Here is a 47,094-nt window from a genome sequence, read left to right as displayed (position 1 = left end):
AGTGGTTTTCGGGAGACAAAAAAACTCCACCAGTTCCGGTGGAGTTAAGGGAGATTATGATGAAAAAGAAAAGTTTAGGATTTTATTAAATAAAGTTAGGAGGTCTTTATTTAATGACTATATAATACTAGACTAGCCTTAAATTTTGCTTAAGCAAAAACAAGTTTTATTATTTTTCTCTGTTGATCCAAGTCATCCCTATACAATTATAGGTGGATAAGATTTCAAAGCCCATAGAACGATAAAATCCCACGTTTTTTTCTGTCTCTTCTGTCACCAGCTGGACTTGATAAGCATCTTTGTAATCTTTTAAGGCCTCTTTCATTAGGGCACTACCAATCCCTTGACGCTGATAGATTGGTAAAACAATCAAATCCTGTACAAAAACTGATGAGAATCCATCTCCTACCAAACGAATCAAGCCCACCACAGCATCACCATCAAGTGCCAGATAAATTACTAATGAATGCGATAAGGCCTGCTCCAGCATCTCTGGTTGATGGGTATAATTTGTCCAACCGACAGCCTGATAGAGATGCAAAACATCCTCTAGCTTGACAATTTCTTGCTTTTTAATAGTAATCATCTCAACACCTCTTAAAGTTCTCTCAAGCTCTTGTACTGCTGTCCATTTTTATCAAAATTTTCAGGACGCAGCCATGTTTCCAAACGATCTTTGACTTGAGGCCAGTCCTTATCAATCATAGACAACCAATCCGTATCCCTCGTCCGTCCCTTATAAACCACCGCCTGGCGGAAGGTTCCTTCATAGACAAATCCCAAACGCTCCGCAACTCGTCTGGATGGCAGGTTAAGAGCATCGCATTTCCACTCATAGCGACGATAGTTTAGCTCCTCAAAAATATAGCGAGCTAGGAGATACTGAGCCTCAGTTCCTATCCGTGTACCCCTTAGCTCTGGAGAAAAAGTGACTGCTCCGACTTCTATTACTCGGTTATTCTGGTCAATGCGCATGAGAGAAAAAGTTCCCAAAGCCTTACCAGTCGCCTTGTCTATGATTGCATAGTAAAAACGGTCCTTACGAGCCAACATCTGATTTAAAAGGCTAACCAGCTCCCCCATATCTGCTACTGGCTCCTGAAAAAGATAGGTCCACATCTCCCGAGGAGTATCCGGGCCATAAACAGCTAGCAAATCCTCCGCATGTTTTTCTACCGAGAGAGCCTCTATCCTAGCATAACGCCCTTCTAAGAAATCAATAGAAGGCAGTGCACCGGGTGTATAACCTTCCATTGACTCACCAATCATCTGACCATATTCATTTACTGGCATAGCTTTCTCCTTGTTTCACTTTTCAAACTTTTTACTCAACTCTATTTGAATTGTCCTATCTGCTAATTTCAAGTTTTTTATCAATTTCATTTAACAATTTTTCTGCATCTTCTTTATTTAAAACATTTTCTCGTGCTACATAGTTTCTACAAATATTCAGGGCCGCAATTTGGTCTGCTTTATCCAAAGATTCAAACATAATTCTCACTGAGTTACTAGCAATAACTCCTCGTTTATCATCCGAATTTTGAAGAAAGTTAAGTAGAACACTTAAATTGTTCTGACGACACGATTCGTACAAATCAATATATTCACCGTATTTTTTCGATTCAGAATCAGTAAGTTTATCTACAACTTTTACCTGCGAATAAAAATAGATTATTTCCCTATTTTGAATAATATAATTTATTTTTCTGATATATTTTAATCCCTCTATTAAGAGCCAAATAAAATAGATTATCAGAATACCAAACAGTGGTAGCCACATGATACCAACACTGGATTGAATACGAGGATAAGTTTCATTAAAAGAAACTATTAAATTTTTGGCTCCAAAATAATGAATAATGGATAACAAATTTGTCACTATTAATAGAGTTGCAAAAGATTTTGTAAATAAAAATTGATACACTTCAGACTGTGTCCTTATAATTTCATTTGGAGATATTCCAAAAATATTGCTTGATTTATCATTTGAAAAACTAAAGAAAGTAATAAAAACTGCAAAGAGAGTGTCTAAAGTGAGTGTCAAATTTAAACTTTCCTTGTCCCAAAGACAATTTTTAAAATAATATGCACCCACTATTGACATTACTAATACTATAACTGACACTACAATAATAGAAATCTTAAATAATAAAATTTCACACTTCCTGCTATCGTTCACTAATCTATTCATTCTGACCTATTCTAAAGTTCATACTCTAGAGTTACTTCTTTTTATTTCACAACAATGTTAACCAATTTATTCGGTACACTAATCACTTTCACGATGTCCTTACCGTCAATTTCTGCTTTGACTTTTTCATCCGCTAGAGCAATTTCTTGCAATTCTTCGCGTGATAGGTCTTTAGCAACCATGACTTTAGCACGGACTTTTCCTTTGATTTGGATAACAATTTCGACTTCGTCTTCAACTAGTTTGCTTTCGTCCCATGTTGGCCAAGCTACGTAAGAGATTGACTCACCTGTTGCTGCAACTGTTTGCCAAAGTTCTTCTGCCAAGTGAGGTGCAAATGGGGCAATCAATTGGATAAATCCTTTGGCATAGTCAACATAGAGCTTGTCTTCCTTGTTAGCCGCATTGACAAAGACCATAAGTTGGGCAATAGCTGTGTTGAACTTCATAGACTCGATTTGCTCAGTAACAGATTTGACTGTTTCATTGTAGACCTTATCAAGAGCGCCATTGTTTTCCGCAAGGATTTCCTTGCTTGTAATCAAACGGTAAACACGGTCAAGGAACTTACGGCCTCCTTCCAGACCTTCTTCTGACCAAGCAATCGAAGCATCAAGTGGTCCCATGAACATTTCATAGACACGAAGGGTATCGGCACCGTATTGTTCCACCACATCGTCTGGGTTAACAACGTTCTTGAGGGATTTAGACATCTTGGCTGGTGCTTGCTCCAACTCTTCTCCTGTTTCCACATGGAAGAAAGAACCGTCACGTTTTTCAACCTTATCGGTTGCCACAAGAGCCCCACGGTGGTCACGGTAGCTTGTTCCCAAAATCATCCCTTGGTTAAAGAGTTTTTGGAATGGCTCTTTTGTTGGAACAACACCAAGGTCATAGAGGAATTTGTGCCAGAAACGAGCGTAAAGCAAATGAAGAACGGCATGCTCTGCACCACCCACGTAGATATCTACTGGCAACCATTGTTTGAGAAGATCCTCATCGGCCAATTTCTCAGTATTGTGTGGGTCAATATAGCGGAGGTAGTACCAGCTTGAACCTGCCCACTGTGGCATAGTATTGGTTTCACGACGACCTTTGACGCCATCCTCACGAGTCACTTCAAGCCAATCTGTCAAGTTAGCTAGTGGACTTTCACCAGTACCTGAAGGACGGATGTCCTTGGTTACAGGCAAGACAAGTGGCAATTCACTTTCAGGGACAGCTGTTGAAGTTCCATCTTCCCAATGAATGATTGGAATTGGCTCACCCCAGTAACGTTGACGGCTAAAGAGCCAGTCGCGGAGACGGTAGGTAACCTTCTCTTGTCCACAGTCTTTTTCTTCCAACCAAGCCACAATCTTGGCAATAGCGTCTTCTTTGTTGAGTCCATCTAGGAAGTCTGAATTGACATGAAGACCATCCTCTGTGTAGGCAGCTTCTTTAACGTTTCCACCTTCAAGTACTTCGACGATTGGAAGGTCAAATTGTTTGGCAAATTCCCAGTCACGTTGGTCGTGGGCAGGAACAGCCATAACGGCACCTGTTCCGTAACTAGCAAGAACGTAATCCGCAATCCAGATTGGAATTTCCTTACCATTGACAGGGTTGATGGCATAAGCACCAGTCCAAACACCAGTTTTTTCTTTGGCAAGGTCTGTACGAGCCAAGTCAGACTTGAGGCTGGCTTGGTGTTTATAGTCTGCTACTGCTTCTGCTTGCTCTGTACTTGTGATAGCATCTACTAATTCATGCTCAGGAGCCAAAACAGTGAAAGTCGCACCGAAAAGGGTATCAGGACGAGTGGTAAAGACAGTAAATTCCTTATCAGTTCCCCTAACCTTGAAGGTTACATTGGCACCAGTTGATTTACCGATCCAGTTGCGTTGCATGTCCTTGATAGACTCTGGCCAATCAAGTTCATCCAAGTCATTAAGCAAACGTTCTGCATAGGCAGTGATTTTAAGCATCCATTGACGCATCGGCTTACGGACAACTGGATAGCCTCCACGCTCAGAAGTTCCATCAGGAAGGACTTCTTCGTTGGCAATGGCTGTTCCTAGTTCCTCAACCCAGTTTACAGGCACTTCCGCTTCATAGGCCAAGCCTTTTTCGTAAAGCTTGGTGAAAATCCATTGAGTCCACTTGTAGTAGTTTGGATCGGTTGTATTGACTTCACGATCCCAGTCATAAGAAAATCCAAGCGCATTGATTTGGCGTTTGAAATTAGCAATGTTCTCAGCTGTAAATTCTGCTGGGTCATTACCAGTATCCATAGCATATTGCTCTGCAGGCAAACCAAAAGCATCCCAACCCATTGGGTGAAGGACATTGTAGCCTTGCGCACGTTTGTAGCGGCTGAGAATATCGGTTGCAGTATAACCTTCTGGGTGTCCTACGTGCAGACCCGCTCCAGATGGATAAGGGAACATATCAAGAGCATAAAACTTAGGTTTTGATGCATCTGTTCCAGTCTTAAATGTATGATGTTCTGCCCAGTAGCCCTGCCACTTAGGCTCAATTTCTTTATGATTGTAAAAACTCATGGTCTCTCTCCAATTTTGTGATGTTACTATTATACCATTTTTGAGAGAATTTGGTCTCGTTCTATTCTATACTTTTCTATTTTACCTTGCTCTAGAATTTTTAAACTGCTATACTTATAACAGAAAACCCTTCCAAGGAGGTAGCGGATGTCTCATTCCTTTAAAAAATCTCTCCAAAAAGAAATTCTCCATAGAAGCTCTATCGCAGCCTTTGTGACCTCACTCTTACTACTCATTTTACTTTTTGGTTTTTCCTATGTTTTACAAAAGCAGCAACTCTCCAAAGATACGAGACAGATTGTAAAACAGGTTCAAGAGATGAAAGAAGCCAATAATGAGCTCCTGACTACTATGAACCATAAAATGATTACAGGATTTTTGGATGGCAAACACACAGAGAGAGAAGTCTTTAGCTTATTTTACGAGACAAAAGCTAAATTAAAACTTAGTTCTGACCTCATTATCCTAAGCGATACAGGTGAATTACTATTCAGTACCAATCGAAATCATCAAGAAGGTATTTTATCACCCTACTATCTAAAACTACTCATTCAAAATCCTTCTCAGGATAAAGTTACAGAAAAAATTGCACTCTCTTCAGATAAGCAACATTACACACTCTTTATCAAACCACTACTTCAAAACCAACGAGTTAAGGCCTATACTATTGCTTTCGTAAATGAGAATGATTTCATTTCAAGTTTCCCAATGATCAATTCCAAATACATCATTACCGATAGCTTTGGAAATATGTTTTCCAACAATACAAATCAGTTTACTCGTTCCACTCTTGAAAAATTGGATGAAAAACTCCTACACTCTCGCACCCACTGGTATGCGAATGAACCGCTTATTGTTCAAAAAGAAAAAGTCGGTGCTATTTTTTCAATCTATACTTTTCAATCCTTCTTTCCCATTCCTAGCTTACTCGGTCTAGCCTCCGTCCTCACCTTCTGTATATTCTTCCTCTACTTCTGGCAAGCAAGACGAATTGCTCATAAGATTGCTACACACAATGCTGTTCCTATTGAAAGTTTGGTTTACCAACTTCAAGAAATTCCTAAACAAGCAGAAAAAAGGCTTTCTCTACAAACAGGTGATGAGTTTGAGTTTATGGCAGAAAAAATCAACAATATGTTGTACGAATTAGATCAACTTCATCAAAAAATGTTGACCATCGAAAAAGAAAAGTGGATTTTTGAAAGAAAAATGCTGGAAGCTCAGTTCAATCCTCATTTTCTCTACAATACACTTGAGACAATTAAAATTACTTCTTTAATGGATGCCGCCCTCACACAAGACCTAATTCAAAATCTCACGCGCATTCTTCGCTACAGTATCACCGATTTAGAAAAAGAAACAACCATTTGTCAAGATTTGAAGATTATAGAGGATTACCTGATGATTCATAAGATTCGTTTCGAGCACTTTTCCTATGATATTGTTTGCCCAGAAACTGTCGATAATCAGCCTATCCCTAAACTTTTCTTGCTTCCTCTAGTAGAAAATGCTATAAAATATGGGATGCAATACCGTATTGATCTTCATATTGATATCCAAATTACCTTGAAAGCAGATTCTCTGACTTTTTTAGTCAAGGATAATGCTAGAGGACTCACAAAACAAGAGCGAATCGCTATTTTAAACTCTTTAGATAGCCCTCATACCCAGCATGGCATCGTGAACAGCTACAAACGATTGAGCAATTTCTTTTCTGATGTCCAGCTAGATCTAGGAGTCAATCGCCAAGGAGAAACTTGGGTCAAATTTATAACGAAAGGACTAACTCATGTTTAAGCTCATTATCGTAGAAGACGAACACCTCATCCGAAAATGGCTAGAGATTGCCGTAGACTACTCTGCCTTGGGTATCCAAGTCGTAGGAACTGCCAGTCACGGTCAAGAGGGAATGAGACTCATCCAAGAAAAAGAACCTCATATTGTCTTAACAGACATCACAATGCCAATTATGGATGCTTTTATGATGTTCGAAGCCACTCGTACCCTTCCCTATGAAAAAGTTATCTTATCAGGTTATAACGATTTTCAAAATGCCAAAAAAGCCATGCAATATGGAGCAGTTGATTTCTTATCCAAGCCAATTGATACCAAGGAATTGACAGAATGTCTTCAAAACATTGTTTTGCGATTACAAGGTAGCACCTATCAAGAAACTCCTTTTTTAGAAGAATATCAAACTTTACTCACCTCTATCCAACAGGTTGATACACAAAACCAAATCATTCAACAAATTATTTCCTTTGTCCACAAGCATTATGCAGAGCATTTTACGATTGCGACTATTGCTGAAGCTTTAAACTATAGCGAAAGCTACCTATATAAAGTGATCAAAGAAGACTTCCCCATGACGCTAAATGAATATATCTTACAATATCGCCTGAAACAAGCTATAGATAAGATGGCTGAATCTCCCAACTCCCCTCTAAGCGACATCTCTGATCAAGTTGGATTTTCAGACTATAAATATTTTGCCAAAGTATTTAAAAAGTATCTCCATATTTCCCCAAAGGAATTGAAATCACTCGGAAGAATAGTAAAATAAGCTATTCTTCTTTTTGTAGAGAATTTTACTCTAATAGAATAGAATTGTCGGTTTTAAAAACGCTTACACTGTTTTAAAATAAACTTAAATAACACAACGGAGGTATCCATCATGAAAAAGAAATGGATGTATTATGCTGCTTGCGGACTAGCTCTTTTTGGTCTTACTGCTTGTTCTTCTAATGAATCTGCCGATGGCGGTTCATCTGATAAAGGAGACGGCGGTTCGCTAGTCGTTTATTCACCAAACTCAGAGGGCTTAATTGGAGCAACTATTCCTGCCTTTGAAGAAAAATATGGTATCAAAGTAGAACTGATTCAAGCTGGTACTGGAGAACTTTTCAAAAAACTAGAGTCAGAAAAAGAAGCTCCTGTAGCTGATGTCATCTTTGGTGGTTCTTATACACAATATGCTACCCACGGAGAACTCTTTGAAAACTATACTTCAAAAGAAAATGATAATGTTATCAAAGAATATCAAAACACAACTGGTTACTCTACTCCTTATACACTAGATGGTAGTGTTTTAATCGTCAACCCTGATTTAACTAAAGGCATGAACATCGAAGGATATAGCGACCTTCTCAAACCTGAACTAAAAGGAAAAATCGCAACTGCTGACCCAGCAAACTCTTCTAGCGCCTTTGCTCAATTAACAAATATGCTACAAGCTCAAGGTGGTTACAAAGATGATAAGGCTTGGTCTTATGTAAAAGATCTCTTCACACTTATTGATGGTAAAATCGGTTCAAGTTCATCTGGTGTCTATAAAGCAGTCGCTGATGGAGAAATGGCTGTTGGTCTCTCTTATGAAGATCCAGCTGTTAAACTCTTAAATGACGGAGCTAACATCAAAGTTGTCTATCCAAAAGAAGGAACAGTCTTCCTACCTGCTAGTGCTGCTATCGTTAAAAAAGCTAAGAACATGGAAAATGCCAAGAAATTTATCGATTTCATCATCTCTCAAGAAGTACAAGATACACTTGGTACAACCACTACTAACCGTCCTGTTCGTAAAAATGCTAAAACAAGTGAAAATATGAAACCAATTGACAAAATCAAAACACTCACTGAAGATTATGATTATGTCATCAAGAATAAATCAGATATTGTTAAGAAATACAACGAAGTCTTTACAGATATCCAATCTAAACAGTAAAAGAGGTTCACTATGAGTGAGATCAAAATTATTAACGCCAAAAAAATCTACCACAATGTCCCTGTTATTGAGAATTTGAACATTACAATTCCAAAAGGAAGTCTCTTTACCCTTCTTGGGCCTTCAGGGTGTGGGAAAACGACCCTTCTTCGTATGATTGCAGGTTTCAACAGTATCGAAGGTGGAGAATTTTACTTCGATGATACAAAAATCAATAATATGGAACCCAGCAAACGCAATATTGGCATGGTTTTTCAAAACTACGCTATTTTCCCACATTTGACTGTCCGAGATAATGTCGCTTTTGGTCTCAAGCAAAAGAAGGTTCCAAAAGAAGAATTGATTCAACAGACCAACAAGTATCTTGAACTCATGCAAATTGCTCAATATGCGGATCGGAAGCCCGATAAACTCAGTGGTGGACAACAACAACGTGTCGCCTTGGCACGTGCCTTAGCGGTTAATCCAAGTGTTCTCCTCATGGACGAGCCACTTAGTAACCTAGATGCCAAACTTCGCTTGGATATGCGTCAAGCCATTCGAGAAATCCAACACGAAGTAGGAATTACAACCGTTTATGTAACCCACGACCAAGAAGAAGCGATGGCTATTTCAGATCAAATTGCTGTTATGAAAGATGGGGTGATTCAACAAATCGGCCGACCAAAAGAACTCTATCATAAACCAGCTAATGAGTTTGTAGCAACCTTTATCGGACGCACAAATATCATCCCTGCCACTCTTGAAAAACGGAGCGACGGTGCTTATATCGTCTTTTCAGATGGCTATGCTCTTCGAATGCCAGCTCTTGATCAGGCTGAGGAGCAAGCCATTCATGTAAGTATTCGTCCTGAAGAGTTTATCAAAGATGAATCTGGAGATATTGAAGGAACTATTAGCGATAGCGTCTATCTTGGACTGAATACTGAATACTTCATCGAGACAGGCTTTGCCTCAAAAATTCAAGTTAGCGAAGAATCAACTTTTGAAGAAGATCTACAAAAAGGCGATCGTATTCGTCTACGAATCAATACTCAAAAATTAAACGTCTTTTCTGCAGATGGTTCGCAAAACCTGATAAAAGGAGTCAACCATGGAACGTAAAAAACTAAATATTTGGACAGCCTCCTCTTTCTTCATCTTTCTTACCTATCTTGTCTTTCTCGTTTATCCTATCGTTACCGTGCTCAAGCAAGCACTTATACATGAAGGACAATTTTCACTAGCTAATTTTGTCACTTTCTTTAGCAAAGCCTACTACTCTGAGACACTCGTCAACAGTTTCAAGGTTTCTATTACCGCTACTGTCACTTCCTTAGTCGTAGGAACCTTATTAGCTTATCTCTTTTCCATGTATGATTTCAAGGGAAAGAAATTTCTACAAATATTGATTATCATTGCTTCTATGTCAGCTCCGTTCGTGGGAGCCTACTCCTGGATTCTCTTGCTGGGACGAAATGGGGTCATCACTAAATTCCTGACAAATGCCCTTCATCTTCCAGCTATTGATATTTATGGATTCAAAGGAATTGTACTTGTCTTTACACTGCAACTATTCCCACTGGTATTTCTATACGTTGCTGGGACAATGAAAAGTATTGACAATTCTCTACTTGAAGCTGCTGAAAGCATGGGGTCTTTCGGATTTAAGCGTATCGTAACGGTTGTTTTACCTCTCCTAGTTCCAACCTTACTAGCTGCTGCCCTGCTTGTATTTATGAGAGCATTCTCAGACTTTGGAACGCCTATGTTAATTGGTGAAGGATATCGAACTTTCCCTGTCCTGATTTATACACAATTTATTAGCGAGGTTGGAGGAAATTCTGCTTTTGCATCTGCTCTAGCAATTATGGCGATTATCATTGCCTTGACAATTTTCCTTATCCAAAAACACATTGCAAACCGCTACAGTTTCAGCATGAATTCGCTCCATCCAATTGAGCCTAAAAAAACTACAAAAGGAAAAATGGCTGCCATTTATACAACAGTCTACGGAATTATCTTTATCTCTGTTTTACCTCAAATCTACTTGATTTATACCTCTTTCCTAAAAACATCAGGTATGGTATTTGTTAAAGGCTATTCTCTAAACAGTTACAAGGTGGCTTTCAATCGTATGGGCTCTGCTATTTTCAATACCATTCGTATCCCTTTGATTGCCTTAGTTCTAGTTGTCCTATTCGCAACATTTATCTCCTACCTAGCCGTTAGAAAACGGAATTTGTTTACAAACTTAATTGACAGCCTCAGTATGGTTCCTTATATTGTACCAGGAACCGTTCTAGGGATTGCCTTCATTTCTTCCTTCAATACTGGCCTATTTGGAAGTGGATTTCTTATGATTACAGGAACTGCTTTCATCTTGATTATGTCCCTATCTGTCAGAAGATTGCCTTATACTATTCACTCATCTGTTGCTAGTTTGCAACAAATAGCCCCAAGTATTGAAGAAGCCGCGGAAAGCTTAGGAAGTAGTCGTCTCAATACCTTTGCCAAGATTACAACTCCAATGATGCTATCTGGTATTATTTCTGGAGCCATCTTATCTTGGGTCACAATGATTTCAGAACTCTCTACTTCTATCCTCCTCTACAATGTCAAAACAAGAACAATGACTGTAGCCATTTATACAGAAGTTCTCAGAGGAAATTACGGTGTAGCCGCAGCCTTGTCAACTATCTTGACTATTCTAACAGTAGCTTCCTTGCTCTTGTTTATGAAAATCTCTAAAAGCAGTAGCATTACACTTTAGTTTCCCCCATCAAAAACAGCCGAAAGGATTACCCTCGGCTGTTTTTCTTATCTTGATATTCCTATCAAATTCCTAGTTCATGGCAAGCAAGTCTAGACTGAGTATACTAAATGAAAATCAAAGAGTAAACTAGGAAACTAGCCTCAGGTTACTCAAAGCACTGCTTTGAGGNNGTCAGTAACCATATCTACGACAAGACTACGTTGACGCGGTTTGAAGAGATTTTCGAAGAGTATTAAATAGAGGTCGCTTCCATCTTCTCCCATCCTAGCTCTCGGTAACTACAGTCACCAACAACCTCTACGCTAAACTGGCCGTTCTCATATTCAAGGATCGTCACGCTACCATTATCGAGGCCATGCGGATGCATACCATTGATCAGATAAACAATGGTTCCAATGGTCATTCCATGGCTGACGACAAGGGCGTTGCCCCCGCCTTGTTCTTCCATTTCTTTGGCAATCGCTTCAAAACCTTCCTTGATTCGACCACTGAGTTTTTCCCATCCTTCAGCCCAACCAGCTGTATCAACCTCTACCAAGCCCTCAGCCAGTTCCGCATAAGATAATTGGTGAACGTGGTCCACATTAAAGATACGAGGAATAATGCCCATGAAAAGATCGCCATCGTAGGCTCCATCAAAGCTACCAAAACACCATTCTCTGATACGCTTGTCCATGCGATAAGGGATTTTCCCTTGCAGTCCAAGCTCCTCAAGTATAATTCCCATAGTCTGAATGGTGCGACCAGAATCACTGGAATAAGCGCGCTCAAACTGTAGACCAGATTCTCGCAAACCGATTCCTAATTCTTGAATTCCTAGCTCACCTTCAGCTGTTAAGGGAGTATCACTCCAACCTTGCGCGCGACCAATCGTGTTAAACATGGTCTTGCCATGACGTACCAAATACAATCGTACTTTTACCATTTTCCGTCCTCCGTTTGCTTCTATTATATCATGGATGATAAAACAAAAGCCACCCAGACAGGTGACTTTTGCAGGAGATTATTATGAAAAAGTTTAGGAGTTCTATTAAATAAAGATATTAGATGAAAATCAAATTCAAACTAAATCAGTATTATCTGTTTCAAATAATATTAGGAGGTCTTTATTTAATGATTATAGTATACACAGCTAACCTTAAATAGAGCTTAAAAAATTATACCCATTCACCTTTTTCATTTACTTTATAGCCGTTAATGGTCATATTTTTTGCCAATTTCCCATCAGCTAACAAGTAATACCACTTATCTCCGTCTTTAATCCATTGATTACGAGCGTACTTACCATCTTGGTTCAGATAATACCAACTATCATACTGAGAATCAAATACCCACTCACTCTTAGCCATGTAACCGCCACGTTTTAGGTAGTATTCTCCCTGCCAAGCTTTCTCCACATAACTACCAGTTGAATCTACATAAAACCAGCTCTTATAGTCTTCATCATAAATCCATTCACTTGCAGCCATTGAAGCATCTGATTTTAGATAATAACGGCCTACCCAACGGTTTCTTACAAGATTGCCAGAAAGGTCATTATAGTACCATTTGCCAGACTCTTTAAACCACTTACTTGCTTGATGATTTTTCTTAGTCTCTCCATTAGAGGTAATAATAGCTTGAGATGAAGTTGAAACTGAGGATGAAGTTCCAGTAGAAACTGCTTGAATAGCCTCTTCTTTTGTCACCTTAGGCTTAGCTTTTCCTTGGTAAACATCTTCGATACGCTTAGTAAAGACAGATAACTCTTCAGGGGATAACATGTGTCTTACAGTCTCTTCCTTATATACAAGACCTGCTTCTTTCCTGATTTTGTGTATCCCCTCTTCAACTATATCATCAATCTTACTAAACATAGAAACTTTATCTGCTTTTGAAAGTGTATCATCATTACTAATGGCTGTCTTCTCCATGAAAGCAACAGCATTAATTTCTCTGATATTTTTTTCCGTAGGAATTAAACTAGGGCTCCATTTATCAACTTTGTTATAAAAAGTTGATAATTTTTGAACATACTCTTTTAATGTTAAGTTACTATCATTGTATGGCTCATCATCGCCAAAATGACGAGACCGAGGTAACGACCAGCCTGTTAATGGTCCGTAAAAACTTTTTAAATCGCTAATTAGTTTTTCCTTCTCAACAGATGAGTATAAATTACTATCTTTTTCTACTTGCTGAAGTAGTAAGTCAAATTTTTTTATTCTAGCAATATCAAAAACATATTCTAAAGAGTTAGGCATATCACCTTTCATTCTATTAATAGTTCCTTCTATGTCAGACGAATAGTAATGATCTCTTTTTGAAAATCTATTTATATTTTCCTCTCTCTCCTCTATCACCTCATCTATTTTTTTAACTATGGCATTCTTGAGTTTTAAAACATCAACCTCTTTAAATTGTACAGTATACCAATCAATATCATCAATTTCTTTTAATATTTTTTTCTTTACTTGTTCAGAATAATTTCTAACTGCACTCTTTAAATCTGCCCGTGTTTTGTAAAAACTCTCATTACTAGAATCAATATCATTTTCTTGCGCATAAACTACTTGACTAGCAAAAGTTGGGACTAGTGAAGTCGACAGTCCTAAAGCTACTAAAGCATGTTTCATTTCTTTTTTCATGAATTTCTCCTATTTTCTTAATTTTTAAAACTATGAATTGGTGCTGGGATTTGTCCTCCACGAGAGATGAAATCAACAGACGAAGCTCCATTGACTTTCATAACAGGTGCAGTTCCTAATAGGCCACCAAACTCAATCATATCGCCTTCTTTTCCTTTTGGAATGATACGAACAGCTGTTGTTTTCATGTTAATGACACCAATTGCAGCCTCATCCGCAATCATAGCCGCAATGGTTTCAACAGGTGTATCTTCTGGGATGGCAATCATATCCAAACCAACAGAACAGATAGCCGTCATAGCTTCTAGTTTTTCCAAATTAAGAGAGCCATTTTGCACTGCAGCAATCATTCCCTCATCCTCGGAAACAGGAATAAAGGCACCAGACAAACCACCGACTTGGTTGCAGGCCATCACTCCACCCTTTTTAACTTGGTCATTCAAGAGAGCCAAGGCAGCCGTCGTTCCATGCGTACCAACTGTTTCTAGCCCCATTTCTTCAAGGACACGTGCAACAGAATCTCCAACCGCAGGAGTTGGCGCCAAACTCAAGTCCACAATACCAAACTCCACACCCAGTCTCTCACTGGCCATTTGACCAACCAATTGACCGATCCGAGTGATTTTAAAGGCAGTCTTCTTGACCGTTTCTGCTACTACATCAAAGCTCTCTCCACGAACTTTTTCCAGGGCACGTTTCACCACACCAGGACCAGAAACTCCGACATTGATGATAACATCTGCCTCCCCAACACCATGGAAGGCACCCGCCATAAATGGATTGTCCTCAACAGCATTAGCGAATACAACCAACTTAGCCGCCCCCATATCAGATAGAGTTGCCGTTTCCTTGATAACACGTCCCATATCTGCGACAGCCGTCATATTGATACCAGACTTGGTTGAGCCGATATTGACTGACGAGCATACCTTGTCCGTTTCAGCCAAAGCACGAGGAATAGAATTGATGAGAATCTCATCTCCCTTTTGATAACCTTTTTGTACCAAGGCAGAGAAACCACCAATAAAGTCCACTCCAATCTCTTTCGCAGCCTTATCAAGCGCTTTTGCCAGAACCACGTAGTCCGTCGCATCTGTCGCTGCTCCAATCAGAGAAATAGGAGTCACCGATACACGCTTATTAACGATAGGGATTCCCAACTCAGCCGCAATTTCATCACCAACAGCCACTAAATTAGCGGCCTTGCTCGTAATCTTTCGATAAATTTTCTCTGCAGCACGATTGATATCTGGATCGATACAGTCCAGAAGGGAAATCCCCATGGTAATAGTTCTGATATCGAAGTTTTGCTCCTCAATCATAGCAATGGTTTCAGTAACTTGTCTAATATCCATGATAACCTCCTAGATATTATACATAGCTTCGAAAATCGCTGCACTCTGAATATTGATTTTCACATTCAAAGTTTGCCCAAAAGCTTCAAATTCATTACGAAGATAGGTAAAATCTTGCTTTTCATCGCTAGAGACGACAGCCATCATCGTAAAATATTCATCCAAAACAGTTTGAGAAATATCGTCTATGTTCAAACCCAATTCTGCAATTTTACTAGAAACACCTGCAACAATTCCAGATTTATCTTTACCAACAACAGTTATAATCGCTTTCATAAGCAAACTCCAATTCTTCTTTTAATAGGAAACCTGAACATTAAACAGGATTCTTTTCAATTAGTATAGCATAATTCTAACGAAAATACTCAAAAACGCCTGCTTACGAAGTTGTTCTTAAGAAAAAAACAATTTCGTAAACAAGCGTCTACTATCCCAACTTATGATGAGTGTTCCCGCTAGGACCGAAATCCTAGCGGTAGACCAGAGCTAGACTAAGAGCACAAGACTCCATCATCATAACACTCAACAAAATTGATGATTTTATACTAATTCGATGATCGCCATTGGCGCTGCATCACCACGACGTGGTTCAGTTTTAAGGATACGAGTGTATCCACCGTTACGTTCAGCATAACGAGGTGCGATTTCTGAGAACAATTTTTGAAGTGCTGTAGTAGAAGTGTACTTGTCAGTTGCTTCATCATAGTTTTCAGATGCGATTTCATTACGTACGAAAGCAGATGCCTGACGACGTGCATGCAAATCACCACGTTTACCTAGAGTAATCATTTTTTCAACAGTTTTACGGATTTCTTTAGCACGAGCTTCAGTTGTCACGATTGATTCGTTGATCAAAAGGTCAGTTGTCAAATCGCGAAGCATTGCTTTACGTTGTGAGCTAGTGCGTCCTAGTTTACGGTAAGCCATGTATTCCTCCTTTATTTATCTTTTAATCCAAGACCCAAATCAATGAGTTTGAGTTTCACTTCTTCCAAACTCTTGCGTCCAAGATTTCGTACTTTCATCATCTCTGCTTCAGATTTTTCTGTCAAATCATGCACAGTATTGATACCGGCACGTTTCAAACAGTTGTATGAACGCACAGACAAGTCCAGTTCCTCAATCGTACGATCCAAAATACGATCGTCAGATTCAGTATCAGCTTCTTTCATCACTTCAGTTGACTTAGCAATCTCAGTAAGATTTGTAAACAAATCAAGATGTTCTGTCAAAATACGTGCTGAAAGCCCTAAAGCATCTTCTGGAATAATTGTTCCATTTGTCAAGATTTCAAGGGTTAGTTTGTCAAATCCATCATTGCTACCTACACGAGCAGGTTCCACTTGATAGTTGACTTTTGTAACTGGTGTATAAATAGAATCTACAGCAAGTGTTCCAACTGGTGCATTATCTTTTTTATTTTCATCAGCAGGTACATATCCACGACCACTGTTAACAGTCATAGTCGCTTTTAGAGAAGAACCTTCACCGATTGTAAAGAGATAATGATCTGGATTTACAATTTCAATATCGCTATCTGTCAAAATGTCACCAGCTGTTACTTCAGCAGGGCCTTCAACATCTAGTTCGATGATTTTTTCGTCTTCAACGTACGATTTCACTGCAATTCCTTTAATGTTCAGAATGATTTGCATCACGTCTTCACGAACACCTGGAACTGTGTCAAACTCATGTAACACACCATCAATATTGATAGATGTCACAGCTGCTCCTGGTAGAGAAGCTAGAAGTACACGACGAAGAGAGTTACCAAGAGTTGTACCGTAGCCACGTTCAAGTGGTTCGATTACAAACTTGCCATAATCTTTATTTTCATCAATTTTTGTTATATTTGGTTTTTCAAACTCGATCATTTAGTTACTCCCTCTTAAACGAAAAGCAGTGTAATGCGATGATTATACACGGCGACGTTTTGGAGGACGAGCACCATTGTGTGGCACTGGAGTCACATCACGAATTGCTGTTACTTCAAGACCAGCGGCAGCAAGCGCACGAATAGCTGACTCACGACCAGAACCTGGACCTTTTACAGTAACTTCAACTGATTTAAGACCGTGTTCTTGTGCAGATTTAGCAGCAGCTTCAGAAGCCATTTGAGCAGCGAATGGTGTAGATTTACGAGAACCTTTGAAACCAAGAGCACCAGCTGATGACCAAGCAATTGCATTACCATGCACATCAGTAATCATAACAATAGTGTTATTAAATGTAGCGTGAATATGAGCAATACCAGATTCGATATTCTTTTTCACACGACGTTTACGTGTTGGTTTAGCCAAGACTTTTACCTCCTATATTATTTTTTCTTACCAGCAATCGCAACAGCTTTACCTTTACGAGTGCGAGCGTTGTTTTTAGTGTTTTGTCCACGGACAGGAAGTCCACGACGATGACGGATACCACGGTATGAACCGATTTCCATCAAACGTTTGATGTTCAAGTTTACTTCACGACGAAGGTCACCTTCAACTTTGATTGCATCCACTTCACGACGGATAGCATCTTCTTGATCTGATGTAAGATCACGTACACGAACATCTTCTGAGATTCCAGCAGCAGCCAAAATTTTCTTAGATGTTGCAAGTCCGATACCATAAACATAAGTCAATGAGATTACTACGCGTTTGTCATTTGGAATGTCAACTCCAGCAATACGAGCCATGTTTTCTCCTTTCTATCTTATCCTTGACGTTGTTTGTGTTTTGGATTTGCTGGGCAAATTACCATAACACGACCATTACGACGAATAACTTTACAGTATTCGCAAATTGGTTTGACCGATGGTCTTACTTTCATTTCTTATCCCTCCAAGTTTTTCGATTATTTAAAGCGGTAAGTGATACGTCCACGTGTCAAGTCATATGGACTCATTTCGACAGTAACACGATCTCCCGCTAAAATACGAATATAGTTTTTACGAATTTTACCAGAAACTGTTGCTAAAATCTGATGTCCATTTTCAAGTTCAACCGTAAACATTGCATTCGGCATTGTATCAACTACTTTGCCTTCAACTTCAATCACATCGTCTTTTGCCACGCAAAAGCACCTCCATAAATTTCGATTCGATGCCTCTAGACACAGAGACAACAATTATAAGTCAGACTATCTCAGTATAACATTTGTAGCGGATTTTTGCAAGTGTGAAAAGCGCTTTATTTCAAATTTGTCAATACTTTTTCGATATCTGAGAAGACATCATTGATATCTTGATTACCTTCGATGTCATGAACCAAACCTTTGGCACGGTAGTGAGCAATGATTGGTTCTCCTTGAGCAATATTAACGTCCAATCGACGTTTTACTGTCTCAGGTTTATCATCTTCACGTTGGTAGTAATCTTCTTCTTTATAGTCAACTGGTGGGTTAAAGACCTTGTGGAAAGTTTCTCCAGTTACGCGGTGGATGATACGACCACTCAAACGTTCCAAGAGGCTATCTGGATTCACTTCAATATTGATGACGCCTTCTAGTTCAATGCCAAGTTCAGCCAATGTTTTGTCCAAGGCATGAGCTTGTTCGATTGTACGTGGGTAACCATCCAACAAGAATCCTGTTTCTTTAATATCATCTTGTGAAAGACGTTCTTTTACGATTCCATTTGTAACTTCATCAGGAACTAATTCACCCTTGTCAATATATGACTTAGCAAGAACACCCATTTCAGTTTGATTTGCCATTGCAGCGCGGAACATATCACCTGTTGAGATATGTGCAACATGGAATTGTTCTACGATTTTTGCTGCTTGAGTTCCCTTACCTGCACCAGGTAAGCCCATAATCAAAAGATTCATGATTTGATCTCCTTATTTTATTTTTAAATAGAAGCAAAAAGTCTTTTCACCCCTATTTAAAAACAAAATAGAAGAGGGGAGATCCAACTCTTACAAATGTCAGAGTTTAAACCTCCACTCCCTCAGCATTTACTGCTTCATACTCAATGAAAATCAAAGAGCAAACTAGGAAGCTAGCCGCAGGTTNNCTTTGAGGTTGCAGATAAAGCTGACGTGGTTTGAATTTGATTTTCGAAGAGTATCAGTAAATACTTTTATTCTGTTCTGTCCATGAAACCAACATACTTACGTTTCAATAGGTAACCCTCCAATTGCTTGATTCCTTCGATACCTGTAGAGATAATGATCAAGAGACTTGTTCCACCAAAGGCAACAACATCAGAAAGACCAAATACATCTTTAGCTGCAATCGGTAAAATGGAAATCACACCAAGGAAGAGGGAACCAACCGTTGCAAGACGACGAAGAAGTTTAGACATATATTCTTCTGTACCTTTACCAGGACGAACTCCATGGATATAGGCACCGCTCTTTTGTAGGTTCTCTGCCGCTTTTTCAGGATTAATCTGTACAAACGTATAGAAGAATGTAAAGAGAATAATCAACAAAGCATACATGGCAATACCAGTTGGAGAAGTGGTTGCCAACATCTCTTGTGCTACCCTTACCCAAGCCCAATCATGACCTGTGGCGCTCAAAAACTGAAGAATCGCCGCAGGCGCTGCAGTAATGGAACTGGCAAAGATAACAGGGATAACTCCAGCAGGGTTTACCTTCAATGGAAGGTAAGAGCTAGATGGAGCACCTTGTGCAACCTTAGTATATTGGATTGGAATTTTGTATTCTGCTTGTTGAACATAAGTTGTAAAGTAAATGATCAACAATACAGTAATAATCAAAATGATTACGAAAATGATAGATGAAGTGATCCGGCTACTTGGGACGTTCACAAAGTAGTCCACATAGATGCCCTGAATCATCTCTGGAATTGAGGCAACAATCCCGGCAAAGATAATCATAGAAACACCATTTCCGTATCCCTTATCTGTAATTTGCTCTCCCAACCAAGTGACAATCATACTACCAGCTGTTAAGATGATACCAATCGTCAGAAAAACTTGGGGAGTTAAAGCAGTTTTAATCAATTGAGCTCCAGCCAAGGTATTAAAACCAGCTGTAATCCCGATAGATTGCACAAAGGCTAGACCAAGGGCAATATAACGAGTAGCTTGGTTCAATTTTCTTCGACCTACTTCCCCTTGTTTTCCCCACTCTACAAATTTCGGTAAAATATCCATTTGTAAGAGTTGGACAACGATAGAAGCAGTAATATAGGGACTAACTCCTAGGGCAAAAATCGAAAAGTTTTTTAGGGCATTCCCCGACACCAAGCTCAACATGTTTAAGAAGGATAATCCACTTAAAGCATTCAAGCTATTGGCATTCACACCAGGAACTGTAATGCTAGTTCCGATACGAAAGACCAAAACGATAAAAATTGTAAATAAAATTTTTGATCGAACCTGCTTGACTTTAAGAGCTTCTCTTAATAATTTAAAAAACATAGGTCACCTCTCTTAGATGACTTCTACTGAACCACCTTTAGCAGTGATAGCTTCTTCAGCTGATTTAGAGAATTTAGCTGCTTTCACAGTCAATTTCTTAATCAACTCACCGTTACCAAGAATTTTAATACCTGACTTTTCAGCTTTAACAATTCCTGCTTCGATAAGAACAACTGGAGTTACTTCAGCACCATCTTCAAAGACGTTCAATTGGTCAAGGTTCACAATTGCGTATTCTTTAGCGTTGATGTTAGTGAATCCACGTTTTGGAAGACGACGGAACAATGGAGTTTGTCCACCTTCAAAACCAAGGCGAACTCCGCCACCGCTACGAGCTTTTTGACCTTTTTGACCACGACCAGATGTTTTACCGTTACCTGATGAAGTACCACGACCAACGCGGTTACGTACTTTACGAGAACCTTCTGCAGGTTTCAATTCATGAAGTTTCATTTTTATTTTCTCCTCTTTTGTAAAATGCTAGCGCCGATAAGGGAGAAAAGGTTGTCTCCCCCATCAACTCGCCTATACGACGTCATCATAGATGACTATATCTAGTTTTAGGGGATGGTATAGTGCACATCCCCTAAAAATTCATTAGTTTACTTCTTCAACTGTTACCAAGTGAGATACTGCAGTGATCATACCACGGATAGCAGCGTTATCTTCTTTAATAACAGAGCTGTTCAATTTGCCAAGTCCAAGTGCTACAACAGTTTTACGTTGTGATGGAATGCGTCCGATTGGAGACTTAGTCAAAGTAATTTTAATTTGAGCCATTTTATCCCCTTTCTTATGCCAAATCAGAAACTGAAATACCACGAAGGGCAGCAACTTCTTCAGCGCGTTTCAATTGTTTCAAACCTTCAACAGTTGCACGAACAATGTTGATTGGAGTGTTAGAACCAAGTGATTTAGATGTAATATCTGCCACACCTGCCAATTCCACAACGGCACGAACTGCACCACCAGCGGCAACTCCAGAACCTTCTACAGCAGGTTTCAACAATACTTTAGCTCCACCGAATTCTGAAAGAACTTCGTGTGGGATTGTTGTTCCAACCATAGGAACTTCGATCAAGTTTTTCTTAGCATCATCTACTGCTTTACGGATTGCTTCTGGAACTTCTTGAGCTTTACCAGTACCAAATCCTACGCGACCGTTGTGGTCACCAACAACAACAAGAGCTGCGAAACGAAGACGACGTCCACCTTTAACAACTTTTGTAACACGATTGACAGCAACTACGCGTTCTTCTAATTCAACTGCATTGTCTTTAAATGCCATTTTCTAGTGTCCTCCTATTAGAATTTCAATCCGTTTTCACGAGCTGCATCAGCCAAAGCTTTCACACGTCCGTGATATAGATATCCACCGCGGTCGAACACCACTTCTGAAATACCTTTAGCGTTTGCACGTTCTGCAACGAGTTTACCGACAGCAACAGCTTGTTCAGTTTTAGTTCCTTTTGAAACTTCTTTATCAAGAGTTGAAGCACTTGCGAGCGTTACACCCGCTACGTCATCAATCACTTGAGCGTAGATGCCTGTATTAGAACGGAATACGTTCAAACGTGGGCGATCAGCAGTTCCAGAGAGTTTTCCGCGAACGCGACGGTGGCGTTTTTGGCGGAGTTTGTTTTTATCTGGTTTTGAAATCACAGTTTTCACCTCTTTAGTTTTAAATCGTGTGCTATGCACAAAGTTGGAAAATAGGTTGGTGGTTGAGAATCAACCACTCAACATTATTTACCTGTTTTACCTTCTTTACGGCGAACGAATTCACCAACGTAACGGATACCTTTACCTTTATATGGTTCTGGTGAACGAAGGCTACGTACGTAAGCAGCTGTTTGACCAACTACTTCTTTTGAAATTCCGCTAACAACGATTGTTGTTGGGTTTGGAAGTTCAAAAGTAATTCCTTCTGGAGCTTCAACTTCGTCTGGATGAGATTTACCAACAGCCAAAACAAGTTTAGATCCTTGAAGTTGTGCACGGTAACCAACCCCGCGCATTTCAAGTTCTTTCTTGAATCCTTCTGATACACCAACAACCATGTTGTTCAAAAGGGCACGAGTAGTTCCGTGGATAGTTTTCATTTCTTTTGAATCGTTTGGACGGTGAAGAGTTACTTCAGTACCTTCCACACGGATTTCAATATCTTTTGAGAACTCACGAGTAAGTTCTCCTTTAGGTCCTTTTACAGTTACAAGGTTGTCATTGTTAGTGATTTCAAGACCAGCAGGCAACACGATAACTTTATTACCAATACGTGACATGTTTATTTTCTCCTGTTAAATTGTCAGGCCAGAACGGCCAGTTTTCACGGGGCTAAATCGATTTCTCGATTTAAAGGAACATTTAGGTTTCAATTTCAAAGTGAATCTAGGCATCGTCTCGCAGGCATAACTTTGGGTTAGGCAAGAGACGATAACGAAGAGTCACAAAGAAATTGGGAGCTAAATATTACCAAACGTAAGCGATAACCTCACCACCAACATTCTTTTGGCGTGCTTCTTTATCAGTAAGCAAACCTTCAGAAGTTGAAAGGATAGCAATTCCAAGTCCGTTAAGAACTTTTGGAAGGTCTTCACGTTTTTTGTAGACACGAAGTCCTGGTTTAGAAATACGTTTCAAGTTAGTGATAACTTTTTCACCGTTTGGTCCGTATTTAAGAAATACACGGATGATGCCTTGTTTGTCATCTTCGATGATTTCAACGTTTTTTACAAAACCTTCGCGTTTAAGGATTTCAGCAATCCCTTTTTTGATGTTTGATGCAGGTACTTCAAGTACTTCGTGTTTAGCTTGGTTAGCGTTACGAATACGAGTTAGGAAGTCTGCGATTGGGTCAGTCATAACCATTTTGTTTTTCTCCTCTTACTAGTAGTTTGCAAGTTGCACTTGCTAGTTAATACATGATACAAAGAGCGTAACAGCAAGAGCAAAAATAGGCAATTTGATGCAGGAGCGATGCTCCAAAGAAAATTGGTCTTTTTTTGCCAAAGCTGTAGCTCGTGTTCAAATTGGCTAGCCCAACTGAACCCGGGCTAAACTCTGTGTGAAAAAGATAAACTTTCCTAGAAACCTCAGTTTCTTCGTCAAGTTTCCTATTTTCACTTAGAGTTTTGACGCCCTTGATATCTTAAATTACCAAGATGCTTTTGTTACACCAGGAATTTGACCTTTATGCGCAAGTTCGCGAAAAGCGATACGACTCAGACCAAATTTGCGGTAAACTGAATGTGGGCGCCCCGTAACTCTACAACGATTATGTAAACGAGTCGGTGAGGCGTTGCGAGGTAATTTAGATAAACCTTCATAGTCCCCTGCTGCCTTTAATGCAGCACGTTTTTCAGCATAACGGTCAACAATTTTTTGGCGTTTAGCCTCTCTAGCTACCATTGATTTTTTAGCCATTAGATTTACCTCCTATATTATTTTGCAAAAGGCATTCCAAGGCCTGTAAGCAATGCACGTGACTCTTCGTCAGTGTTAGCAGTTGTTACGATAACAATGTCAAGACCACGAGTTTTGTCAACGTCATCGAAGTTGATTTCTGGGAAAATCAATTGTTCTTTCACACCAAGTGTATAGTTTCCGCGTCCATCAAATGATTTTGTTGGAACACCGTGGAAGTCACGTACACGTGGAAGTGAAACTGAAACCAATTTATCCAAGAATTCGTACATCCGTTCACCACGAAGGGTAACTTTTGCACCGATCGCAACACCTTCACGAAGACGGAAGCCGGCGATTGATTTTTTAGCTTTAGTGATAAGTGGTTTTTGACCTGAGATAAGTGCCAATTCTTCAGCAGCTTTTTCAAGGCTTTTAGCGTTTGATACAGCTTCACCAACACCCATGTTCAAAACGATCTTATCTACTTTAGGCACAGCCATCACTGATGAGTAGTTGAATTGTTCTGTCAAAGCAGGAACTACTTCATTAAGATATTTTTCTTTTAAACGATTTGCCATTATACTTCTCCTTTCCTTCGTGATTAATCAAGCACTTCGCCTGATTTTTTGTTGTAGCGAACTTTTTTACCGTCTACAAATTTGTAACCAACACGACCAGCTACACCATTTTTGTCCAAAACTTGAACGTTTGATACATGGATAGCTGCTTCTTTCTCGATGATACCACCTTGAGGAAGCTCGTTAGTTGGACGTTGGTGTTTCTTAACGATGTTAACACCTTCAACGATAACTTTGTTTACTTTTGGAAGGGCAGTAAGGACAACAGCTTCTGTTCCCTTATCTTTACCAGCGATTACGCGAACTTTGTCGCCTTTTTTTACAAACATTAGGTTTCTCCTTGATTTTTCTTACGCCCATAAGGGCACCCTAGCTTGAAGCTAGGGGACTAGTTTGTTTGTTTTTGCTCTTCGAAAATCAAAGCAATCCTTCGTCAGTTTCAACTCACCTAACTTAAGTTATGCTTTCGTTTTACTTCCTAGACTTGTTTTAATTTTCTTTGAGCAACCAATTAAAGTACTTCTGGAGCAAGTGACACGATCTTCATGAAGCCACCTTCACGCAATTCACGTGCAACTGGGCCAAAGATACGTGTTCCGCGAGGAGTTTTGTCTTCACGGATGATAACTGCTGCGTTTTCGTCAAATTTGATGTATGAACCATCAGCACGACGAGCACCTGATTTAGTACGAACGATAACTGCTTTAACAACGTCACCTTTTTTAACCGCACCACCAGGAGTAGCTTGTTTTACAGATGCCACAATAACATCACCGATGTTTGCAAATTTACGTCCTGAACCACCAAGAACTTTGATAGTCAAGATTTCGCGAGCACCGCTGTTGTCTGCGACTTTCAAACGAGTTTCTGTTTGAATCATTTCAGTTTTCTCCTTTCAGGTTTGATTAGATGATGACCGCTTCTTCAACAACTTCTACAAGACGGAAACGTTTTGTAGCTGAAAGCGGACGAGTTTCCATGATACGTACGATATCGCCTTCTTTGGCAACATTGTTTTCATCATGAGCTTTGTATTTTTTAGAGTAGTTAATACGTTTACCATAGACTGGGTGGTTACGTTTTGTTTCAACTACAACTGTGATTGTCTTGTCCATTTTGTCAGATACAACACGTCCAACAAGAACTTTACGATTATTGCGTTCCATTGAAATTTCTCCTTCCCTAGTCTATTATTTCGCTTCAGATTGAACTGTTTTGATACGAGCGATTTGTTTTTTAACTTCTTTCAAGCGAGCTGTTTGTTCCAATTGACCAGTAGCAGCTTGGAAACGAAGTTCAAACAATTCTTTTTTCAATTCGTTTTCGCGCTTCGCGAGTTCTTCTTGAGAAAGACCACGAAGTTCTTTAACAAATTCTTTTACTTCATTAAGTTTCATGCCTTCTCCTTATTCTGCTTCACGTTTTACGAATTTACATTTAACTGGCAATTTGTGGCTAGCAAGACGAAGCGCTTCGCGTGCGATCTCTTCAGATACACCAGCAATTTCGAACATCACTTTACCACGTTTAACTGGTGCTACCCAACCTTCAGGTGCCCCTTTACCAGATCCCATACGCACACCGATAGCTTTAGCAGTGTATGATTTGTGTGGGAAGATTTTAATCCAAACTTTACCACCACGTTTCATGTAACGAGTCATGGCGATACGAGCAGCTTCGATTTGGCGGTTAGTGATCCAGTGGCTAGTTGTAGCTTGAAGACCGTATTCACCGAATGCTACTTCTTTTCCACCTTTTGCTTCACCGCGCATTTTTCCACGGAATTCACGACGGTGTTTAACACGTTTAGGTACTAACATTGGTTATTTACCTCCTTTAGTGTTTTTGCGAGCTGGAAGAACTTCACCACGGTAAATCCATACTTTAACACCAAGTTTACCGTATGTAGTATCTGCTTCTTCCCAAGCGTAATCGATATCTGCACGAAGTGTGTGAAGTGGAACAGTTCCTTCAGAGTATCCTTCAGCACGGGCGATATCTGCACCGTTCAAGCGACCTGATACTTGAGTTTTAATTCCTTTAGCTCCAGCACGCATTGCACGTTGGATTGCTTGTTTTTGTGCACGACGGAAAGCAACACGTTGCTCCAATTGACGAGCAATTCCTTCACCTACAAGGTGAGCATCCAAATCAGGTTGTTTGATTTCGATGATGTTGATGTGTACTTGTTTTCCAGTCAATTTGTTAAGTTTTGCACGGAGTGCATCAACGTTAGCACCACCTTTACCGATAACCATACCTGGTTTAGCAGTGTGAAGTGAAACGTTAACTTTGTTTACTGCGCGTTCGATTTCGATAGTTGAAACTGCTGCGTCAGCAAGTTCTTTTTGAACGAATTTACGGATTGCAAGATCTTCATGAAGGTAATCCGCGTATTCTTTTTCAGCATACCATTTGGCATCCCAATCACGGATGATGCCGACACGCATACCAATTGGATGTACTTTTTGACCCACGATTTTACCTCCTTATTTTTCTGCAACAGCTACAGTGATGTGAGCTGTACGTTTGTTGATTGGTGAAGCTGAACCTTTCGCACGTGGACGGAAACGTTTCATAGTTGGTCCTTCGTTTGCGAATGCTTCAGAGACTACCAAGTTAGCTTTATCCAAACCAAAGTTGTTTTCAGCGTTAGCTACAGCTGAGTTCAAAACTTTTAAGATGATTTCAGCAGCTTTGTTTGGAGTGAATGTCAAGATTGCGATTGCATCGGCTACGCTTTTACCACGGATGTTATCAAGAACAAGACGTGATTTACGAGGTGAAACACGTACTGTACGAGCCATTGCTTTAGCTGAAGTAATTTCTGCCATTTATGTTCTCCTTATTTTCTACGTGTTTTCTTGTCGTCTGCAGCGTGACCTTTGTAAGTACGAGTTGGTGCAAATTCACCAAGCTTGTGACCTACCATGTCTTCTTGGATGTAAACAGGTACGTGTTTACGTCCGTCATAAACTGCAATAGTGTAACCAATGAAACTTGGGAAGATCGTTGAACGACGTGACCAAGTTTTAATAACTTTTTTCTTTTCGTCGTTAGCTTGAGCTTCAACTTTTTTCATCAAATGCTCATCGACGAAAGGTCCTTTTTTAAGACTGCGTCCCATTTTTATATTTTCTCCTTTAAATGTTGTACCACAGCGGCTTGCGCTCACATGGAGCGCTACCGAGCTGGCGGATTTACTAGTTACTTAAGCGACTAGTTTAATATTATTTCTCGTTGCGACGACGAACGATAAGTTTGTCAGATTTCGCTTTCTTGTTACGAGTTTTAAGACCAAGAGCAGGTTTGCCCCATGGAGTAGATGGTGCTTTACGACCAACTGGTGCTTTACCTTCACCACCACCGTGTGGGTGATCGTTAGGGTTCATTACAGAACCACGAACTGTTGGGCGGATACCTTTCCAACGGCTACGTCCTGCTTTACCAAGGTTTACAAGTCCATGTTGTTCGTTTCCGACAACACCAACTGTAGCACGGCAAGTTCCAAGAATCATACGAACTTCACCTGATTGAAGACGAACAAGAACGTATTTACCTTCTTGACCCAATACTTGAGCAGATGCTCCAGCAGCACGTACCAATTCACCACCACGACCTGGTTTCAACTCGATGTTGTGGATCAAAGTACCAACTGGGATGTCAGCAAGTGGAAGAGCGTTTCCGACTTTGATATCTGCTTCTGGACCTGAAACGATACGTTGACCAACTTCAAGACCTTTTGGAGCGATGATGTACGCTTTCACACCGTCAGTGTAGTGTACAAGAGCGATGTTTGCAGAACGGTTTGGATCGTACTCGATTGTTTTAACAACTGCTTCAACGTTGTCTTTGTTACGCTTGAAGTCAACCAAACGGTAGAAACGTTTGTGTCCACCACCTTGGTGACGAACTGTGATACGACCGTTGTTGTTACGACCAGCCTTGCTCTTCAATGCAACAAGCAATGATTTTTCAGGAGTGCTTGTTGTGATTTCAGCGAAATCCAAAGAAGTCATATTACGGCGACCGTTTGTTGTTGGTTTATAAACACGAATTCCCACGATATTTCCTCCTTAGATTATTCAGCTTCAGCAGCAAACAACTCGATTGCTTTTGAATCAGCTGTAAGTGTGATGATAGCTTTTTTAGTTTTGTTAGTAAAACCAGTGTAACGTCCAACACGTTTAGCTTTTGGTTTTACGTTGATTGTGTTAACATTTGCAACTTTAACGCCTTCGAAAGCAGCTTCAACAGCTTGCTTGATCAAAAGTTTGTGTGCACGAGTGTCAACTTCAAATACATATTTTCCTGCTTCAAGTTGAGCCATTGAGCTTTCAGTGATGACAGGTTTTTTGATAACATCATACAAATTCATTATGCAAGAACCTCCTCGATTTTAGAGATAGCTGCTTGAGTAACAAGAAGTTTGTCACTATTTGCGATGTCAAGAACACTTGCAGTTGTGGCAGTCGCAACTTTCACGTTTGGAAGGTTACGAGCTGAGAGAGCTGCGAATTCGTTTCCTTCTTCAAGAATAACAAGGACTTTAGAATCGATGCTCAAAGCTGCAAGAACTTTTGCAAATTCAGCAGTTTTTGGAGCTGTAAATTCAAGAGAATCAACGGCTACAAATTTATTTTCAGCAACTTTTTCTGAGTAAACAGATTTAAGCGCAAGGCGACGAACTTTTTGAGGAAGTTTGTACGCATAGCTACGTGGAGTTGGTCCGAAGACGATTCCACCACCACGCCATTGTGGAGAGCGGATAGAACCTTGACGAGCACGTCCAGTTCCTTTTTGACGCCATGGTTTGCGTCCGCCACCTGAAACAGCTGAGCGGTTTTTAACTGCGTGAGTTCCTTGACGAAGGCTTGCGCGTTGGCTGATGATTACATCAAACACAACTGATTCATTTGGTTCGATACCAAATACTGCATCGTTAAGAACAACTTCGCCCGCTTGTTTACCAGTTTGGTCGAATAATGTTACATTTGCCATTTTGACTGTATTCCCCTTTCCTTATTATTTACCAGCTTTAACTGCTGATTTGATAGTGATAAGAGATTTCTTAGCACCTGGTACGTTACCTTTGATAAGGATAACGTTCTTTTCTGGAACAACTTGTACAACTTCAAGGTTTTGAATTGTTACGCGGTCGCCACCCATACGTCCTGCAAGGTTTTTACCTTTGAATACGCGGTTAGGTGCAACAGGTCCCATAGAACCTGGACGACGGTGGTAACGAGAACCGTGAGCCATTGGTCCACGTGATTGTCCGTGGCGTTTGATAACACCTTGGAAACCTTTACCTTTAGAAGTACCAGTTACATCAACAACATCTCCAGCTGCGAATGTTTCAACTGTAATTTCAGCACCAACTTCCAAGCCTTCAACGTTTTTGAATTCACGAATGAAGCGCTTAGGAGCCGTGTTAGCTTTCGCTACATGTCCTTTAGCAGGTTTGTTGCTCAATACTTCGCGTTTGTCACCAAAACCAACTTGGATAGCGTTGTATCCGTCTGTTTCAACAGTTTTAACTTGAAGAACAACGTTTGGAGTTGCTTCAATAACTGTTACAGGGATCAATTCGCCAGCTTCAGTGAAGATTTGAGTCATTCCCACTTTTTTCCCTAAGATTCCTTTTGTCATGAGAAAATAGTTCCTTTTCTATATTTTTTATTCAAAAAGTTTTTAACGAGCGTTTTTTATGCTCAAGTCTAAGATACAAAGGGCGTCAAACTCAAAGTGAAAATAGGAAACTGACACAGTGTCTAGCAGACACGAGGGAGTTTATCTTTTTCACACCGAATTTAGCCCGTGTTCAATTAGATTGAAACACCAGCCTCTGCTCTTTTATATTTTAGATTAAAGTTTGATTTCTACGTTTACACCACTTGGAAGATCCAATTTCATCAAGGCATCAACTGTTTTTTGAGTTGGGTTAACGATATCGATCAAACGTTTGTGTGTACGCATTTCAAATTGTTCGCGAGAGTCTTTATATTTGTGAGTCGCACGAATGATTGTGTAGAGGCTACGTTCAGTTGGAAGCGGGATTGGCCCCGCAACTTGTGCACCTGTACGAGTAGCTGATTCTACGATTTTTGCAGCCGCTGTGTCAAGCGTACGGTGTTCGTAAGCTTTCAAACGGATACGAATTTTTTTGTTTGCCATCTTTTTCTCCTTTTCGTCTACTTAAGATAATAGGCTAGCTCCACAAGAAAACCGACGCGGTGTTGCGTGGCAATGCAACCGAGCGTGTCGCAACCTCTTGCATCAAAGCTAAAGCTGTAATTTACAGCACCATAATAGAATAACACAAAGCCCCTGCGATTGCAAGGGATTTGTTAGGTTTTTTTCGTTTTTTTGGGATGAAACTGTTTTCCTATTTTTCTTTTTAAAATTAGGGATTTTCTTCTATATAAACTGAGTCCTCTTGACCTCAAATTTATCTTCTGATTGGTCCACTAAGATGTCCGCAATTGACTCTGTTTCTTTATAGTATCGCAGATACTGCTCCCGTCTCATCTGATGGCTAGCCAATATAAAGGATGCATCGCGATTTCTCACAGTCGTATCTCTAGCAAGGCGTCGCTTTAATTCGGTCTCCTCATCCGTGTAGAAACAGATGGTTTTGTCAAAGAGTTCTTTGGGTAAAAAGCCTACAGACATCCCTTCGACAATCAGAATTGGCTTTTCTCCAGACAAGACCTCACTAGCTTTCCAAGGTTCTTCAATTGTTAAGATATCCATGCCAGCCTTTAAAGCGAGAATGTCTCTTTCTAAACTTACCAGTTCATGAGCCACAGGTAAACAAGCGGTCACTTTTTGGTCTGGAGTCTCCTTTGGCACCACTAAATGACGATTTGAAGCAATGTAAGGATCGGTTTCCAATAAGTTTACCTTTGCAGAATCTAAGGCTTGGTACAATTCCTGTGCAAAGGTTGATTTACCTGAAGCCCCATGACCGTATATTCCCAGTGTCCTGACTTTCCCCGTCTCGATCTCTGAGACTAGTTGGTCTACTAAGTCTTTTTTCTTCATTCTCTCTTCACCTGTTCATAGCTTTCTTTTCCGTCATTAAGCTTGTCCCAAATCACTACTTGCCCACTTTGGAGCGATTTTTGCACATCTATGATGCGTTGATTGGACGAACCTCGAAACTGGAGCATGAGATTTCTCTTAGTTCGATCGTATCGTCCATCAACCAGAATGTCAATCAGTGATAAGAGTTCCAGTTTATCTTGTGTCTCCAACATCATTTCTTCCCAAGTGTAGCCCGTCCAGGACCAGATGTCTTTTTCTGGCAATTCCTTTCGAATGCGTTTAACGAGAGGTAAGACAATACCCGTATTGAGAAAGGGTTCCCCTCCCAGTAAGGTTAACCCCTGAACATAAGGCTGGGCAAGATCTGCCATGATTTGCTCTTCTAATTCTGCTGTGTAGGGAATTCCTGCATTGAAAGACCAAGTCGCAACATTATAACACCCCTCGCAGTGAAACATGCAGCCTGATACATAGAGGGAGTTCCGCACGCCTTCTCCATCCACAAAGTTAAAGGCCTTGTAGTCAATGATACGGCCTTGACTGAGCTCCTCACTTTTCCATTCTTGTGGTTTTGGATTATTCATTCGCTACCTCTATCCAATAACGCTCAACTCCATCACGAACATCCTCAATACGACCTCCATTTGATAGAATGACTGCTCTACTAGCAGGATTATTCACACTACAGGTCACCAGAGCTTTCTTGATGTTCTTTTCTTTAGCAACTTGCAAGCCCTGACGGAAAGTTTCCTTAGCATAACCCTTGCCTCTTTCTGATGGACGAATGGAGTAACCAATATGGCCAGCATAATTCAGCAACCCCTCATTCAGTCTCAATCGCAGATTCAAAAATCCTAGAGCACGACCTACATCATCAAATGATACAAATTGAATAGAAGGAACACGATTTTCAGGCAAGTTTATTCCCGTTTCTTTTTGCATATTTGTTTCCAACCATTCTTCATACACAAAGTTCTCTGTATCCCAAAATCCTCCATCATGGGCTGATTGGCTCTTTTCAAACTCTGCCATCATCTCTAAAACTGTTTCTTTATCTGCTAATCTTGGTCTGCGTAGTTCCATCCTTACCTCCCACTATGAGAAAAGCGAGAGCTGACTCTCATACTCTTCGAAAATCAAATTCAAACCACGTCAGCGTCGCCTTACCGTAGTACGGTTACTGACTTCGTCAGTNNTGCGGCTAGCTTCCTAGTTTGCTCTTTAATTTTCATTGAGTATCACTTTTATTTTTTCTTGTTCTTGTTTAAAAATTGTTCTCTGAGGCTAAGCAAGCGTTCTTTCTTACCAGCTCCACCTTTAGAGTGTTTCTCGTGATAACGGGTCACTTGTGCGCGACCCTTATCGTCTAATTGATATTTTCCCATTTCATTTCTTTCTAATTTGTTACTTGATGGCCAGCTATTTTAATCGTTGAGCCATTCATATGTTTGACACGCGCAGCGATTTCCTTGTGACGTCCATTGACCATAGGTCTCGCTTGAGGATTACCTAGATAGCCACAAGTCCGTTTAACAACGTCTACTGTTTTAGGGTCGCTATTGCCACAGTTAGGACAAGCAAAGCCCCTCTCAGTTGGTTCAAAATCTCCTTCAAAGTCACACTTGTAGCAATGGTCTATTGGAGTATTGGTACCCAAATAGCCCACACGGTCATAAGCATAATCCCAGACAGCTTCCAAGGCTTTTGGATTTTGCTGGAGGACTGGATACTCACAATAATGGATGAAACCACCCGACGCACCTGCTTCTGGATAGACTTTCTCAAAGTCCAATTTTTCAAACGGTGTTGGATTTTTACGAACATCGTAGTGGAATGAATTGGTGTAATATTCCTTATCTGTAATATCAGGAATAGAACCAAACTTCTCTGTATCTAGTCGGCAGAAACGGTCTGTCAAACTTTCAGACGGTGTTGAGTAGATAGAGAAATGGTATCCATATTGGTCAGACCACTCTTCTACACGGCGTTTCATATCGCGAATGATATCCAGCGTGAATTCCTTAGCATCTGGATTACTTTCCCAGCTATTTCCAAAGAAGACTGTCGCTACCTCGTACAAACCGATGTAACCCAGCGAAACAGTTGCGCGACGATTCTTAAAGAGCTGATCAACACTTTCTTCTTTACTTAGACGATGGCCAAAAGCACCGTACTGATAAAGGATAGGAGCATTGGCTGGCGTCGCCTCTTTCGTGCGTTCGACACGGTAAACAAGAGCATCTTCAGCGATATTCATTCGCTCGTTGAAGATTTCCCAGAACTTATTCATGTCGCCCTCAGACTCAAGAGCAATACGAGGTAGGTTAACTGTCACAACACCAAGGTTCATGCGACCTGAATTGACTTCTACACCATTTTCATCCTTCCATCCTTGAAGGAACGAACGGCAACCCATAGGAACTTTGAAAGAACCTGTCAACTCAACAATCTTATCATAGGACAAAACATCTGGGTACATCCGTTTGGTTGCGCACTCTAGGGCCAACTGCTTGATGTCGTAGTTGGGAGTCCCTTCTTCCAAGTTAAGACCTCTTTTAAGCGTAAAGATGAGCTTAGGGAAGATGGCTGTACGATGCTCCGAACCAAGTCCCTTAATGCGAATGTTTAAAATTGCCTTTTGAATTTCTCGCTCAAAACGACTAGTTCCTAGACCAAAACCTAGCGAAGTAAAGGGTGTTTGGCCATTTGAAGTGAAGAGAGTATTGATTTCATACTCGAGTGATTGCATGGCATCGTAGATGTCTTTTTGGGTTTTCTTCCAGGCATAATCTTCTCGTTTTTCAGGCAAAACCCACTCTTCTGCATCTTTGAGATGTTTTTGGCAATTCTTCTCTGCATAAGGCGCCAAAACTTCATCGATACGGTCAGCTGAACATCCCCCGTACTGGCTAGAAGCAACGTTGGCGATGATTTGCGAAATCTGTGCTGTCGCAGTCTGAATAGACTTGGGACTTTCTACCTCTGCATTCCCAATCTTAAAACCATTTTCCAACATACCTTTAAAGTCAATCAAACAGCAGTTGGTCATAGGGGTATAGGGGCTGTAGTCCAAATCGTGATAGTGGATATCTCCCTTTTGGTGGGCATTGGCTACGTGCTTAGGCAGCATTTGCAGTCCGATTGACTTTCCAACAATCCCTGCTGTCAAATCGCGCTGGGTGTTAAAGACATCACTGTCTTTGTTCGCATTTTCATTAACAACGGCCTGGTCTTTGTTGAGAAGTTTATGGATGCTAAAGTTAATATCTGTCGCTTTTGAGCGCTCAAAATCCCTTTGTGTCCGATAAGTAATATACTCCTCAGCCAGCGCATATTCTTTGGCTTCAAGCAGTTCATGTTCTACAATATTTTGAATTTCGTAAATCTTAACCCCCTGTGGAAAGCGACTATGAATTTCTGTGACAATTCGCTCGGTCAGAGCATTTAGGCGCTTTTCGACTAAGGGTGTCACATCCATAACCTTGTCTGCCGCCTTGTGGAGAGCCTTGTCAATCTTGTCCACATCAAATACAACACGTCTCCCATCTCGTTTCTCGACGAAGAGAGTTGGCAAAATTGTAATTTTTTCTTCTAGTGCAATCATATGCATGCTCTTTTCTAAATTGTTCTTTCTAAAAAGTATTATACCACTCTAAAAAGAAAAATCAATATCTTGTGGTAAAAATCCTAAAATTTTTAAAAATGCACAAGATATTGATTTGGTTATTTGATTTTATAGACTTTAAACTCTGAGTAATCCGTCTTTACTTGTTGGTAATTTTCTTTCAAGATTGTTTCTACTTCAGACCAGACTGGCACTTTGTCATTTACCACAATCACCTTAGGTTGTTTTTCTTTCAAGTCATTAAGTAGCTTATTCCGGTTTTCCTCAGCTGCTGTATAGTGCATCGGGGACAAAATAGCCGATGGCGACAAGCGCTCACTCTTACGATAAAGAGTCGCAGTATCATCCCATGCATAGATAGCATCTTCCGTATTCGTCTCCTCTTTTACTAAATCAGCAAGACGATCACGTTCTTGATAAGGTACCGGATAAAGGACAAACTTCATCAAAAAAGGAATAGACAAAAGATAGACAAGCCCTAAAACTGGCAGATATAGATTTCCTTTGAAAAAACGACTCCATAGACTAACTGGCGTTTCTCTTCGTCTTCGTCTAACACTACGCCCCCTCTGTTGACTCTTAATATTGGTTACCAATAAAAGTAGGAAAACAGGGAAGACGACCATCAAATAAGAAGCGTGCAGAGGCTCTTGTGAAAAGAAAAGCAAAATCAAACCTAAAATTGTCACAAGACTTGCAGGAACCGAAATGACGTATAGTTTAGAGGGCTTGGATTGAAAGAGACCTAAAAAGATACAAACCACAAATCCCAAACCAAGGGACAACAAGCCATAAAAAGCCATATTCTCTAAAATTTTAGAAGTGAAATCAAAGCGAATACTGTCAATAGGATAACGAATACCACTAATGGCATCCCCAAAACTTCCTGTTGCAACACTATAGTAGGTAGTGGGATAAAAGACAAGTGAAAAACCTAAAGCCACTGCAAGAAACTGATAAAACCCATGCGCAAAGCGTCTATGCCCAAGGTTAAAGACCAACAAGCCTAAACTCACTACAGCAATAAACAGGAGCGATGACAAGGGGGCAAAGAAAAATCCGCCCGCCAAAGCCAGCCCAATCCGTACAAATCCCTTATCATGGCTTGGATTGCTTAGATAAGCCGCAACTAAACTAAAGGCCGCGAATAAGAAGGGAAGCGCTAAAAGAGTCGCATAGCCTCCACCAAAAGCAAGACCTGTAACTAGCATGTAAAAAATAGTCACCACTTGTCCAGCTTGGTCTCCTTGCTCTGTCAAGGTATCCGCTGATCTAAAAAGGAAAAATCCGCCTGCTACCAAGGCTAACCACTCAAAGATGGCAAAGAAAAATCCGCCCTGAGTCACGTAAGTCAGCAAATAATAAAGCAAACCTTGACTTCCATAATAATCGCTGTAAATCTTCCCTGCCTGATGAAGTGCCCAACCTACATAAAAATCCTGCACTTCTTGTGCACTCATTAAATCGAGTAATAGCGGTACTCCTAGAGTTATCCCCGTTACAAGCGTACTCCATAGTAAAATTTTCACCAAAGGAAGACGACTTGATTCACGATGATGCAATTCTTGTTCGATTTGGTATTCTAGAGGTTCACGATTCTCCTGATGAACTTCTTCTACTCTACCATACACACTCATATCGTTTCTCCTATTCAATTTATCTGTCTTAGTATATCAAAAAGTCCTAGGATTGTCAGCTTGCGATGGGTGTTTGAGTGATTTTTTGCATAGTTTCACAAAGGTTTCAATTTCTCGAAAGCGGTGTAACTGTGTCTGTTTAAATGATATGATATAATCCAATTCTTTCTGGGTCAGCATCTTTCCTCCTACATCTTCTTATTCGTAAAAGACAAGAAAAATAGGACTGGTTTGTGTCCTCAGTCCTAGATTTCTTATAAGATAGGGGCGAATAACTGGGCAATTTCTTTTACAAGCTTTTGATACCAGCTCGTTTTGATAGAATGAGGATAGACTTCCTGAGAATCTGCAAATATATTTTGAAAATCTCGGGCGATTTCCATTATAGAAGGAGTTTTATAGAGTAAGACTGCATTTTCATAATGGTGTACCAAGCTTCGGTAGTCGAGATTGATTGTCCCCACCACCGCAAAATCTTCGTCTACCAACATCTGCTTACTATGAATAAAACCTGGACTATACTCATAAATTCGAACACCAGCAGAAAGAAGGTCTGGATAAGCGCCTCTTGTGACTAACTGAATGAACTTCTTATCTGGTATGTAAGGAGTGACAATCCGAACATCGACCCCTCTCATAGCAGCATTTTTGATTGTCTCCGTTAAATCATAATCTATGATCAAATAAGGTGTCGTAATATAGACCGATTCCGTTGCTTGATTGATCAAACTCTGATAAACCTTTTTCCCTACCTGCGTTCGAAAAATTGGCTTGGGTCCACTTCCGTATGGAATGGTTAAACCGTCACTTGGGATAGAATGATTTTCTAAATGATATTGATCAAAATCACTAATCTCTCCTCGATTGATGTACCAAGTGGTTAAAAACAAGCGTGTCAGGGCTTTTACTGCTAGTCCGTCCAAGCGAATTCCACTATCCTTCCAATAACCAAATCTCTCGACGTGGTTAATGTACTCATCTGCCAGATTGACCCCACCAGTATAGGCTATCTGACCATCAACAATCAATATTTTTCTATGATCTCTGTTATTATAGGCCACTGTCAAACGAGGAATAACTTTATTGAATTTATGGGCCTCGATGCCCAGCTGACGAAGTCGATGTGCATAATCTCCTGTTAAAGTAGCCATACAGCCGATATCATCATAGAGCAGTTTAACCTCAACTCCTTGAGCGACCTTTTGCTCTAGTATATCTAGTATGCGATTCCACATCAAACCTTCTTCTATAATGTAATATTCCAAGAAAATAAATTTTTCAGCCTTTTTAAGATCTTCTACCATCTTTTTCCACATAGCTTCTCCGTTAGGAAAAAATGTAGAGGCAGTTTGATCATAGACATCGGCATTGGTATCCATACTCAATAAGGACTTGATGACGCCATAAGCTGCCTTATCACTTTCTTTTAATTCCTCTTTTAGTAGCTGGCTATTTGCTTCTTGGAAATGCATGGAGCCTAGCTTCTTCAGTTGTTTGATTTCTTTTTTGGACAATCGCCTTTCACCAAACATCAGATAGAGCAAGGGGCCAAATACTGGCACAAAGGCTACTAACAACCAGGTTACCTTATTCTCAGGAGTCGTATTACGGTTGACTATCGAAATGATTGTAATGATACTCAGTAGAATGAGGACAGTAATCCATAAAATGGGAGCCATACGTCCTAAATAAAGAAAGAGACCAAAAACCAGACAAAGTTCAAGTAGCATAATCGAAAGACTAAAGCCATACTTGGACATCAATAATTGAAATTTCCTATATTTCATATCCCCTCCTTGATATTTTGAATGCTAAAAACAAGTAATTGATACTAGTATAACTCAGCTATTCGACAGAAGGCAAGTATTTATGATTATTTTCTAGGTAAAAGTAAAAAGGATGAAAAATCCAGCCTTTTCTACTTGCATAGTCTTATTTAGTTAAAACGATTTGGTCCGATGGGTCTCTATCCATATCATCTACGATGATTTGATTACCGTTTACAGTGTAAATTTTGACATCATCACCAATAATCATGCGTTGATTTGCTGCATCAAATGTGACCTGTTTGACTTTCTGATCCCCGTCAGATTCGAGCTCAGTCCATGTACCAGTCGTTCCAGTGACCACTAAAGTGATACGGTCTCCGTCATCTTGGCCTATATAAGTCCCATCAATATCAGTCGGTTGAGCCTCAGGTGCATTTTGTGAAGAACTTGTTGCTACCTGGTTTGTATTTTCTGTAGACGATGAAGCAGCAGGTTGTGATTGCTGAGTTTGTTATATTTGTGCTTGAGCTGCTGGTTGTTGAATCTGTTGAGCTCTTTGTGAACAAGCTACTACGAGACTAAGACTTGCTAGAGAAGCAAGAGAAAGTGTGAATCTTTTTAATTTCATGATGGATTTCCTTTCTACTACCAATTTAGAGAAATTTTCTCTAACCAGCAATTCCCCTAGTATAACAAGTTCAAAAAAGGTGGTCAATTTATCTGTTCATGCCCCAGCAGGTAGCCCCGTACTTCTGAGATAAAATAGAGAGACCCTGTAATGAATAACAAATCCTGAGCATCTGTTCTTTCTTCAAAATCGCTGATAAATTCTCGGTAAGAAGAAACTATATCGTAACCTGTCACATCCCTTTCGTCCAAAGCTCCCTGATAGTCAAAGCCAGTTACCTTGAGTTCCACCTGAGGCAAATTCTCAGTCAGATAACCTAACATCCCTTGATAATCCTTCCGTTTCAAGGACCCAAAGAGGATTTGAGGACGATAGGCTTCCTGCTCTTTTTCTTTGATAAACTCAACCAAGCGAGTCAAGGCAGGGAGGTTATGAGCACCATCCAAGTAAATCTGAGGGCGAATACGCTCCAAACGCCCAGCCCAATGGGTCTTCTCCAAAGCCTGTCTTACAACCTGCTCATCAACAACTTCCTTTCCTTCTCCCATAAAGAGAAGAAATGCTTGCAACGCCAAGGCCGCATTTTCCTGCTGATAAGCTCCTTCTAAGCCTATGTTCAGCTGTGAAAGATTTAGTAAAGAGCTTGAAAAATTACCATTCAGCATTGAAAAATCTTGACCTGCCTGATAAAGATCAACAGCTAAAGAGTCTGCTTTTTTCTGACAGACAAGCCTAGCTTCTGGAGGCAATTTCGCAATCACTGCCTTCTTACCAGCCTTGAAAATACCAGCTTTCTGCTCTGCGATTGCTTCCAGACTATCACCCAAGGTTTCCTGATGGTCAAGCCCAATGGAGGTGATAACAGCAAGCTCTCCAGTTACCACATTGGTCGTGTCAAGTAAGCCGCCAATTCCCACTTCTAGTAAAACCAAATCCACTTCTTGCTCTCTAAAATAAAGAAAAGCAATCAAGGTCAGCAGTTCAAAAAAGGACAACTGATCATGGGTTTGCAGAAGCGTTTTCTCCATCTCCTTGACCTGCTCAGCCAAACGGATAAAGTCTGTGTCTGCTATAGATTGCCCATTAATGCAGATTCGATCATTGATAGAGACGATATGAGGGGAGGTAAAGGTCGCGACTTTTTTGCCATGCCCCATAAATAACTCCCTCATAAAAGCAATGGTAGATCCTTTCCCATTAGTCCCTGTTACATGGATAATAGGATAAGACTTCTCTGGATTCCCTAACAAATCCACCGCTTGCTGTATTCGGCCTAAACCTGATCGAAAATTCAAACCAATCCGACTATAAAGCCATTCTCCTACTTCAAACATACACATCTCCTTGACAAAAGTCTAATCAATTATCTAGCAAAATTCCGTAGATAACAAAAAATGAGGTCAGGATTTTCGTCCCGACCTCTTACCTGGTTAGCTAATTACTAGCAACTATGAATGTTAACGTGGGCTAAAAACATCCACCGAACGTTCCAACTCTTCCAATTTCTAGGAGTTGGGCTGATACAGTCTCCCAGACTTACTTATGGTCTTTATTTTTAGCATAAGGGTAAAAATGTTCACTGAACATTTTTACTCCTCCATAAAACTATTGAAGACTTCTTCAATCATGTTCCATTCGTCTTCTGAGTCTTCTGGGATTGGTTGCAATTCGCCTTCTGTTCCATCTTCGTTTTCGATGAATGAGTAAGCTTGGATTTCAACTTGTCCGTCTTCGTCTCCTTCTGCGTTAACTGGTACTAGAAGAACATAGTTTTTACCAAATTCTTCTTTTCCATCAATTGTCAAAAGGATTTCAAACAAGGTTTCATTTCCTTGCTCATCTACTAGTGTGATTAGTTCACGTTCTTCGTGGTCGTGGTTATGATCGTGTGACATATCCTCTCCTTTATATTAAAATTTTCTATCTAAATAATTTTGTAAAATCAGCTGAGCTGCTAACTTATCAATGACTTTCTTGCGCTTATTGCGACTGATATCTGCTTGTTCAATCAACATACGCTCAGCAGCCACTGTTGTCAAGCGTTCATCCTGATAGTCTACTGGTAAACCAAAAAACTCTTCTAGCTTTGCTCCGTAGGCTTGACTAGCTTCTACGCGCGGTCCGCTTGTATTGTTCATGTTTTTAGGCAGGCCCACTACAAATCGTTCCACCTTGTAAGTATCAACCAGCTCCTTAACGCGGTCAAAACCAAATTGGCCTTGCTCCTCATTGATTTGGATGATTTCAAGCCCTTGAGCTGTAAAACCGAGCGGATCGCTAATGGCCACCCCTACCGTTTTTGAACCGACGTCCAATCCCATAATTCTCATAGGTTACAGATCGACTCCTTGTCCTTTAAGGTAGTAGCGAACCAATTCCTCAACGATTTCATCACGCTCATACTTACGGATTTGATTTCGTGCATTATTATAACGAGGAACGTAGGCAGGGTCTCCACTCAATACGTAACCTACGATTTGGTTAATTGGGTTGTAGCCCTTATCGTTCAACGAAGCATAAACATCTGTCAAAGTTTCGCTAATTTCTTTTTTATTGGAATCGTCCAATTTAAAACGTACGGTTTCTTCAGTAAATCCCATTCTAACACCCTCTTTCCTTAGAATAGTACCATTATAGCATAATTCCTTACCTTCTACAATTCAGGCAGTTTATTTATTTGGATTTTCTATTGTTCTGTCGCACCATTTGCCAATCTGTCTGAAATATATTTGCTTGGTTCATTCTTCAAAAGATTTTCTAAGCCAATATTCTTCAAATATTCTAACTGAGAAGCCTTCTTGACATCCAAAACTTGAAAATCAAAACCAGTCGTTGTTTGAAGTTCTGTTGCACTCAATAGTTTTGTTTCAAGCTTAAATCCTGCTAATTTACGAGCTTCTATGATGGAGTCGTCTTTCTCTTCCGCCTCGAGAAGAGCTTTTTGAGTTTCCTCCACTCCATGTTGGTCAATGTAGGTCTTCAGCTCATCTGAGACTGGACGCTTTTGTTGGATAGTTAGACTCAAAAAAATCTTGTCTTTGTAAGTAATGGTTTGGGTCTGCTGGCTACCATCATCTGACTTGGGCAAGACCAAAGTCTTGGTTACAACTGTATTCTTCTCAGCATTTTCAATAACTGGCAATGCCGACTGAAGCGTATCTTTTTCTGTTTTTGTAGCTGGTCCAGTTTCTTTTTTCTGTCCGCAACCAACCAGGACAAAAAGGAAAGCTAGACTAACAAGAACTATTTTTTTCATTTCTTTCTTCTTTCTTTTTGAAATTAAAATAGAATAAGACTGGGAATTGCTCCCAGCCTTGATGTTTATAGAGCTGCACGCAAACGTGCTTCTGCATTTTCTACATTACGGACAGAGCGTGGTAGGAAGGCACGAATATCGTCTTCCTTATAGCCAACTTGCAGGCGTTTTTCATCTACAAGGATTGGGCTCTTTAAAATTCTAGGTGTTTCCATAATCAGATTGAGGACTTCGTTAACACTCAAATCTTCAATATCCACTCCAAGGGCTTTGGCATAGCGATTTTTAGATGAGACGATACTGGCTATTCCGTTATCTGTTTTGGTTAGAATATCCAGTAATTCTTCTCGCGTAATTCCTTCTTTACCAAGGTTTTGTTCTTTATAACTTAACTGGTGGGCATTAAGCCAGGTTTTTGCTTTTTTACAGCTAGTACAACTTGAGACTGTATAAATTTTAATCATGTACCTACCCCTTTCGCTACATGTTACTATCAGTTTAGTCTATTATACCATAAAAAACATCCGACTTGCGACCTATTTTTAATTTTTTTTGACTTTTTTCGTCATTTTCGTACTTTTTTCTTGACAAACAACTAAATGACTATCAACTCTTTTGGAGCTAGGGTCAATAATTCACAACCTGTCTCTGTAATCAGGATATCATCCTCGATACGAACGCCATATTTGCCTTCGATATAGATACCTGGTTCATCGGTCAAGGCCATACCTGCCTTAATAGTTTCTGTAGAAGTTTGGCTAAAGTAAGGCTCTTCATGGATATCCAGTCCAATACCGTGTCCGATACCGTGGGTAAAGTAGTCACCATAGCCTGCCTCGATGATAATATCACGAGGAATTTTGTCAAAGTCACGGAAACCTAAGCCAGCCTTAGCCTGTTCAATCAAGGCTTGGTTAGCTTTTAGAACTGTATTGTAAATCTCTGCTTGCTCGTCGCTGACATGCCCCAGATAGATAGTCCGTGTCATATCACTGACATAGTGGTCGTAGAGGCAACCGAAGTCCATGGTAATAGCTTCTCCTAGCTCCACTGGTTTGTGCATAGGATGGGCATGGGGTTTGGAAGAGTTGATACCGCTAGCTAGGATAGTGTCAAAAGACAAGCCAGATGCTCCCAACTCACGCATACGGAAGTCAAGGAAGTTGGCTATTTCAATCTCTGTCTTTCCTGGTTTGATAAAGTCAAGCGCATCGCGGAAAGCTTGGTCTGAGATAGAACAAGCCTTACGAATAGCTGCAATCTCCGCTTCATCCTTAATCATTCGAAGACCTTCGACAAACTGAGTTTGTGGAAGCAAGTCAATTCCTTCAAAGGCGGCCTGCATACGATGATAATAAGAAACTGAAATCTCGTCCTCAAAACCGATTCGAGACAAGCCCATATCCTTAACAATCCCTGCAATGACAGCCAATTCATCACGGTCAGCCACAATCTCAAAACCACTGGTTTCTTGCTTGGCTGCAATGATATAGCGAGAGTCTGTCACCAAGACCTGACGGTCACGGCTGATAAAGACTGTTCCGTTTGACCCCCAAAAACCAGTCAAGTAGTAGACGTTTTTAAGATTATTGATGATGATGCCATCTAGTTCTTTTTCTTGCATTTTAGCTATAAATGTTTGTACACGTTTATTCATGATATAACTTTCCTTTCAAATAGTGTCCTGTGTAGCTGGCTTCGTTGGCCGCTACTTCTTCTGGAGTTCCTGTTGCGATGATGGTTCCACCACCGACACCGCCCTCAGGTCCCAAGTCAATAATATGGTCCGCCGTCTTGATAACATCCAGATTGTGCTCAATGACAAGAACTGTATTGCCATCATCGACAAAGCGAGCTAAAACCTTGAGCAAGCGAGCGATATCCTCTGTATGGAGTCCTGTCGTCGGCTCATCCAGAATGTAGAAAGATTTTCCTGTCGATCGTTTGTGAAGTTCACTAGCCAACTTCATACGCTGGGCTTCTCCTCCAGAAAGGGTGGTAGCTGGCTGTCCTAGCGTGACATAGCCTAATCCCACATCCTTGATGGTCTGAAGTTTGCGTTGAATTTTCGGAATGTGTTGGAAGAACTCCACCGCATCGTTAACGGTCATGTCCAAGACCTGCGAGATATTTTTTTCCTTGTAATGAACTTCTAGGGTCTCACTGTTGTAGCGGGTTCCGTGGCAGACCTCACAAGCTACATAAACATCTGGCAAGAAGTGCATCTCAATCTTGATAATCCCGTCACCTGAGCAAGCTTCACAGCGACCACCCTTGACATTGAAACTGAAACGCCCCTTCTTGTAGCCTCGAATCTTGGCTTCATTAGTCTGAGCAAAGAGGTCACGTATATCGTCAAAAACTCCTGTATAGGTAGCAGGGTTAGACCTTGGCGTTCGTCCAATCGGGCTCTGGTCAATATCAATCAAACGATCAACATGCTCAATCCCTGTGATGGTCTTGAATTTACCAGGCTTGTCTGAATTACGGTTGAGCTTCTGAGCAATAGCTTTTTTGAGGATACTGTTGATCAAGGTCGATTTCCCTGAACCTGATACCCCTGTCACCGCGATGAATTTCCCTAGCGGGAAGCGAGCAGTAACATTTTGCAAGTTATTCTCACACGCTCCTGTCACTTCGATAAAACGACCATTTCCGGCACGGCGCTCTGTTGGCACTGGAATAGCACGCTTACCTGACAAGTACTGACCTGTGATAGATTTACTGTTGCGAGCTACCTGCTTGGGTGTCCCTGCAGCGACGATTTCCCCACCAAATACTCCCGCACCAGGACCAACGTCAATCAGATAATCCGCCTCACGCATGGTATCTTCGTCGTGTTCCACCACGATAAGAGTATTACCCAAATCACGCATCTTTTTGAGACTGGCAATCAAACGGTCATTGTCCCTCTGGTGGAGACCGATTGACGGCTCATCCAGGATATAGAGGACACCTGATAGGTTAGAACCAATCTGGGTTGCCAAGCGAATACGCTGACTTTCCCCACCTGAAAGGGTTCCTGCTGAACGTGACAGGGTTAGATAGTTTAGACCCACGTTATTAAGGAAGGTCAAACGATCCTTGATTTCCTTGAGAATAGGACGAGCAATAATAGCTTCATTTTCAGATAAGGTCAGCTGGCTCACCAAGTCCAAGTGGTCTGCGATAGACAAGTCTGAGATTTCTCCGATATGTGGCCCTTGCTGGCCACCAACACGGACAGACAAGGCCTGATCATTAAGACGGTAACCACGACAAGTTCCGCAGGTCAGCTCATTCATGTAAAGGCGCATCTGGGTGCGCGTGTAATCGCTGTTTGTCTCGTGATAGCGACGTTTGATATTATTGACAACTCCCTCAAAAGGAATGTCAATATCGCGCACGCCACCAAATTCATTCTCATAGTGGAAATGGAATTCCTTGCCATCTGACCCATAGAGAATCAAGTTCTTATCCTCTTCTGACAAGTTCTCAAAAGGCTTATCCATATCCACTCCAAAAGCTGTCATAGCCTGCTCTAGCATATTTGGATAGTAGTTGGATGAGATAGGATTCCAAGGAGCTAAGGCTCCCTCACGTAAGGTTTTACTGGCATCTGGCACTACCAAATCAGTATCCACCTCCAGCTTGATGCCCAAGCCATCACACTCACTACAAGAGCCAAAGGGAGCATTGAAAGAGAAGAGACGAGGCTCTAACTCTGGCACAGTAAAGCCACAAACTGGGCAGGCATAATGCTCAGAGAAGAGCAACTCAGAGTCATCCATAGTGTCGATAATGACATAGCCTTCTGCGATACGAAGGGCAGCCTCAATGGAATCAAAGAGACGACTACGAATGCCCTCCTTGATAACAATACGGTCAACCACGACATCGATATTGTGTTGCTTGCTCTTAGACAACTCTGGCACTTCGGTTACATCATAGACTTCTCCATCCACACGGACACGAACATACCCATCTTTCTGAACCTTCTCGATAACACTCTTATGTTGACCTTTTTTCTTGCGGATGACAGGGGCCAAAATCTGCAAGCGCTGGCGTTCAGGTAACTCCAAAACCTTATCAACGATTTGCTCCACCGAAGAAGCCTTGATAGCTCCATGCCCCTTGATACAGTAAGGCGTCCCCACACGTGCGTAGAGAAGACGCAGATAGTCATTGATTTCAGTCGTTGTTCCCACCGTCGAACGAGGGTTTTTGCTAGTCGTTTTCTGGTCGATAGAAATAGCTGGGCTGAGACCATCAATAGCATCTACATCTGGTTTTTCCATATTGCCCAAGAACTGACGAGCGTAGGCGGACAAACTCTCTACATAGCGACGTTGTCCCTCCGCATAGAGGGTATCAAAAGCCAGACTGGACTTCCCTGAACCTGACAAGCCAGTCACGACAACCAGCTTATCTCGCGGAATCTCCACATCAATATTTTTTAAATTATGGGCACGCGCCCCATGAATGACAATTTTATCTTGCATCTTTGTTCTTTCTAGTCCATTATTGCTTACCATTATACCAAAAAAAGTGAGATTCTATTACCCAAAAGGCTGAATTTGTAGTATAATAAAAAA

At 40.6% G+C, this 47,094-nt stretch carries 57 protein-coding genes and 1 pseudogene; 5 read left to right on the top strand and 53 right to left on the bottom strand.

The window, feature by feature from the left end:
• Positions 1-169: 169 nt before the first annotated feature.
• The 4 genes from HT715_RS04695 to leuS are packed head-to-tail and all read right to left on the bottom strand — an operon-like array spanning position 170 to position 4,734.
• On the bottom strand, positions 170-586 hold the full coding sequence (locus HT715_RS04695; protein ID WP_138704421.1) for a GNAT family N-acetyltransferase: 417 nt from the start codon (positions 584-586) through the stop codon (positions 170-172).
• Between the two features lie 11 nt (positions 587-597).
• Entirely contained in the window at positions 598-1,293 is a 696-nt protein-coding gene (locus HT715_RS04690; protein ID WP_001144903.1) for a GNAT family protein, read from the bottom strand.
• 55 nt (positions 1,294-1,348) lie between these two features.
• A complete protein-coding gene (locus HT715_RS04685) occupies positions 1,349-2,191 on the bottom strand; it encodes a hypothetical protein (RefSeq protein WP_001081167.1) in 843 nt (280 codons plus the stop codon).
• A gap of 41 nt (positions 2,192-2,232) precedes the next feature.
• A complete protein-coding gene (leuS, locus tag HT715_RS04680) occupies positions 2,233-4,734 on the bottom strand; it encodes a leucine--tRNA ligase (protein ID WP_023935599.1) in 2,502 nt (833 codons plus the stop codon).
• Between the two features lie 147 nt (positions 4,735-4,881).
• Here leuS and HT715_RS04675 point away from each other — a divergent pair, with 147 nt between their 5' ends.
• From HT715_RS04675 to HT715_RS04655, 5 genes are all read left to right on the top strand, one after another.
• On the top strand, positions 4,882-6,531 hold the full coding sequence (locus HT715_RS04675; RefSeq protein ID WP_138707061.1) for a histidine kinase: 1,650 nt from the start codon (positions 4,882-4,884) through the stop codon (positions 6,529-6,531).
• Positions 6,524-7,297: a response regulator gene (locus HT715_RS04670; RefSeq protein WP_138707062.1), complete on the top strand. Its 774-nt coding sequence runs from the start codon at positions 6,524-6,526 to the stop codon at positions 7,295-7,297. Before HT715_RS04675 ends, HT715_RS04670 begins: the two co-directional genes overlap by 8 nt.
• A 111-nt stretch (positions 7,298-7,408) precedes the next feature.
• On the top strand, positions 7,409-8,455 hold the full coding sequence (locus HT715_RS04665; protein WP_023935593.1) for an ABC transporter substrate-binding protein: 1,047 nt from the start codon (positions 7,409-7,411) through the stop codon (positions 8,453-8,455).
• A gap of 12 nt (positions 8,456-8,467) precedes the next feature.
• On the top strand, positions 8,468-9,559 hold the full coding sequence (locus tag HT715_RS04660) for an ABC transporter ATP-binding protein (RefSeq protein WP_023935591.1): 1,092 nt from the start codon (positions 8,468-8,470) through the stop codon (positions 9,557-9,559).
• Positions 9,549-11,207, top strand: a complete 1,659-nt coding sequence (locus tag HT715_RS04655) for an iron ABC transporter permease (RefSeq protein ID WP_172922842.1) — start codon at positions 9,549-9,551, stop codon at positions 11,205-11,207. Before HT715_RS04660 ends, HT715_RS04655 begins: the two co-directional genes overlap by 11 nt.
• 235 nt (positions 11,208-11,442) lie before the next feature.
• On the opposite strand, the gene HT715_RS04650 is transcribed toward HT715_RS04655, so the two are convergent.
• The 49 genes and pseudogenes from HT715_RS04650 to uvrA form a co-directional block, all read right to left on the bottom strand.
• Positions 11,443-12,135 carry a histidine phosphatase family protein gene (locus HT715_RS04650; RefSeq protein WP_000241534.1) on the bottom strand — a complete coding sequence of 231 codons (693 nt, stop codon included), beginning with the start codon at positions 12,133-12,135 and terminating at the stop codon, positions 11,443-11,445.
• Between the two features lie 232 nt (positions 12,136-12,367).
• Positions 12,368-13,837, bottom strand: coding sequence for an N-acetylmuramoyl-L-alanine amidase family protein (locus HT715_RS04645; RefSeq protein ID WP_050207597.1), 1,470 nt, complete (start codon positions 13,835-13,837; stop codon positions 12,368-12,370).
• Positions 13,838-13,854: 17 nt separating this feature from the next.
• Complete coding sequence (locus HT715_RS04640; RefSeq protein WP_023935585.1) at positions 13,855-15,192, bottom strand: PFL family protein; 1,338 nt, start codon at positions 15,190-15,192, stop codon at positions 13,855-13,857.
• Between the two features lie 9 nt (positions 15,193-15,201).
• The gene (locus tag HT715_RS04635; protein ID WP_031233450.1) at positions 15,202-15,468 is read right to left on the bottom strand and encodes an ACT domain-containing protein; all 267 of its coding nucleotides are present in this window, start codon (positions 15,466-15,468) and stop codon (positions 15,202-15,204) included.
• Between the two features lie 264 nt (positions 15,469-15,732).
• Positions 15,733-16,119: a 50S ribosomal protein L17 gene (gene rplQ / locus HT715_RS04630; protein WP_138706678.1), complete on the bottom strand. Its 387-nt coding sequence runs from the start codon at positions 16,117-16,119 to the stop codon at positions 15,733-15,735.
• A gap of 11 nt (positions 16,120-16,130) precedes the next feature.
• Positions 16,131-17,066, bottom strand: coding sequence for a DNA-directed RNA polymerase subunit alpha (locus HT715_RS04625; protein WP_000568988.1), 936 nt, complete (start codon positions 17,064-17,066; stop codon positions 16,131-16,133).
• Between the two features lie 42 nt (positions 17,067-17,108).
• Complete coding sequence (gene rpsK / locus HT715_RS04620) at positions 17,109-17,492, bottom strand: 30S ribosomal protein S11 (RefSeq protein WP_001118385.1); 384 nt, start codon at positions 17,490-17,492, stop codon at positions 17,109-17,111.
• A gap of 17 nt (positions 17,493-17,509) precedes the next feature.
• Complete coding sequence (gene rpsM, locus HT715_RS04615; protein WP_000090781.1) at positions 17,510-17,875, bottom strand: 30S ribosomal protein S13; 366 nt, start codon at positions 17,873-17,875, stop codon at positions 17,510-17,512.
• A 17-nt stretch (positions 17,876-17,892) separates the two neighbouring features.
• Positions 17,893-18,009 carry a 50S ribosomal protein L36 gene (gene rpmJ, locus HT715_RS04610; RefSeq protein WP_001808836.1) on the bottom strand — a complete coding sequence of 39 codons (117 nt, stop codon included), beginning with the start codon at positions 18,007-18,009 and terminating at the stop codon, positions 17,893-17,895.
• 24 nt (positions 18,010-18,033) lie between these two features.
• Positions 18,034-18,252 carry a translation initiation factor IF-1 gene (gene infA, locus HT715_RS04605; protein ID WP_001029883.1) on the bottom strand — a complete coding sequence of 73 codons (219 nt, stop codon included), beginning with the start codon at positions 18,250-18,252 and terminating at the stop codon, positions 18,034-18,036.
• Positions 18,253-18,368: 116 nt separating this feature from the next.
• Positions 18,369-19,007 carry an adenylate kinase gene (locus HT715_RS04600; RefSeq protein ID WP_001050436.1) on the bottom strand — a complete coding sequence of 213 codons (639 nt, stop codon included), beginning with the start codon at positions 19,005-19,007 and terminating at the stop codon, positions 18,369-18,371.
• Positions 19,008-19,261: 254 nt separating this feature from the next.
• On the bottom strand, positions 19,262-20,572 hold the full coding sequence (secY, locus tag HT715_RS04595; RefSeq protein ID WP_000465393.1) for a preprotein translocase subunit SecY: 1,311 nt from the start codon (positions 20,570-20,572) through the stop codon (positions 19,262-19,264).
• A gap of 12 nt (positions 20,573-20,584) precedes the next feature.
• Positions 20,585-21,025: a 50S ribosomal protein L15 gene (gene rplO, locus HT715_RS04590; RefSeq protein WP_000766086.1), complete on the bottom strand. Its 441-nt coding sequence runs from the start codon at positions 21,023-21,025 to the stop codon at positions 20,585-20,587.
• Positions 21,026-21,169: 144 nt separating this feature from the next.
• Entirely contained in the window at positions 21,170-21,352 is a 183-nt protein-coding gene (gene rpmD / locus HT715_RS04585) for a 50S ribosomal protein L30 (protein WP_000057241.1), read from the bottom strand.
• A gap of 13 nt (positions 21,353-21,365) precedes the next feature.
• Complete coding sequence (gene rpsE, locus HT715_RS04580; protein ID WP_000874202.1) at positions 21,366-21,860, bottom strand: 30S ribosomal protein S5; 495 nt, start codon at positions 21,858-21,860, stop codon at positions 21,366-21,368.
• A gap of 17 nt (positions 21,861-21,877) precedes the next feature.
• The gene (gene rplR, locus HT715_RS04575) at positions 21,878-22,234 is read right to left on the bottom strand and encodes a 50S ribosomal protein L18 (protein WP_000624044.1); all 357 of its coding nucleotides are present in this window, start codon (positions 22,232-22,234) and stop codon (positions 21,878-21,880) included.
• An 83-nt stretch (positions 22,235-22,317) separates the two neighbouring features.
• Positions 22,318-22,854: a 50S ribosomal protein L6 gene (gene rplF / locus HT715_RS04570; RefSeq protein ID WP_138706680.1), complete on the bottom strand. Its 537-nt coding sequence runs from the start codon at positions 22,852-22,854 to the stop codon at positions 22,318-22,320.
• A 187-nt stretch (positions 22,855-23,041) separates the two neighbouring features.
• On the bottom strand, positions 23,042-23,440 hold the full coding sequence (gene rpsH / locus HT715_RS04565; protein ID WP_000245503.1) for a 30S ribosomal protein S8: 399 nt from the start codon (positions 23,438-23,440) through the stop codon (positions 23,042-23,044).
• 285 nt (positions 23,441-23,725) lie between these two features.
• Entirely contained in the window at positions 23,726-23,995 is a 270-nt protein-coding gene (gene rpsN, locus HT715_RS04560; RefSeq protein ID WP_001085703.1) for a 30S ribosomal protein S14, read from the bottom strand.
• A 17-nt stretch (positions 23,996-24,012) separates the two neighbouring features.
• A complete protein-coding gene (gene rplE, locus HT715_RS04555) occupies positions 24,013-24,555 on the bottom strand; it encodes a 50S ribosomal protein L5 (RefSeq protein WP_000013542.1) in 543 nt (180 codons plus the stop codon).
• 23 nt (positions 24,556-24,578) lie between these two features.
• Positions 24,579-24,884 carry a 50S ribosomal protein L24 gene (gene rplX, locus HT715_RS04550; RefSeq protein ID WP_000497691.1) on the bottom strand — a complete coding sequence of 102 codons (306 nt, stop codon included), beginning with the start codon at positions 24,882-24,884 and terminating at the stop codon, positions 24,579-24,581.
• A 182-nt stretch (positions 24,885-25,066) separates the two neighbouring features.
• Positions 25,067-25,435: a 50S ribosomal protein L14 gene (gene rplN, locus HT715_RS04545; protein WP_000616545.1), complete on the bottom strand. Its 369-nt coding sequence runs from the start codon at positions 25,433-25,435 to the stop codon at positions 25,067-25,069.
• A 25-nt stretch (positions 25,436-25,460) separates the two neighbouring features.
• Positions 25,461-25,721: a 30S ribosomal protein S17 gene (gene rpsQ / locus HT715_RS04540; protein WP_000440801.1), complete on the bottom strand. Its 261-nt coding sequence runs from the start codon at positions 25,719-25,721 to the stop codon at positions 25,461-25,463.
• A gap of 24 nt (positions 25,722-25,745) precedes the next feature.
• Positions 25,746-25,952 (bottom strand): 50S ribosomal protein L29, encoded by a 207-nt coding sequence (gene rpmC, locus HT715_RS04535; RefSeq protein WP_000772918.1) that lies wholly within the window; start codon positions 25,950-25,952, stop codon positions 25,746-25,748.
• Between the two features lie 9 nt (positions 25,953-25,961).
• Positions 25,962-26,375, bottom strand: a complete 414-nt coding sequence (rplP, locus tag HT715_RS04530; RefSeq protein ID WP_000960946.1) for a 50S ribosomal protein L16 — start codon at positions 26,373-26,375, stop codon at positions 25,962-25,964.
• A gap of 3 nt (positions 26,376-26,378) precedes the next feature.
• Positions 26,379-27,032, bottom strand: a complete 654-nt coding sequence (rpsC, locus tag HT715_RS04525) for a 30S ribosomal protein S3 (protein WP_000529936.1) — start codon at positions 27,030-27,032, stop codon at positions 26,379-26,381.
• 12 nt (positions 27,033-27,044) lie between these two features.
• On the bottom strand, positions 27,045-27,389 hold the full coding sequence (gene rplV, locus HT715_RS04520) for a 50S ribosomal protein L22 (protein ID WP_000818137.1): 345 nt from the start codon (positions 27,387-27,389) through the stop codon (positions 27,045-27,047).
• A gap of 11 nt (positions 27,390-27,400) precedes the next feature.
• Complete coding sequence (gene rpsS / locus HT715_RS04515; RefSeq protein ID WP_000533766.1) at positions 27,401-27,682, bottom strand: 30S ribosomal protein S19; 282 nt, start codon at positions 27,680-27,682, stop codon at positions 27,401-27,403.
• A gap of 103 nt (positions 27,683-27,785) precedes the next feature.
• On the bottom strand, positions 27,786-28,619 hold the full coding sequence (gene rplB / locus HT715_RS04510; protein WP_138706681.1) for a 50S ribosomal protein L2: 834 nt from the start codon (positions 28,617-28,619) through the stop codon (positions 27,786-27,788).
• Positions 28,620-28,636: 17 nt separating this feature from the next.
• Positions 28,637-28,933 carry a 50S ribosomal protein L23 gene (locus HT715_RS04505; RefSeq protein WP_001055347.1) on the bottom strand — a complete coding sequence of 99 codons (297 nt, stop codon included), beginning with the start codon at positions 28,931-28,933 and terminating at the stop codon, positions 28,637-28,639.
• On the bottom strand, positions 28,933-29,556 hold the full coding sequence (rplD, locus tag HT715_RS04500) for a 50S ribosomal protein L4 (RefSeq protein ID WP_000024552.1): 624 nt from the start codon (positions 29,554-29,556) through the stop codon (positions 28,933-28,935). The genes HT715_RS04505 and rplD overlap by 1 nt, the downstream gene beginning before the upstream one ends.
• 24 nt (positions 29,557-29,580) lie before the next feature.
• Entirely contained in the window at positions 29,581-30,207 is a 627-nt protein-coding gene (gene rplC, locus HT715_RS04495; protein WP_000160201.1) for a 50S ribosomal protein L3, read from the bottom strand.
• A gap of 216 nt (positions 30,208-30,423) precedes the next feature.
• Positions 30,424-30,732 carry a 30S ribosomal protein S10 gene (gene rpsJ / locus HT715_RS04490; protein ID WP_001284513.1) on the bottom strand — a complete coding sequence of 103 codons (309 nt, stop codon included), beginning with the start codon at positions 30,730-30,732 and terminating at the stop codon, positions 30,424-30,426.
• A gap of 243 nt (positions 30,733-30,975) precedes the next feature.
• Positions 30,976-31,602, bottom strand: coding sequence for a phosphoribulokinase (locus HT715_RS04485; RefSeq protein ID WP_138705964.1), 627 nt, complete (start codon positions 31,600-31,602; stop codon positions 30,976-30,978).
• Positions 31,599-32,189: an anaerobic ribonucleoside-triphosphate reductase activating protein gene (nrdG, locus tag HT715_RS04480; protein ID WP_138705963.1), complete on the bottom strand. Its 591-nt coding sequence runs from the start codon at positions 32,187-32,189 to the stop codon at positions 31,599-31,601. The genes HT715_RS04485 and nrdG overlap by 4 nt, the downstream gene beginning before the upstream one ends.
• On the bottom strand, positions 32,182-32,688 hold the full coding sequence (locus HT715_RS04475) for a GNAT family N-acetyltransferase (protein ID WP_138705962.1): 507 nt from the start codon (positions 32,686-32,688) through the stop codon (positions 32,182-32,184). The genes nrdG and HT715_RS04475 overlap by 8 nt, the downstream gene beginning before the upstream one ends.
• A gap of 161 nt (positions 32,689-32,849) precedes the next feature.
• Complete coding sequence (locus HT715_RS04470) at positions 32,850-32,990, bottom strand: hypothetical protein (protein ID WP_000521621.1); 141 nt, start codon at positions 32,988-32,990, stop codon at positions 32,850-32,852.
• Positions 32,991-33,001: 11 nt separating this feature from the next.
• Positions 33,002-35,209, bottom strand: a complete 2,208-nt coding sequence (gene nrdD / locus HT715_RS04465; protein WP_171043124.1) for an anaerobic ribonucleoside-triphosphate reductase — start codon at positions 35,207-35,209, stop codon at positions 33,002-33,004.
• Positions 35,210-35,328: 119 nt separating this feature from the next.
• Entirely contained in the window at positions 35,329-36,867 is a 1,539-nt protein-coding gene (locus HT715_RS04460; RefSeq protein WP_138706684.1) for a damage-inducible protein CinA, read from the bottom strand.
• A gap of 254 nt (positions 36,868-37,121) precedes the next feature.
• A complete protein-coding gene (cls, locus tag HT715_RS04455) occupies positions 37,122-38,654 on the bottom strand; it encodes a cardiolipin synthase (protein ID WP_138707064.1) in 1,533 nt (510 codons plus the stop codon).
• Between the two features lie 145 nt (positions 38,655-38,799).
• Positions 38,800-39,264, bottom strand: a pseudogene (locus HT715_RS04450) (SP_0198 family lipoprotein).
• Between the two features lie 83 nt (positions 39,265-39,347).
• Positions 39,348-40,598: a folylpolyglutamate synthase/dihydrofolate synthase family protein gene (locus tag HT715_RS04445; protein ID WP_000464364.1), complete on the bottom strand. Its 1,251-nt coding sequence runs from the start codon at positions 40,596-40,598 to the stop codon at positions 39,348-39,350.
• 255 nt (positions 40,599-40,853) lie between these two features.
• Positions 40,854-41,159: a DUF1292 domain-containing protein gene (locus tag HT715_RS04440; RefSeq protein WP_172922841.1), complete on the bottom strand. Its 306-nt coding sequence runs from the start codon at positions 41,157-41,159 to the stop codon at positions 40,854-40,856.
• A gap of 15 nt (positions 41,160-41,174) precedes the next feature.
• Positions 41,175-41,594, bottom strand: coding sequence for a Holliday junction resolvase RuvX (ruvX, locus tag HT715_RS04435; protein WP_001808830.1), 420 nt, complete (start codon positions 41,592-41,594; stop codon positions 41,175-41,177).
• 3 nt (positions 41,595-41,597) lie between these two features.
• Positions 41,598-41,864, bottom strand: coding sequence for an IreB family regulatory phosphoprotein (locus HT715_RS04430; protein WP_000507059.1), 267 nt, complete (start codon positions 41,862-41,864; stop codon positions 41,598-41,600).
• Between the two features lie 86 nt (positions 41,865-41,950).
• Positions 41,951-42,520 (bottom strand): SP0191 family lipoprotein, encoded by a 570-nt coding sequence (locus HT715_RS04425; RefSeq protein WP_000725131.1) that lies wholly within the window; start codon positions 42,518-42,520, stop codon positions 41,951-41,953.
• A 65-nt stretch (positions 42,521-42,585) separates the two neighbouring features.
• On the bottom strand, positions 42,586-42,984 hold the full coding sequence (spx, locus tag HT715_RS04420; protein ID WP_000591165.1) for a transcriptional regulator Spx: 399 nt from the start codon (positions 42,982-42,984) through the stop codon (positions 42,586-42,588).
• Positions 42,985-43,115: 131 nt separating this feature from the next.
• Positions 43,116-44,177, bottom strand: coding sequence for a Xaa-Pro peptidase family protein (locus HT715_RS04415; protein WP_138707065.1), 1,062 nt, complete (start codon positions 44,175-44,177; stop codon positions 43,116-43,118).
• On the bottom strand, positions 44,170-47,001 hold the full coding sequence (gene uvrA, locus HT715_RS04410) for an excinuclease ABC subunit UvrA (protein ID WP_138707066.1): 2,832 nt from the start codon (positions 46,999-47,001) through the stop codon (positions 44,170-44,172). Before uvrA ends, HT715_RS04415 begins: the two co-directional genes overlap by 8 nt.
• Positions 47,002-47,094 lie beyond the last annotated feature (93 nt).

This window comes from Streptococcus sp. 4155 (genome assembly GCF_013276695.1).
Taxonomy (GTDB): Bacteria; Bacillota; Bacilli; order Lactobacillales; family Streptococcaceae; genus Streptococcus; species Streptococcus pseudopneumoniae.
Note: the sequence above shows the minus strand (reverse complement) of the source record. Positions and strands in the feature narration are given on the sequence as shown.

Bases quoted from the DNA above. Each gene is read 5' to 3' on its own strand.
- HT715_RS04695 (WP_138704421.1), bottom strand. From the start codon at position 586: ATGATTACTATTAAAAAGCAAGAAATTGTCAAGCTAGAGGATGTTTTG.
- HT715_RS04690 (WP_001144903.1), bottom strand. From the start codon at position 1,293: ATGCCAGTAAATGAATATGGTCAGATGATTGGTGAGTCAATGGAAGGT.
- HT715_RS04685 (WP_001081167.1), bottom strand. From the start codon at position 2,191: ATGAATAGATTAGTGAACGATAGCAGGAAGTGTGAAATTTTATTATTT.
- leuS (WP_023935599.1), bottom strand. From the start codon at position 4,734: ATGAGTTTTTACAATCATAAAGAAATTGAGCCTAAGTGGCAGGGCTAC.
- HT715_RS04675 (WP_138707061.1), top strand. From the start codon at position 4,882: ATGTCTCATTCCTTTAAAAAATCTCTCCAAAAAGAAATTCTCCATAGA.
- HT715_RS04670 (WP_138707062.1), top strand. From the start codon at position 6,524: ATGTTTAAGCTCATTATCGTAGAAGACGAACACCTCATCCGAAAATGG.
- HT715_RS04665 (WP_023935593.1), top strand. From the start codon at position 7,409: ATGAAAAAGAAATGGATGTATTATGCTGCTTGCGGACTAGCTCTTTTT.
- HT715_RS04660 (WP_023935591.1), top strand. From the start codon at position 8,468: ATGAGTGAGATCAAAATTATTAACGCCAAAAAAATCTACCACAATGTC.
- HT715_RS04655 (WP_172922842.1), top strand. From the start codon at position 9,549: ATGGAACGTAAAAAACTAAATATTTGGACAGCCTCCTCTTTCTTCATC.
- HT715_RS04650 (WP_000241534.1), bottom strand. From the start codon at position 12,135: ATGGTAAAAGTACGATTGTATTTGGTACGTCATGGCAAGACCATGTTT.
- HT715_RS04645 (WP_050207597.1), bottom strand. From the start codon at position 13,837: ATGAAAAAAGAAATGAAACATGCTTTAGTAGCTTTAGGACTGTCGACT.
- HT715_RS04640 (WP_023935585.1), bottom strand. From the start codon at position 15,192: ATGGATATTAGACAAGTTACTGAAACCATTGCTATGATTGAGGAGCAA.
- HT715_RS04635 (WP_031233450.1), bottom strand. From the start codon at position 15,468: ATGAAAGCGATTATAACTGTTGTTGGTAAAGATAAATCTGGAATTGTT.
- rplQ (WP_138706678.1), bottom strand. From the start codon at position 16,119: ATGGCTTACCGTAAACTAGGACGCACTAGCTCACAACGTAAAGCAATG.
- HT715_RS04625 (WP_000568988.1), bottom strand. From the start codon at position 17,066: ATGATCGAGTTTGAAAAACCAAATATAACAAAAATTGATGAAAATAAA.
- rpsM (WP_000090781.1), bottom strand. From the start codon at position 17,875: ATGGCTCGTATTGCTGGAGTTGACATTCCAAATGACAAACGCGTAGTA.
- rpmJ (WP_001808836.1), bottom strand. From the start codon at position 18,009: ATGAAAGTAAGACCATCGGTCAAACCAATTTGCGAATACTGTAAAGTT.
- HT715_RS04600 (WP_001050436.1), bottom strand. From the start codon at position 19,007: ATGAATCTTTTGATTATGGGCTTACCTGGTGCAGGTAAGGGAACTCAA.
- secY (WP_000465393.1), bottom strand. From the start codon at position 20,572: ATGTTTTTTAAATTATTAAGAGAAGCTCTTAAAGTCAAGCAGGTTCGA.
- rplO (WP_000766086.1), bottom strand. From the start codon at position 21,025: ATGAAACTTCATGAATTGAAACCTGCAGAAGGTTCTCGTAAAGTACGT.
- rpmD (WP_000057241.1), bottom strand. From the start codon at position 21,352: ATGGCTCAAATTAAAATTACTTTGACTAAGTCTCCAATCGGACGCATT.
- rpsE (WP_000874202.1), bottom strand. From the start codon at position 21,860: ATGGCATTTAAAGACAATGCAGTTGAATTAGAAGAACGCGTAGTTGCT.
- rplF (WP_138706680.1), bottom strand. From the start codon at position 22,854: ATGTCACGTATTGGTAATAAAGTTATCGTGTTGCCTGCTGGTCTTGAA.
- rpsH (WP_000245503.1), bottom strand. From the start codon at position 23,440: ATGGTTATGACTGACCCAATCGCAGACTTCCTAACTCGTATTCGTAAC.
- rpsN (WP_001085703.1), bottom strand. From the start codon at position 23,995: ATGGCTAAAAAATCAATGGTAGCTAGAGAGGCTAAACGCCAAAAAATT.
- rplE (WP_000013542.1), bottom strand. From the start codon at position 24,555: ATGGCAAATCGTTTAAAAGAAAAATATCTTAATGAAGTAGTTCCTGCT.
- rplX (WP_000497691.1), bottom strand. From the start codon at position 24,884: ATGTTTGTAAAAAAAGGCGACAAAGTTCGCGTAATCGCTGGTAAAGAT.
- rplN (WP_000616545.1), bottom strand. From the start codon at position 25,435: ATGATTCAAACAGAAACTCGTTTGAAAGTCGCAGACAACAGCGGTGCT.
- rpsQ (WP_000440801.1), bottom strand. From the start codon at position 25,721: ATGGAACGCAATAATCGTAAAGTTCTTGTTGGACGTGTTGTATCTGAC.
- rpmC (WP_000772918.1), bottom strand. From the start codon at position 25,952: ATGAAACTTAATGAAGTAAAAGAATTTGTTAAAGAACTTCGTGGTCTT.
- rplP (WP_000960946.1), bottom strand. From the start codon at position 26,375: ATGTTAGTACCTAAACGTGTTAAACACCGTCGTGAATTCCGTGGAAAA.
- rplV (WP_000818137.1), bottom strand. From the start codon at position 27,389: ATGGCAGAAATTACTTCAGCTAAAGCAATGGCTCGTACAGTACGTGTT.
- rpsS (WP_000533766.1), bottom strand. From the start codon at position 27,682: ATGGGACGCAGTCTTAAAAAAGGACCTTTCGTCGATGAGCATTTGATG.
- HT715_RS04505 (WP_001055347.1), bottom strand. From the start codon at position 28,933: ATGAATTTGTATGATGTTATCAAAAAACCTGTCATCACTGAAAGCTCA.
- rplD (WP_000024552.1), bottom strand. From the start codon at position 29,556: ATGGCAAATGTAACATTATTCGACCAAACTGGTAAACAAGCGGGCGAA.
- rplC (WP_000160201.1), bottom strand. From the start codon at position 30,207: ATGACAAAAGGAATCTTAGGGAAAAAAGTGGGAATGACTCAAATCTTC.
- rpsJ (WP_001284513.1), bottom strand. From the start codon at position 30,732: ATGGCAAACAAAAAAATTCGTATCCGTTTGAAAGCTTACGAACACCGT.
- HT715_RS04485 (WP_138705964.1), bottom strand. From the start codon at position 31,602: ATGAAGAAAAAAGACTTAGTAGACCAACTAGTCTCAGAGATCGAGACG.
- nrdG (WP_138705963.1), bottom strand. From the start codon at position 32,189: ATGAATAATCCAAAACCACAAGAATGGAAAAGTGAGGAGCTCAGTCAA.
- HT715_RS04475 (WP_138705962.1), bottom strand. From the start codon at position 32,688: ATGGAACTACGCAGACCAAGATTAGCAGATAAAGAAACAGTTTTAGAG.
- HT715_RS04470 (WP_000521621.1), bottom strand. From the start codon at position 32,990: ATGGGAAAATATCAATTAGACGATAAGGGTCGCGCACAAGTGACCCGT.
- nrdD (WP_171043124.1), bottom strand. From the start codon at position 35,209: ATGATTGCACTAGAAGAAAAAATTACAATTTTGCCAACTCTCTTCGTC.
- HT715_RS04460 (WP_138706684.1), bottom strand. From the start codon at position 36,867: ATGAGTGTGTATGGTAGAGTAGAAGAAGTTCATCAGGAGAATCGTGAA.
- cls (WP_138707064.1), bottom strand. From the start codon at position 38,654: ATGAAATATAGGAAATTTCAATTATTGATGTCCAAGTATGGCTTTAGT.
- HT715_RS04445 (WP_000464364.1), bottom strand. From the start codon at position 40,598: ATGTTTGAAGTAGGAGAATGGCTTTATAGTCGGATTGGTTTGAATTTT.
- HT715_RS04440 (WP_172922841.1), bottom strand. From the start codon at position 41,159: ATGTCACACGATCATAACCACGACCACGAAGAACGTGAACTAATCACA.
- ruvX (WP_001808830.1), bottom strand. From the start codon at position 41,594: ATGAGAATTATGGGATTGGACGTCGGTTCAAAAACGGTAGGGGTGGCC.
- HT715_RS04430 (WP_000507059.1), bottom strand. From the start codon at position 41,864: ATGGGATTTACTGAAGAAACCGTACGTTTTAAATTGGACGATTCCAAT.
- HT715_RS04425 (WP_000725131.1), bottom strand. From the start codon at position 42,520: ATGAAAAAAATAGTTCTTGTTAGTCTAGCTTTCCTTTTTGTCCTGGTT.
- spx (WP_000591165.1), bottom strand. From the start codon at position 42,984: ATGATTAAAATTTATACAGTCTCAAGTTGTACTAGCTGTAAAAAAGCA.
- HT715_RS04415 (WP_138707065.1), bottom strand. From the start codon at position 44,177: ATGAATAAACGTGTACAAACATTTATAGCTAAAATGCAAGAAAAAGAA.
- uvrA (WP_138707066.1), bottom strand. From the start codon at position 47,001: ATGCAAGATAAAATTGTCATTCATGGGGCGCGTGCCCATAATTTAAAA.